Genomic DNA, 56,142 nt, shown 5'->3' with positions numbered 1-56,142 from the left:
CGTGACGACCGTCGCACCGCTGCGCGACGCGACAGCCGGCGGACACGAGCACGAGGGTGAGGACGGTCACGCCGAGGAGGAGAGCGGCGGCAAGGACCCGCACCTCTGGCTCGACCCGACCCGGCTGGCCACCGTCGCCGACAGGCTCGCCGAACGGCTCGGCGTCGTCGACCCGGACCGGGCCGCCGACTACACGACCCGGGCCCGGACGCTGCGCGGCGAGCTGGAGAAACTCGACACCGAGTACGCCACCGGCCTGAAGACCTGCCAGCGCCGGGAGATCGTGGTCAGCCACGCCGCCTTCGGCTACCTCGCCGAGCGTTACCAACTGGAGCAGATCGGCCTCACCGGGCTCACCCCGGACACCGAGCCCGCCCCGCAGCGGCTGGCCGAGGTCGCCCGGGAGGCCCGCGAACACGGCGCCACCACGATCTTCTTCGAGACGCTGGTCAGCCCGAAGGTCGCCGAGACCATCGCCGCCGAGGTCGGCGCGAAGACCGCGGTGCTCGACCCGATCGAAGGGCTCTCCGCTGACGGGGGTGGGGACTACCTTTCGGTGATGCGCACCAACCTGACCACGCTCCGTACCGCCCTGGGGTGCTCGTGACCGCTCCCGTCATCCAGGTCGGGCACGCCACCGCCGGCTACGACGGCCGCCCGGTGCTGCGGGACGTCTCGCTGACCGTCACCGCCGGCGAGGTGGTGGCCGTGCTCGGCGCCAACGGCTCCGGCAAGTCCACCCTGATCCGGGCCGTGCTCGGGCTGGTCCCGCTGGGCGCCGGAACGGTCGAGCTGTTCGGCGTCCCGCAGCGCCGGTTCCGGCAGTGGCACCGGATCGGGTACGTCCCGCAGCGCCTCGGGGCCGGCAGCGGCGTGCCGGCCACCGTCGCGGAGGTGGTGGCCTCGGGACGGCTGGCCCGCCGCGGCGTGTTGCGTCCGCCGGGCCGAGCCGACCGGGCCGCGGTGGACGCGGCGCTGCGCGCGGTCGGCCTCGCCGACCGGGCCCGCGACCCGGTGGCCACCCTCTCCGGCGGCCAGCAGCAGCGCACCCTGATCGCCCGCGCCCTGGCCGGCGGGCCGGAGCTGCTGGTGCTCGACGAGCCGACCGCCGGGGTCGACGCGGCCAGCCAGGAGGCGTTCGCCGGAGCGCTGCACGACTTCCTCGGCACGGGGGGCACCGTGCTGCTGGTCGCCCACGAGCTGGGGCCGCTGCGCCCGCTGATCAGCCGGGCGGTGGTGGTGCACCAGGGCGGCGTCTGCCACGACGGCCCGGTGCCGGAACCTGCCGGCCACCACGCCGAGCCCGACCACGACCACGTGCACCCGCACGGTCCCGAGGAGCCCGCCGGGCTGTGGAGCAGCTGAACGATGGACCTCTTCCAGTACGACTTCATGCAGCGGGCGCTGGTCGGCGCCCTGGTGATCGGGCTGGCCGCCCCCGCCCTCGGCATCTACCTGGTGCAGCGGCGGCTGGCCCTGATCGGTGACGGCATCGGCCACGTCGCGCTCACCGGCGTCGGGGCGGGCCTGCTGCTCAACCGGTCCCCGGTGCTGGTGGCGGTGGTCGCGGCGATCCTCGGCGCGGTCACCATCGAGCTGGTCCGGGCCCGGGGCCGCACCTCCGGCGACCTGGCACTGGCCCTGCTGTTCTACGGCGGCATCGCCGGTGGGGTGATGCTGGTCGGCCTCTCCGACGCCAGCAGCGCCAACCTCAACGCCTACCTGTTCGGCTCGCTCACCACCACCTCCCCCGCCGACCTGACCACCATCGCGGTGCTCGGCGCGAGCATCGCGGTGCTCATGCTGGCGCTGCGCCCGGCGCTGTTCGCGGTCTGCCACGACGAGGAGTACGCCCGGGTCGCCGGGCTGCCCGTGCGGGCGCTGAACATGCTGCTGGCGGTCGCCACCGCGGTCACCGTCACCATCGCCATGCGGGCCGTCGGGGTCCTGCTGATCAGCGCGCTGATGGTGGTGCCGGTGGCCACCGCGCAGCAGGTCACCAGGGGTTTCCGCAGCACCATGACGGCGGCCATGGCGCTCGGCCTGTTCGCCGCCGGGGCGGGGGTGTGGGTGGCGGCCACCGCCGACACCGCCCCCGGCGCCTCGGTGGTGCTGCTGGCGATCGCGTCGTTCCTCGTGGTGGCGCTGGCCGCCGCCGCCCGCCGGGTGCTGCGCCGCCGGGCCACCCCGGCCGTGGTCGGCGCGCCGGAGCCGCACGAGGTGGTGCTCCGGTGACGCCGACCGACGAACCGTCACTGGTATTGGTTACCGTTACGGGGTGACCGGCACCCACGGCTACGACGCCTTCGAGGGCGCGGGCGAGCTGCTCCGGGCGCTGTCCGCGCCGATCCGGCTGGCGATCGTCAGCGAGCTGGCCCAGGGTGAGCGGTGCGTGCACGAGCTGGTCGAACAGCTCGGCGCACCGCAGCCGCTGGTCTCCCAGCACCTGCGGGTGCTGCGCGGCGCGGGGGTGGTGCGGGGTTCCCGACGCGGCCGGGAGATCGCCTACGCCCTGGTCGACGAGCACGTCGCGCACATCGTCGCCGACGCGGTCAGCCACGCCGGGGAGGGGCCGTCGCCCGCCGGGGCACCGGCCGCCGGGCGCGCGGGGGGTGCCGGGCGGCCCGCGTCGTGGCACGCTGTCGGCCGTGAAGATCTACGCTGACCGTTTTCCGGTCGCCCTCCGTCAGTTCCTCACCGACCTGCTCGTCGTCGCCTGGGTCTACGCGGCGGTCCGCTTCGCGCTCTGGCTGTACGACCTGGTGGAGAAGCTCGCCGTACCGGGGCGGAAGCTGGAGGGGGCCGGCGGCGGCCTCGCCGACAACCTGGCCGAGGCCGGCGGCAAGGTGGGCCGGGTACCGCTGGTCGGCGACGAGCTGACCGGCCCGTTCACCAAGGCCGCCGACGCCGCCCGCGCGGTGGCCGAGGCCGGCCGCGACCAGCAGGACCTGGTCGGTCAGCTCGCGTTGGCGTTGAGCATCGCGGTGCTGGTCTTCCCGCTCGGGCTGGTGCTGTTCGGCTGGCTGCCGCTGCGGCTGCGCTGGATGCGCCGGGCCGCGTCGGCGAAGGCCCTCGCCGCCGGGCCGGCCGGCCGGGACCTGTTGGCGCTGCGCGCGCTGACCAGCCAGCCGCTGCGCCGGCTGACCCGGATCGACCCCGACGTGGCGCAGGCGTGGCGGCGGGGCGACGACGCCACCGTCGACGCGCTCGCCGCCCTGGAGCTGCGCCGACTCGGCCTGCGCGGCGGCCGTTAGGCACCGTCACCTGTTGTGTCCCTCCAGCCCGCAGGCTTAGATGATGGTGAATGTCTTACGCCTGCAGGCCGTCGGCGTGCGTCGGCACGGACGGCCCGGAGAGGGAGCGTCCCCATGCCCGTGTCCCGCAGTCGGTCGATCCTCCCGGCGGGAGCCGCCGGGGTGGTGGCGGTGCTGGCCGCCACCCTCATCGGCCTCCCCCCGGCCAGCGCCGCCACCGGTGACGGCTCCCCCACCGACGCGAACATCGCCTTCGTCGGCCGTTGGGACCGCAGCAACAGCAGCGCGTACGTGCCGAACTGGGCCGGCGCCTACCTGAAGACCGGGTTCACCGGCACCACGGTCAAGCTGCGGCAGCGCCGGACCATCGACCTCTACTACAGCATCGACGGGGCCGACTTCCGCTACCTGACCAACGTCAGCGGCACGGTCAACCTGACCCCGACCCCGCTGCCCGGCGGCAACCACACGCTTGTGGTGTCGTACCGGGTGGTCGGCGGCTCGTACACCGGGGACGCGGTGTTCCAGGGGTTGACCCTCGACGCGGGCGCGCGGACCCTGCCGGCGGCGGTCCGGCCCCGGTTGATCGAGTTCGTCGGCGACTCCATCACCCTCGGCACCACCTCGTCGCGGGTCGCGCTGACCGCGTACGGGTGGCTGACCGGCGAGCAGCTCGGCACCGAGCACACCCAGCTCGGCTACGGCGGGGGCTGCCTGGTCGCCACCGCCGACGGCTGCGTCAGCGTCGCCAGCCAGTTCCTCCGCACCGGATACGCGGCGAACAGTCCCGCCTGGGACTTCAGCCGCTACCAGGCCGACGCCGTGGTGATCAACCTGGGCACCAACGACCGCGGCCACGGGGTGAGCGGCGCGGACTTCCAGAACCAGTACGCCACGTTCATCCGTACCGTGCGGGGCAAGTACCCGCGCGCGGCGATCTTCGCGCTGCGCACCTTCAGCGGCCGGTACGCCGCGGAGACCGCTGCCGCCGTCACCACGGTCACCGGGGGCGGCGACCGCAACGTGTTCTACGTGGACACCACCGGCTGGCTGCCGGCCGACGGGCTGAGCGACTCGGTGCACCCGAACGACGCCGGGCACCGGGCGATCGCGGCCCGGCTCGCCCCGGTCGTCGCGGCGAAGCTGTCCACCACGCCGACGCCCACCCCGACCACCGCAGCGCCCACCACGGCACCACCCACCACCGCGCCGCCCACCACGCCCCCGGTCACCACCGCGCCGCCCACCACCGCGCCACCGGTGACCACGCCGCCGGCCGGCGGGACCGGCTGCGCCGTCGGGTACGCGGTCACCGGGCAGTGGCAGGGCGGGTTCCAGGGTGAGGTGACGATCCGCAACACCGGCACCGCCCCGGTCGACGGCTGGACGCTCCAGTGGAGCTTCGCCGACGGCCAACGGATCAGCCAGGCCTGGAACGCGGGCTACACGCAGAGCGGCGGCACCGTCCGCGCGACCAACGTCGACTGGAACGGCACGATCGCGGCCGGCGCGACGACGAGCTTCGGTTTCCTGGCCGACGTCACCGGCACGAACAACCGCCCCGCCGGCTTCACCCTCAACGGCACCGCCTGCACGCTGTCCTGACCCCGGTCTGGCGGCCCCGGTCCGGGGCCGCCCGACCGCACGCAGTCAGCGCAGGTAGGCCGCGAGGCCGAGCTGCTGGTTACGCAGGGCGGTGGCGACCACGCCGGCGATCTGCCGGGCCCCGGCCGTCTCGAAGTGGGTGTGGTCGGCGCAGAAGAACGCGCCCACCGCGCCCGAGTTGTAGTCGCCGTTGTTCGGGCACAGCTTCAGCGTGTTGTAGAGCGTGTAGCTCAGCTTGTGCAGGTCGATGACGGGGACGTTGTTGGCCCGGCCCGCGTCGAAGGTCTCGGTGAGGAAGCCCCGGTTGCCCACGGCGGTGCTGCCCGAGCAGGTGATCGCGGCGGCCGGGGTGAGGAAGATCGGGTACGCGCCGCGCTGCTGGGCCGCGCGGGCCATCACGCCGAGCAGCTCCTTGTAGCGGGCCGAGCCGACGTGCCGGTTGCAGGTGGTGCTGCCGTCGTTGATGCCGAACTGGATGAGCAGGTAGTCGCCGGCCTTCATCCCGCCGTTGGCGTTCAGCATCGCCTGCCAGCGGGTCGAGTAGGTCTGCGGGTTGATCACGCACTCGCCTGCCGCGTTCATCGTGGTGGTGACGTTCGGGTCGTACAGCCAGGTCTGGATGCTGCGTCCGCCGACCGCGCTGTTGACCACCGTCGCGTTGCCGTTGAGGTACTGGCCGAACTGGTTGCCCCAGCCCACCGGGCAGACCCCGCTGGACGACGGGTTGGCGACCGTGGAGTCCCCGGCCAGCCACACGGTGACCGGTGCCTGCGTCGAGGGCGTCGGGGTGGGGGTCGGCGTCCGGGTGGGGGTCGGCGTGGGGGTGAGGGTGGGCGTCGGGGTCGGGGTGGGCGGGGTGGACGGCGGCGGGCAGGGGGTGATGGTCGGGGTCGCGCCGGTGCAGGAGACCCCGTTGAGCGCGAACCCGGTGGGTACCGGGTTCGCGGTGGTCCACGCGCCGTTGAAGCCGAAGCTGACGCCGGCCCCGGTCCCGATGGCGGCGTTGTAGCCGACGTCCGTGGCGCTGACCGCCGTCCCGTTCTGGGTGACGGTGGCGTTCCACGCCTGGCTGACCCGCTGCCCGCTGGCGAACGCCCAGGTGAGCGTCCAGCCGGTGACCGGGTCGCCGAGGTTGGTGATGGTGACGTCCGCGCCGAAGCCGCCCTGCCACTCGCTGGTGACCTTGTAGTCGACCCGGCAGCCGGTGGCCGCCGCGGTGGCGTTGCCCGCCGCGACCGCCACGCCGCCCGCGAGGACCGCCAACGTGATCGCGCCGAGTCCGGCGATCCGTCGCCGCGCTGCTCTCATGATCTGCTCCTCGTCGCCGGTGCCGGGCCGGCGTCGCCCGCCCCCACTGGACGGCCGCCCGAGCCCCGCGACGATGGCCGCACCCCGGGACGAGAGGAGGCAAAAATCGATGTTACTCGATATTATGTCGCTCCCCCACCTCCACCCGGTCGGACCGGCACGCCGGGCTGACGCCGCACCCGGCCGTGGCCGGTCGCTCGGTCGTCAGGCACCACGACCGGCTCGTCTAGGGTGGTGCGGTGCTCTACTTCCTGATCGTGATCGCCGTGCTGCTGCTGGTGTACGCCGCCGTGCTGGTCAGCTTCGTCCGGCGCGGCCGCAAGATCCCCCCGCAGGCGTACCTGGTGCTGGCGCTGCTCAACGGGCTCATCCTGGCGGCCGTGCTGGCCTGGGCCATCGCCCGCTGACCCGACCGGCGGACGCGCCGGGGGGCCCGCCCCGGCCGTCGTCGGCCCGGACGGGCCCCCCGGCCCACCGCATCCACCACCACCCGGGGCGGGGTCAGTCGCCGTTGAGCACCACCGGGTCGTCATCGTCGTCGTCGATGTCGTCGTCGCCCCAGTTGCGTCGGGCGAACGGCAGGATCACCCAGAAGGTCAGGAACCACAGGCCGGTGATCACGGTGAGCACCACGGCGATACCGGTGTCGAGCACGAAGTCGGCGATCAGCAGGACCGCGCTCACCATCGCGACCAGCATGAAGGCCAGGCCAGCGGAGGCCATCCGGTGGGCGAAGCGGACCAGTTCCGGCTTGCGGCCCTGGCGGAACAGCGCCCGGTGGAAGGCGACCGGCGAGATGATCATCGCGGTGGCCGCGGCGGCGGACAACAGGGCCAGGATGTAGACGTCCCGCTGGAACTCGCTGGTCCGGGTGAACCCGTTACTGAACGGCAGGGTCAGCAGGAAGGCGAAGAGGATCTGCACGCCGGTCTGGGCGACCCGCAGTTCCTGGAGCAGATCGGCGAAGTTGCGTTGCCATCGCTGCTTCTCGGATTCCTTCGACACGCGTTACCTCCGGTTCAGACGGTACGACCGACGGGGGCACCCCCCGTCGGCAGCAACGCCTGTGCCCGATCCGCAATCGCCCGAAACCGATTCACGAAACCCGATCGGCCCCCGCCGCCGGCACCGTCAGGCCGACCCGCGTACCCGGGCCAGGACCGCCTCGGCCAGCGGGCCCGGCGCCTCGTCGGGAATCCAGTGGGTCACCCCGGGGAGCACCACGAACCGGTAGTCCCCCGACACGTGCCGCACGCACGCCTGCGCGGCGGCCCGCCCGATCGCCACGTCCCGGTCGCTCCACACGTAGCTGGTCGGCACGCCCACCGGACCGACCGCCTTCATGTCCCGCCCCGACATCGCCCGGTACCAGTTCAGCGCCCCGGTCAACGCGCCGGGCGTCCGCAACGGCCCGGCGTACCCGGCCACCCGGGCCGGGTCACCGACGCCGGACAGCAGCCGGCGCAGCACCAACCCCCGCCCGGCCAGCAGCACCCTCTCCGCCAGGCCCGCCCGGCGGAACAACGCCATGTACGCCGAACGCGCCCGCTGCCGGCGGTCGGTGGCCAGCGCGTACCCGAAGGCGGCCGGGTGCGGCACCGAGACCGCGGTGAGGGTACGCACCCGCTGCGGATGCCCCGCCGCCAGCGCCCAGGCGACGACCGCGCCCCAGTCGTGCCCCACCACGTGCGCGGTGTCGACACCCAGCGCGTCCAACACCGCCACCGCGTCGGCCACCAGTTCCGGCAGCCGGTAGTCGGCCACCCCGGCCGGACGGGCCCCGGGCGAGTAACCCCGCTGGTCGGGTGCGTACGTGCGCAGCCCGGCGGCGTGCAGGGCGGGCACCACCGCGTCCCACTCCCCACCGTTCTGGGGGAAGCCGTGCAGCAGCAGCACCACGTCGCCGCCCTCGGGGCCACCGGCCCGCACGTCGAACGTCAGCCCCCGCGCCGCCACCCGCATGATCGTCAGACTACCGAGCGACCCGGGCCCCCGCCCGCGCGTCGAATGCCGGGAACCATGACCTGCTGGGCCGTTGCCGCAGGTCGGTGCTAGCGTCTGCCGAGACAACTTCACATCCGACAGGGGAGCGCACAGCGCTGAGAGTGCGGGCACCGCCCGCAGACCCTCGAACCTGATCTGGGTAATGCCAGCGCAGGGAGTTCGGTCGACCTCCAGCCGCGCCGCCGTCCGGCTGCCGCCGGGCGCGGCGTGCGTCTTCTCCTGGTTCGATCGCTGGACTGGGAGCACCGACATGCAGCACACCACCACCAACCGGTGGCGCACGATCGACATCGTGGTCGCCGCCGTGATCGCCGTGGCCTTCGGGGTCATCTTCTGGGCCTGGGGCCTGGTCTGGAAGGCCGCCGACCCGGCGTTCGCCGCCGCACCGGCCAGCCAGGCCGTGATGTACGGCGTCTGGCTCGTCCCCGCCGTGCTCGGCGGCCTGGTCATCCGCAAGCCGGGGGCGGCCCTGTTCTGCGAGGCCGTCGCCGCCACCGTCTCCGCGCTGCTCGGCGCGGAGTGGGGCGGCATCACCATCGTCCAGGGCCTGATCCAGGGTCTCGGCGCGGAACTGGCCTTCGCCGCGTTCCGCTACCGGGCGTACCGGCTGCCGGTGGCGGTGCTCGCCGGGGCGATGACCGGGCTGAGCGCCGCCCTGTTCGACTTCTTCGTCTGGAACTCCGAGTACGCCCTGGTCAGCTACCGCCTGCCGTACGCGGCACTGACCGTGCTCAGCGCCGCCGTCGTCGCCGGGGTCGGCGGCTGGTACCTGACCCGGGCGCTCGCCGAGACCGGGGTGCTCGACCGGTTCCCCGCCGCCCGCGACCGCAAGCTCGTCTGACCCCGCCGTGGCGAGCGGGGAGGGGCCGGTGGCGTGGCCGGGGTGAGGCTGGTCGGCTTCGGCTGGCGGCACGCGGGGCGGCGGGCCTGGGCGGTGCGCGGGGTCGACCTGCGCATCGACCACGGGGAACGGGTGCTGCTGCTGGGGCCGTCCGGGGCCGGCAAGAGCACCCTGCTCGCCGCGCTGGCCGGGCTGCTGCCGGCGGACTCCGGCGAGCAGGAGGGCACCGTCGAGATCGACGGCCTCGACCCCGCCAAGGCCCGCGAGCGGGTCGGCACCGTCTTCCAGGACCCGCAGTCCCAGCTCGTGATGGCCCGTTGCGGCGACGACGTCGCGTTCGGCCTGGAGAACCGGGGGGTGCCCGGCGACGAGATCTGGCCCCGGGTGGACGAGGCGCTGCGCCGGGTCGGTTTCCCGTACCACCGGGACCGGCCCACCGCGGCGCTGTCCGGCGGCGAGCAGCAGCGGCTCGCCCTGGCCGGCGTGCTGGCGCTGCGACCGGGGCTGCTGCTGCTCGACGAGCCGACCGCCAACCTCGACCCGGCCGGCGCGGACCTGGTCCGCACGGCGGTGGCCGGCGCGTTGGACCCCGACACCACCCTGGTCCTGGTCGAACACCGGGTCGCCGACGCCCTCCCCCTGGTCGACCGGGTGGTGGTGCTCACCCCCGGTGGTGGGGTCCGGGCCGACGGCACACCGGAGGCGGTCTTCGCCGCGCACGGGGCCGCGCTCGCCGCCGAGGGGGTGTGGGTGCCCGGCCACCCCACCGTGACCCGGCCGGCCGCCGGACCGCCCGGTGCGGAGTTGCTCACCGCCGACCGGCTCGGCCTGCCGCCCCGGCTGGCCCCCACCGACCTGGCCGTACGCGCCGGCGAGGCGCTCGCCGTCCTCGGCCCGAACGGGGCCGGCAAGTCCACCCTCGCGCTGCTGCTCGGCGGCCTGCTCCGTCCCGGGGCCGGCCGGCTGACCGCCACCGCCGCCCTGGCCGGCGGGGACACCCGTACGCCCCCGCACCGGTGGCGGGCCCCCGCCCTGGCCGGCCGGATCGGTTCGGTCTTCCAGGACCCGGAGCACCAGTTCGTCACCCGCACCGTCCGCGACGAACTGGCCCTCGGTCCGCGCCGGACGGGTCGCCCCGAACCGGCCGTCCGGGCCACCGTGGACGAGTTGCTGGACCGGCTGCGGCTGACCCGGCTCGCCGGGGCCAACCCGTACACCCTCTCCGGTGGGGAGGCCCGGCGGCTCAGCGTGGCGACCGCCCTGGCCACCGCGCCCCGGCTGCTGATCTGCGACGAGCCCACCTTCGGCCAGGACCGCCGCACCTGGGGTGAGCTGGTCGACCTCTTCGCCGACCTGCGTGACGCCGGACACGGCGTGGTCACCGTCACCCACGACGGGGACTTCGTCGCCGCGCTCGCCGACCGGACGGTCACCCTGCGCCCCGCCCGGGAGCAGCCGTGACCGCCCCCGCCCCGCTCCCCCGCACCGCGCCGGCGGCCCCGGCCGGTCCCGGTCCACGCGCCCGGCCGTGGGGGCGGTCGTGATCGGGCTGGAACCCGTCGCGACGCCCGGTGCGCCGCTGGCCCGGCGCAACCCGGTGGCGAAGCTCGCGGCCGGGCTGGTCTTCTCGTTCCTGCTGGTGGCCAGCCTCGACCCGGTCGCGCCGGCGGTCGCGATCGCCATCGAACTGGCGCTGCTGCCGCTGTTCGGCATCCGCTACCGGGTGCTGGCCCGGCGGGCCCTGCCACTGCTGGCCGGTGCCGTCGGCATCCTGGTCACCCTGGTGCTGTTCGCCGCCGACCGTTCCGGCCGGGTGCTCTGGGCGGCCGGGCCGCTGCTGGTCACCTCGGGGGTGCTGGTCACGGCGCTGGGGTTGGTGTTGCGGATGCTCGCGGTGGCCCTGCCCGGGGTGATCGTCTTCGCCACCACCGACCCGACCGACCTGGCCGACGCGCTGGTGCAGAACGCGAAGGCCCCCGCCCGCTTCGCCATCGGCGCGCTGGCCGCGTTCCGGCTGGTGCCGCTGCTCGGTCAGGAGTGGCAGATGCTGACCATGGCCCGCCGGGCCCGGGGCGTGGACGCCGGCCGTAACCCGCTGGCCCGGCTGCGGCTCTTCGCCGCCACGGCGTTCGCCCTGCTGGTGGGGGCGATCCGGCGCGGCACCCGGCTGGCGGTGGCGATGGACGCCCGGGGCTTCGATGCCGGCACCCCGCGTACGGTGGCCCGCCGCCAGGTGTTCCGCCCGGCCGACTGGCTGCTCGTCGCCGGAGCGGCGGCCCTGGCCGGCGGCGCGCTCGCGGTCAGCGTCGCCCTCGGCACCTTCCGCCCCCTGATCGGCTGACCCACCCCGCCCGGAGTCCCGCCCCGCCCGACCGCCGTCCCGCCCCGCGCTGCCGCCCACCCGGCCTGCCGAGCGGCAGGCCGCCGGTGCAATGGAGCCGAAACAGCGGTATCCGAGGGCTCGGATACCGCTGTTTCGGCGCAATGGTGGGACGGGCCCCGCACGGGACGGGCCCCGGGGGCGGGACCCGGCCGAGGCGGGTCAGCTGCGGCGGAAGGCGTACCGGCGGTTCTGGCCCTGGGCGGTGGTGGAGCCGGCCCGGACCGACCGGCCCGACCGCGACGGCGGTGGGGGCGGGGTCGACCGGGCGACGACGTCCGGGTGGGACGACGCGACGGCGAGGGGAACCGGATGCGTGGGCGTCACGGTGAGCGCCGCGAGCGCCGCCGCGTCCACCTCCACCGGGGACGGTACGGGGCGACGGGACTTCTTCGGACTGCGCTTGGCGGGCATACGCTGCCTCCTGACGGGATGCGGAGGGCCGCCCGGCCACGCGGGCGGCGGGCGGGCGGTCGACGGACGGGATCGGCTCCGGACGGCCGGCCACGGGTCATCACCCTGCGGATGAGGAGTGGGAGACGCGGACGCCCGAGCACGCGGACCCGCGGCCACGGCGGCGGGTCGGCTCTGGAGAGAAGGGCGTCAGATGCGCATGCCGTCACGCTAGCCCAGCCCCGTACCCGACGCACCCGCTTTTCGGCGCGGCCGACGGCGGTGGCCCCTGTCGGGCGCACGCGACCACCCTGTGACACTGGGTGGACGGCGGCTGCCGGCCCTCGCGGGCGCGCGATAGGTTCACAGCACACAGGTGACGTGAGAGGTGGCGGGTACGACATGACGCAACAGGCGACGGCGCAGATCGGCGTGACCGGGCTGGCGGTGATGGGTCGCAACCTGGCTCGGAACCTGGCCCGGAACGGGTTCACCGTGGCGGTGCACAACCGTTCCCCGGAGCGCACCCGCAGCCTGGTCGCCGAGCACGGCGACGAGGGCACCTTCGTGCCCTCGGAGTCCCTGGCCGACTTCGTCGGCTCGCTGGAGCGGCCCCGCGCGGTGATCGTCATGGTCAAGGCGGGCGCCCCCACCGACGCCGTCATCGACGAGCTGGTGCCGCTGCTGGAGGAGGGCGACATCGTCGTCGACGCCGGCAACGCCCACTTCGCCGACACCCGCCGTCGGGAGGAGACGCTGCGCGAGCACGGGCTGCACTTCGTCGGCACCGGCGTCTCCGGTGGCGAGGAGGGCGCGCTGCTCGGGCCGAGCATCATGCCGGGCGGCTCGGCGGAGTCCTACCAGAAGCTCGGGCCGATGTTCGAGAAGATCGCCGCGCAGGTGGACGGCGTCCCCTGCTGCCAGCACGTCGGCCCCGACGGCGCCGGCCACTTCGTCAAGATGGTCCACAACGGCATCGAGTACGCCGACATGCAGCTCATCGCCGAGGCGTACGACCTGCTGCGGGCCGGGCTGGGGGCGACCCCGGCGGAGATCGCGGAGATCTTCCGGGAGTGGAACACCGGCGAGCTGGAGTCGTTCCTCATCGAGATCACCGCCGACGTGCTGGCGCACACCGACGCCGCCACCGGCAAGGCGTTCGTCGACGTGGTGCTCGACCAGGCCGAGCAGAAGGGCACCGGCCGCTGGACGGTGCAGATCGCCCTCGACCTGGGCATCCCGATCACCGGCATCGCCGAGGCGACCTTCGCCAGGTCGCTGTCCGGGCACGCCGGCCAGCGTGAGGCGGCCCGCCGCACCTTCGGTGACGCGGGCGAGAAGTGGCAGGTCGAGGACCGGGACGCGTTCGTCGAGGACGTCCGCCGGGCGCTGCTGGCCAGCAAGATCGTCGCGTACGCGCAGGGCTTCGACCAGATCCGGGCCGGCAGCCGCGAGTACCACTGGGACATCGACCTGGGCGGCACCGCCACCATCTGGCGGGGCGGCTGCATCATCCGGGCGCGCTTCCTGGACCGCATCCGGGAGGCGTACGACTCGCAGCCGGAGTTGCCGACGCTGCTGGTCGCGCCGTACTTCGCCGAAGCGGTGAGCGACGGCGTGCCGAGCTGGCGTCGGGTGGTGGCGGACTCGGCGCGGGCGGGCGTGCCCACCCCGGCCTTCTCCTCGTCGCTCGCCTACTTCGACGCGCTGCGCGCGGAGCGGCTGCCGGCGGCCCTGATCCAGGGCCTGCGGGACAACTTCGGCGCGCACACCTACCACCGGATCGACCGGGAGGGCGCGTTCCACACCCTGTGGGCGACCGCCGACCGCTCCGAAGTGGCCGGCTGACCGGCCCGTCGACGCCGGTGCGGTGTCCCCGCCGCACCGGCCCGGTGCGGCGGGTCCGCCCGGGGCCGTAGAGGCATGACGAACGCCCCGCCGTTCCGGTACGTGCCGGAACGGCGGGGCGTTCTCACGAATGGGCCCGGTGCCGGTTACGGCGGTCCGGGCCGACCGGTGGCCGGCGGGGGCATCCGCCGGGCTGGTCAGCGGCGGGCGACCGACCGGCCGTCACCAGAACCGGCGACGGCGGGCCCGCTGCGGGCGCAGCACGTCGGCGCCCCGGGACAGCATCCGGCTCACCCCGCTGGGGCCGCGCCGGGCCTCCAGGGTGTGGCTCAGCCGGCGGGCGCCCGCCGCAGCCAACGGCACGGCGACCGCCATGACCGCCCACTGTGCGATCCGCTTCTGAATCATGAGTGCTCACCTCCGCGATTGGCTGCTCACCAGGGGATACCCCGGCGGTGAGATCACCAATCGTGGCCCGGTCAGCGCGGCGGGGCGACCGGGTTGGGCAGCGCGCCGCCGAAGCGGCGGTCCCGCTGGGCGTACAGCTCGCAGGCGTACCACAGGTGGCGGCGGTCGAAGTCCGGCCAGAGGGTGTCCAGGAACACCAGTTCGGCGTACGCCGACTGCCAGAGCATGAAGTTCGAGATCCGTTCCTCGCCGGAGGGGCGCAGGAAGAGGTCCACCTCGGGGACCTCCGGGTGGTAGAGGTACTTCGCCACGGTCTTCTCGGTGATCCTGTCCGGGTCGAGCCGACCGGCGGCCACCTCCCGGGCGATCGCGGCGGCGGCGTCGGCGATCTCGGCCTGGCCGCCGTAGTTGACGCAGAACTGGAGGGTCAGCGTCGAGTTGCCCCGGGACATCTCCTCGGCGGTCTGCAACTCGGCGATGACGCTCTTCCACAGCCGGCCCGCCCGCCCCGACCACACCACCCGTACGCCCAGGTCGACGAGCTGGTCGCGGCGGCGACGGATGACGTCCCGGTTGAAGCCCATCAGGAACCGGACCTCGTCCGGCGAACGCCGCCAGTTCTCGGTGGAGAAGGCGTACGCCGACAGGTAGGGCACACCCAGCTCGATCGCCCCCTCCACGGTGTCGAAGAGGCTGTACTCCCCCTGCTCGTGGCCCTTGGTGCGGGGCAGGCCGCGCTCCTTGGCCCAGCGGCCGTTGCCGTCCATCACCACCGCGACGTGCTTCGGCAGCGCCTCGGCGGGCAGCGCCGGTGGACGTGCCCCCGACGGGTGCGGGGTCGGCGGCACCGGCTCCCGCCGGCCGGACCTCAACGATCGGATCACTCGGTCATCTCCCTGTCCAGACCCTCCACACCGACCCGGGGCGGCCGCACCCGGCCACCCCGCGTACCGCCGTCGTCCCCGGCCGGCACGCCGCCCACCGGGCCGGTGTCCGGCGCACCGGTCGGCGGGCCACCCCGGTCGACCAGCGGCAGCGAGCGTAGCGCGCGTTCCAGGTGCCACTGCAGGTGCGCCGCGACCAGGCCACTGCACTCCCGGCGTACCCCGGTGGCGGTGGCGTCGGCGACCTGCCAGTCGCCGCTGGTGAGGGCGGACATCAGGTCGATGGTGGCCGGTGCGGGGTGGGCCGCGCCGGGCGGCCGGCAGTCCGGGCAGACCGCCCCGCCCGCCGGTACGGAGAACGCCCGGTGCCGTCCCGGGGTGCCGCAGACCGCGCAGGCGGTCAGGGCCGGTGCCCACCCGGCGAGGCTCATCCCGCGCAGCAGGTAGGCGTCGAGCACCAGCGTGGTGGCGTGCTCGCCCAGGGACAGCGCCTTGAGCGCGCCGAGGGTGAGCTGGAACAGCCGCAGCGACGGTTCCCGCTCGACGGGGGTGAGACGTTCGGCCGTCTCCGCGATCGCGCTCGCCGCCGTGTACCGGGGGTAGTCCCCGAGGAAGCGCCTGCCGTACAGGTCGATGCCCTCGACCTGGCTGACGCTGTGCAGCGAACTGCCGACGTTGCCCTTCGGGTCCCCGGCGAGCTGGAGGTCGACGTGCCCGAACGGTTCCAGCCGGGCGCCGAACTTGCTGGTGGTGCGGCGTACCCCCCGGGCCACCGCGCGCAGCCGGCCGTGCCGGCGGGTCAGCAGCGTGATGATCCGGTCGGACTCGCCCAGCTTCTGCACACGCAGCACCACCGCGTCGTCGCGGTAGAGCTGTCGGCGGTACCCGGCCATCGGGTCATTCTCTCTCGGGGTGGGAAATCAGGGTCGGATCGGGGTGGGTCGGCGCTGCGCCCCGGATGTGCGCCGGGGTGCGACGGCCGTAGGTTGCTGGTCATGGCACTTCCCCGCAGCGTGGTCGCCCTGGGCGCGACCGCCGCCCTCATCCTCGCCACCGGGTGCGACACACTGGCGTTCCGGCGGCTGGACTTCGACACCACCGAGACGGCGAAGATCGCCCGGATCACCGTCCGGCCCGGTTCCGGGGACGTCGTGGTGCGGGCCACCGGCCCGGCCACCGGGGTACGCGTCAAGCGGGTGCTCCGCTACCAGGGCGACCAGCCCGACACCACGTACCAGGTCACCGGCGACGAGCTGGTGCTGGACACCGGCTGCGGACCCCGCTGCTCGGTGTCGTACGAGGTGACCGCCCCACCCGGGGTGCGGGTGCAGGGCAAGACGGGCTCCGGTGACGTCGAGTTGGCCAGGATCGGGTCGGTCGACCTCTCCCTGGGCTCGGGCAACCTGCGGATCGCCGACGCCAGCGGCCCGGTGCGGGCCGAGAGCGGCTCGGGCAACATCGAGGTGCTCAACGTCACCGGCCCGGTCGACCTGCGGGCGTCCTCCGGTGACGTCACCGGCACCCGGCTCGGCGGCGAGGTGTCGGCCGAGACCAGCTCCGGCAACATCACGCTCGTCCTGACCACCGCGGCCTCGGCGCGGGCCCACGCCGGCAGCGGCGACGTCGAGCTGACGGTGCCGGCGGGCCGGTACCGGGTGAAGTCCGACGTCGGCTCGGGGGAGGCCGACCTCGGGGTGACCGACGATCCGGCGGCGTCGCTGGTGCTGGACCTCAAGACCGGCAGCGGGAACGTCACGGTCGTGCAGCGGTGAGGCGTCCCGGCGTACCTCACCGGGCCCTGATCCCGGCGGTGTCCGTCCCGGCCGCCCGGGGGGCCGGGACGACGGGCGTCGCCGGCACCGGTCGGGCCGGCCGCCGGCCGGGGACCAGTTCGGGGCGGCGGCGGGCCGCCACGTCCTCGACCCAGCCGACCAGCAGGGTCACTACGCCGACCAGCAGGAAGACCAGCACCACCCGGATCGCCAGCCCCCACGGGTCGCGGGTCGACCAGCCGACCAGCCCCACCAGCGGGGTGAGCGCCACCACGAAGGGCATGTGCCACAGGTAGATGGTCAGCGCGCGCCGGTTCGCGACCGTCACCAGCCGACTGACGATCCGGTTGCGGTCCACCCAGGCGGCGGCGGTCGGGGCCCGGCCGATGACGAGCAGGATGAACGCCGCCGACCACAGGGCGTTGCCCAGCGGGATGTCGTTGAGGTCGTAGCCGCGTGGCCCGGGGTGGGTGAGGATCCAGCCGGCGCCGGCCCCGGCCAGCAGCAGCGCCACCGGCACCAGCACCCGGCCGGCCAGCCGGCGCAGCAGCCCGTCGTGGTGGGCGAAGCCGAGCAGCCAGGCGCCGAAGTACAGGCCGAAGTCGCGCACCGCCGCCGAGGTGGTGGTCAGCAGACCGGCCTCGATCGCGACCAGCAGCAGGTAGGGGGCGACCAGGGTGGGCAGCGGGGCCCGGCGGAACAGCCACAGCGCCACCGGGGAGGCGAGCACGAACCACAGGTAGTCCCGCAGGTACCAGATCGGGCTGAGCGCGAGCGCACCCCAGTAGTTGGCCGGCGGGTCGGTGATGGGGAACAGCCACAGCACCACCCGGGGGGTGAACTCCAACCCGGTCAGCAGCATCGCCGGGACGAAGACCACCGCCACCACCCACAGCGAGGGCAGCAGCCGACGCAGCCGACGCCCGACCGCGGGCACGCCGGACCGGTCCAGCGACGCCGCCATCAGCGACCCGGCCAGGGCGAACATGACCGACATGGCCGGGAAGACCAGCGTCAGCGAGGCCAGCCCGGTGACGTGGTAGACCACGACCCGGACGATGGCCAGGAACCGGAGCAGATCCAGATATCGGTTACGCATCAGGCTGCATCTATGTGGGGGACGGATGGACGTCCCCTACCCTGCGCACCCGACCTGTGAAACCGCTGCTAATCGGTGCCTGACGTGAAACTTCCCATATCAGTGTCCGAATTCCATCCGGCGTACGGAATCAGAAACCCAGCTTGCGCAACTGCTTCGGATCGCGCTGCCACTCCTTGGCCACCCGGACGTGCAGGTCCAGATAGACCCGGGTGCCGAGCAGCTCCTCGATCTGCTTACGGGCGGTGGTGCCGACCTCCTTGAGCCGGCTGGCCCGGTGACCGAGCACGATCGCCTTCTGGCTGGGCCGCTCGACGTAGACGTCGGCGTAGATCTTCATGAGCTGACCCTCGGGGATCATCTCCTCCACCACCACGGCGATCGAGTGCGGCAGCTCGTCGCGGACCCCCTCCAGCGCCGCCTCCCGGATCAGCTCGGCGACCAGCACCTGCTCCGGTTCGTCGGTGAGCATGTCGTCCGGGTAGAGCTGCGGCGACGGGGGCAGGTGACCCGTCATCACGTCGACCAGGGTGTCCACCTGGTGCCCGGAGACCGCGCTGACCGGCACCACGGCGGCGAAGTCACCCAGCTCGCTGACCGCGAGCAACTGCTCGGCCAGCCGCCGCTTGTCGACCAGGTCGGTCTTGGTGACCACGGCGATGACGGTGGCCTTCAACTCGCTCAGCTCGCCGCTGATGAACCGGTCGCCCCGGCCCACCGGCTCGTCGGCCGGAATGCAGAGGCCGATCACGTCGACCTCCGTCCAGGTGGTGCGCACCAGGTCGTTGAGGCGCTCGCCGAGCAGGGTCCGCGGCCGGTGCAGGCCCGGGGTGTCCACCAGCACCAGCTGCGAATCCGGCCGGTGCAGCACGGCCCGGATGACGTGCCTGGTGGTCTGCGGCTTGTTGGAGGTGATCGCGATCTTGGTGCCGACGATCGCGTTGGTCAGGGTCGACTTGCCGGCGTTCGGCCGCCCGACGAAACACCCGAAACCCGCACGGTACGGCCGCTGCTCCACGCCTGTCACTCGATCACCGTGCCGAGGACCGTCCCGTCCGGCGCGGCCACGTGGATCGGCGCGTCGGCGGACAGGTCACGCACCGCGGCATGACCCGCCCCGTCCAACGTCGACGCCTCGGTCACCACCACCGCCGCCTCCAGCCGGCTCGCCCCGGCCGCCACCGCCGACGCCACCGCGAGCTGCAACGCCGTGACCGTCAACGAGGGCAGCGCGACGCTCGCCGCCGCGTACGTCCGGCCGTCCTGGTCGCGGACCGCCGCGCCCTCCACCGCGCCGACCCGGGCACGGGCACCACGGGCCAGCACGACCAGCTTGCCGTCCTCGGCGCTCAACTCGGCCGGATCGGACGGGGTGGGCCGGGCGGCCGGCTCGACGGGTGTCTCAGGCATCGGCGGGTTGCCTCTCCTCGGTGCTGTTCTGACTGTCACGGGAATCGGGACCGTCCGACGGCACCCGGCTGACCAGCACGCTGTCTATCCGGTTACGTCGGCCGGTGGTGCCCTCGGCGACCAGTTTGAGGCCGGCCACCTCGGCGTCGGCACCCGGGATCGGCACCCGCCCCAGAGCCTGCGCCAACAGGCCACCGACCGTCTCCACCTCGTCGGTGGGCAGCTCGGTGTCGAACAACTCGCCCAGGTTCTCCACCGGCAGCCGGGCGGTGACCCGCACCGCGCCGTCGGCCAGGTGCTCCACCGGCGGGCGCTCGACATCGTACTCGTCGGTGATCTCGCCGACGATCTCCTCCAGGATGTCCTCGATGGTGACCAGGCCGCCGGTGCCGCCGTACTCGTCGACGACGATGACCAGGTGGTTGCGGGCCGCCTGCATCTCCGACAGCAGGTCGTCGACGGGCTTGGACTCCGGCACGAACGTCGCCGGCCGCATCAGCTCGGCCACCGGCGTCTGGTGGGCCCGCAGGTCACCACCCCGGGTACGCCTGATGAGGTCCTTGAGGTAGAGCACGCCGAGCACGTCGTCGACGCTCTCGCCGATCACCGGGATGCGGGAGAACCCGGAGCGCAGGAACAGCGCCAGCGCCTGGGAGAGGGTCTTGCCCTCCTCGATCCACACCATCTCGGTACGCGGCACCATCACCTCCCGGGCGATGGTGTCGCCGAGCGCGAAGACCGAATGGATCATCTGGCGTTCGCCGTGCTCCACCACCCCCCGCTGCTCGGCCAGGTCGACCAGCTCCCGCAGCTCGACCTGGGTGGCGAACGGCCCCTCCCGGAAGCCGCGTCCCGGGGTGACCGCGTTGCCGATCAGGATCAGCAGCGAGGCCAGCGGGTTCAGCGCCCGGCCCAGCCAGCGCACCAGCGGCGCCACCGCGCGGCCCACCGCGTACGCGTGCTGCCGGCCCAGGGTGCGCGGGGCCACCCCCACCACCACGAAGCTGACCACGGTCATCGCGCCGGCGGTCACCAGCGCCGCCCGCCAGCCCGCGCCGAAGCTGTCCACCGCGACCAGGGCGACCAGGGTGGTGGCGGTCAGCTCGGCGAGCAGCCTGAGCAGCAGCAACAGGTTGAGGTGGCGGACCACGTCACCCGCGACGGCCTGGAGGGTACGCGCGCCGCGCGCCCCGTCGCGGGCCAGCTCCGCGGCGCGGGCCGGGGAGACCGCGGCCAGCGCGGCCTCGGTCATCGCGATCAGGCCGGCGAGCACCACCAGGCCGGCCGCGAAGAAGATCAGCTGAAGATCGGGAAGGCCGGCGGTCGGACCGGCCGCGACTATGTCCATCACCGGGACCGGGTCGACCGCCAGCTGGCCAGCAGCCGGGCCTGGAGGGCGAACATCTCCCGCTCCTCCTCCGGCTCGGCGTGGTCGTAGCCGAGCAGGTGCAGCACCCCGTGCACGGTGAGCAGGTGCAGCTCGTCGGCGGCGCTGTGCCCGGCGGTGGCCGCCTGCTTGGCCGCCACCTCCGGGCAGAGCACGATGTCGCCGAGCAGGGCCGGTTCACCGCCGGCCGGGGCGCTCTCCCCCGGGCCGTGGTCGACGCTGCCCTCGTCCATGGGGAAGGCGAGCACGTCGGTGGGGCCGTCGCCGCCCATCCAGCGATGGTTCAGCTCGGTCATGTAGCCGATGTCGACAAGCAGCACGGACAGCTCGGCGAGCGGGTTGACCCCCATCTCGTCGAGGGCGTGCCGGGCCACGGCGAGCACCGCGTCGGTGTCGACCTCGGCACCGGACTCGTTGGCGATCTCGATGGACAACTGTCTTCCTCTGGTTGGTTGGCGGCGTCGGCCGGCCCGTTGGTTAGCGGCGTCGGCCGGCCCGGCCGCCCTGGGCGGTCCGCCCCGGCACGGCGTGCACGCCCTGCGCCTGCTGGTTCTCCCGCTCGTCCCAGCGGGCGTACGCGTCGACGATCTCACCGACCAGCCGGTGCCGGACCACGTCCGCGCTGGAGAGCTGCGCGAAGTGCACGTCCTCGACGTTTGCCAGGATCTCCCGGACCACCCGCAGCCCGCTGGCCGTCCCGCCGGGAAGGTCCACCTGGGTGACGTCACCGGTCACCACGATCTTGGAACCGAAGCCCAGCCGGGTGAGGAACATCTTCATCTGCTCGGGCGTGGTGTTCTGCGCCTCGTCCAGGATGATGAACGCGTCGTTGAGGGTGTTGTGGGTGACCAGGAAGTCGTCGGTCACGTACAACGAGTCCTCGGCCGCCACCTGGATGCACATCGTCTCCTGGACCCCGGCCGGCAGGATCGAGTCGATGAACCGCATCGGTCGTCCGCCGCCGTGCTCGTCGTAACGCTGGCGCTTGCGGGCCAGCCGGAACGGCGGAACACCTGAAGGCAGCCGGATCTCCACGACGTAGGCGTCGGCGCGGTGCGGAACCGGAAGCCCGTTGGCCAGACCAGGCGTCCGTCCCTCAGCCTCCCGCACCCGCCAGGTCGCCACCCCACCGAGTGACTGGACCAGGTAGACGACGTCGTCCCGCAACCGGGCCGACGTCGTCGAGTACTGCACCCGACAGGTGCGCCCCGCCTGGACGACCGGCCCCCCATCGCTGTCCAGCAGCCCCTGCAGGACGGCCAGCCGCACGTCGACACCGTTCTGCAGGTAGACGTCGGGCACGGACTTGGTCGCCGACTTCGCACCGGCAAGATTCAGTTCACGAAGGACGAGCGTCACCGGGTTGGCGACGATCACCCCGCCCCGGTGACCGTTGGCGTGCCGGAGCACGTAGTCGTAGTTGCTCTTGCGCACCAGCTCGATGCCGGGCAGTGCCGCAGCGAGCGCGTCGGCCAGCTCCGGGTCGGCGGTGCTGAAGGCCGGGGTGGCCCGCGACGAGATGGCACCGTCGCCGAGCAGCAGACCGAGGGCGTACGGGTCGAGCGGCACCTCCTGCGACTCGAGCTGCACCGGTGCCACGACCGGAAGCTCGTACCGGCGGATGTGCCCCCGCCGCTCCTTGCCGATCATCTCGCGCGTCTCGAGGGTGCGCCGACCGCCGCGCCGCTTGTCCTCCGGGGTGGCCACGGTCCAGAGGTGTTCACCACAGCAGAGAGTGGACGCGCCGTCCTGGGTCGTGACCCGGTAGACCTGCTTGGGGCCCTGCGGGTAGATGCCGATCACCGGTGTGGGCGTCCCGTTCGAGCCGATGACCAGGTCACCGACCCGCAACGACCCGAACGGCCGGAAACCTTCCGGAGTCAGCACCCGTGCGTCGTACGGCTGCGCGCGACCCCGCATGTACGCCAGCGGGGCCACCTCGATGGTGCCGGCGGCCATCAGCTTCGGGATCGACTCCGGGTCGAGCATGTCGTGCAGCGCGTCGTAGAGCGGGCGCAGGTACGGGTCGATCTTCTCGTTCAGGGTGCCCGGCAGGAAGCCCAGCCGCTCGCCCGCCTCGACCGCCGGACGGGTCAGGATGATCCGGCTGACCTGCTTGGCCTGGAGCGCCTGGACGGCCTTCGCCATCGCCAGGTAGGTCTTGCCGGTGCCGGCCGGACCGATGCCGAACACGATCGTGTTGGCGTCGATCGAGTCGACGTACGTCTTCTGCCCCAGCGTCTTGGGACGGATGGTGCGCCCGCGCCGGGAGAGGATGTTGAGGGTGAGGACCTCGGCGGGCCGCTCGGTGCCGCCCTGTTCGAGCATGCCGACGGTACGCCGGACAGCGTCAGTGGTCAGGGTCTCGCCTTTCTCGATCAGTTCGAGCAGCTCGCTGAAGAGGCGCTCGGCGAGAGCGTTGTCCGCGGGCGCGCCGGTGATGGTGATCTCGTTGCCGCGAACGTGCACGTCGCTGGTGACCGAACGTTCGACGAGTCGCAGGATCTCGTCGCCCGCGCCGAGCAGGTTGACCATGATCTTGGCATCGGGAACCGTGATCCTGGTCTGCACCCGGGGCGGGCCGGGAGGTGGGGTGCCGGTCATAGGTCGGGCCGTGGGGCCCTGCGCCACCTGCTTCCATCTCGCGCCGTGCCCTGCTGGCGCGGCGTGCGGACGATACTCCCATCGTATCCGCTCGGCCCCGGCGGCACCGCGTCACTTTTCCCCGCCCCGCGGGACCGGGCGTTCGCACCGCCTCCCGGGCCCGGGTCGACGGCCGGCGTCGGACCGGGGCCGCCCGGTCACGCCCGGAAGTCGTACCTGTCGAAGGTCTCCTGGCGGCGGGTGAAGCGGTAGGTGGCCCAGTGCATCGCGACCACCGTCCCAGCGGCGTCGCGGGTGAGCCGCAGCAACTCCCCGACCTCCCGCCCGGAGACCGTCCGGAACACGTCCGGCGACTGCGGCGTCGGCGCGAACACCGCCGGGGGCCGCCCCGCCGGATCGTCCGCGCCCCGGGCCCGCAACGCCCCGTCGTGCCAGGAGAAGACGTACTCGAAGCCCTCGCCCCACCAGCGGCCCAGCACCCCGCGCAGCGGGCCGGGCGCACCCGGGCCCGGCCGCCACGGCACGATCTCCGCCGGGTCGTGCTCGGCCGAGGCGGCCAGCAGCCGGTGCGGCAGCTCCAGCACCTCGGCGGCGGTGCCGCAGGAGGCGAGCACCGCGCAGCCCATCGCGCCGGGCGTGCCGTCCCCGCCGCGCCGGCCGTAGACGCCGGCCAGGAAGCCCGGCATCGCGCCGTCGTGCCCCACGTGCACCACCCGGTCCGGGAACGGGACCATGATCAGCCCTAGCCCGAAGCCGGCCTTCCAGACCGTCTCGTCGGTGGTGGTCACCGGCCAGCGCATCTCGTCCAGCGTCGTCGCGGCGAGCACCGCCCCGGTCGGGTCCAGCGCGGCCGAGTCGGCCAGGAACGCCGCCCAGCGGGCCATGTCCGTCGCGGTGCTCCACAGTTGGCCGGCCGGCCCGACCGCCCCGAAGTCGGTCGGCGGCTCCGGATGCGCCTCGTCGGAGTACGCGTCGACCAGGAACCCGGTCACCGCCTGCGGCCCCGGGTCGACCGAGGTGTCGGCCAGCCCCAGCGGGGTGAGCACCCGGTCGGCGAGCACCTCGGCCCAGGTGCCGCCGCGCAGCGCGCCGACCAGCCGACCGAGCAGCGCCATGCCCAGGTTCGAGTAGTGGTAACGGCGGCCGGTGGGCAGCACCCGCTCGGCCCGGACCAGGTCCGCCACGAGTTCGTCCACCTGCGGCGCACGCAGCGTGTCCCAGACGTCGCCGTACGGCTCACGTTGCAGCCCGGCGGTGTGCGAGAGCAGCCGGCGCACGGTCAGGTCGCCGTGCGCGGGCAGGTCGAGGTGCCGGCCCACCGGGTCGTCCAGGTCGAGCAGCCCGTCGTCGCGGCACTGCAGCACCAGCACGGCGGTGAAGGTCTTGGTGACCGAGCCGATCCGGAACCGGCTCGCCGGGCCGAGGACCGTGTCGTTGCCGGTGCCGCCGACCTGGAAGTTCCAGAGCGGACTGTCGGCCCGGTGCAACGCCACCGCCAGGGCGGGCACCCGTGCCTGCGCCTGGGTCCCGCGGACCATCCGTTCCAGCCGACGCCGGGTCGGTGCGCCCTGGCCGCCCCGGTCGGGCGCCCCGTCGGCCGTCGACGTCACACCAGGTCCCGGGCCAGCATCGGGCCCAGGGGCGCGCCGCCGAGCAGGTGGGCGTGCACGTGGAAGACCTCCTGACCGCCGTACGGGCCGGTGTTGAACATCAGCCGGAAGCCGTCACCGGTCAGCCCCTCGTCCTCGGCCACCGCCGCCGCCGTGGCCAGCACCTCCCCGGCCAGCCCCGGGTCACCCTGGCCGAGCGTCGCCACGTCGGCATAGTGCTCCTTGGGGATGATCAGCACGTGTACCGGCGCCTTCGGCCCGATGTCACGGAAGGCCAGGGTGGTGGCGGTCTCCTTGACGATGGTGGCCGGAATCTCCCCGGCGACGATGCGGCAGAACAGACAGTCGGCTCCCATCCCCCCACTCTAAAGACCCCGCTCCCCCACTCCCCGGCCCGTCCCTCCCCCTCCCGCCTCGCCCCTTGCGCTCTGCCCCCGCTTCGCCCCGCCCCGGTGATCAAGAGCTTTACGTCAATCCCAGGCCCGCCGATGACGCCAACCTCTTGATCACCGGTCACGCCGCCGGGGGACGGTGGTACCCGACGGCATTCAGAGGCGGTGATCAAGAGGTTTGGGGCGGGAATGGGGCTGGGAGATGACGCAAACTTCTTGATCACCGGGGGCGCCGACGGGAGGCGGCACCGGAGGAGCGGTGATCAAGAGGTTTGGGGCGGGGATCGGGCTGGGGATGACGCAAAGCTCTTGATCACCGGGGCAGCGGGCAGGGGTAGGGCGGGGGCAGGAGGTGGGAGCAGGGGTGGAGAGGCAGGCGGGGGTGGGTTACCAGCGGGAGAGGCGGGTGGCGAGGACGGCCAGGGCGGCGGGGCCGGCGGTGGAGGTGCGCAGGACCGAGGGGCCCAGGCGTACCGGGCGGGCGCCCGCGTCGGTGAAGGTGGTCAGCTCGGTCGGGGCGATGCCGCCCTCCGGCCCGACGACCAGGACGATCTCGCCGGTGGTCGGCAGGTCGACCGCGGTGAGCCGGTCGTCGGCCTCCTCGTGCAGGACGAACGCCGTGCCCGCCCCGGCGATCCGGCGGGCCACCGTGGCGGTGGACTCGTCCGGGGCGCCGGCCACCACCGGCAGCCACGCCCGACGGGCCTGTTTGGCCGCCTCCCGGGCCGTCGCCACCCACTTCTCCCGGGCCCGTACGCCCCGGTCGCCGCGCCACTGCGCCACCGAGCGGGACGCCGCCCAGGGCACGATCTCGTCCACCCCGACCTCGGTCATCGCCTGCACGGCCAACTCGCCCCGGTCGCCCTTGGCGATGCCCTGCACCACGACCAGCCGGGGGACGTCCGCGTCGACGTACCCCCGGGAGGTGACGGTGAGGTCGAGGGCGCCCCGGCCGACGGCGGTGACCACGGCGGTGGCGGTGCCGCCCCGCCCGTCGGCGAGCAGCAGTTCCTCGCCGACGCGCAACCGTTGCACGGTGGCGGCGTGGTGCCCCTCGGGGCCGTCCAGGGTGAACTGGTCGGCAGGGGGCAGCGACTCGACCAGGAACAGCGGCGCGGACACGCCGATCAGGCTAACCGGCCCGGCCGGCCGGGGAGCCACCCGGGACTCCGGCCGGCCGGGACGCCCCGACCGGCACGAAACCGCACGGGGACAAGCCGACCACGACAGCCCGACCGGCGGAGACCAGTCGGAACAGCCCGACCGGTCAGGCGTGGCCGTTGAAGGCGTCGCGCATCCGGGAGAAGAAGCCGCCCTGCTTGCTCAGCTCGGCGACCTCCTCGCCCCGGGTCTTGGCGAAGTCCCGCAGCATCTTCTCCTGGTCGGCGTCGAGCTTGGTGGGGGTACGCACGTCAAGGTGGACGTAGAGGTCACCCCGGCCGGTGCCGCGCAGGTGCGGTACGCCCCGGGCGCGCAGCCGCAGCGTGCTGCCCGGCTGGGTGCCGGCCTTGACGTCGACGGTCTCGTCGCTGTCAAGCGTCTTGATGGTGAGCCGGGTGCCCAGCGCGGCGGCGGTCATCGGCACGGTGACCCGGCAGTGCAGGTCGTCGCCCTTGCGGGAGTAGACGTCGTGCGGCCGCTCGTGGATCTCTACGTAGAGGTCACCGGCGGTGCCGCCACCCGGGCCCACCTCGCCCTGCTGGGCGAGCCGGATGCGCATGCCGTCCTCGACGCCGGCCGGGATCTTGACGGTCAGCGAGCGGCGGGTCCGCACCCGGCCGTCGCCGGCGCAGGTCGGGCAGGGGTGCGGGATGGTGGTGCCGTAGCCCTGGCAGACGGTGCACGGCCGGGCCGAGACGACCTGCCCGAGGAAGGTGCGCTGCACCGACTGCACCTCGCCCCGGCCGCCGCACGCCTCGCAGGTCGCCAGGTGGGTGCCGGCCGCGGTGCCCGCCCCGGAGCAGGTGGTGCAGAGCACGGCGGTGTCGACCGTGATCGGGGCCTCGACGCCGAAGGCGGTCTCGTGCAGGTCGAGTTCCAGCCGCAGGATCGCGTCGGCCCCGGGCCGGGTACGCGGCCGCGGGCCACGGGTGCCACCGGCCGCGCCGCCGAAGAAGGCGTCCATGATGTCCTGGAAGCCGACGAACGGACCGGCCCCGCCGGGGCCGCCCGGGCCGCCGGCGCCCCCGCCGCCCGGGGCGAGCGGGTCGCCGCCCAGGTCGACGATCTGCCGCTTCCGGTCGTCCGAGAGGACCTCGTACGCGGCGTTGATGTCCTTGAACTTCTCCTGTGCCTCCGGGTCCGGATTCACGTCCGGGTGGAACTGCCGCGCCAGCTTGCGGTAGGCGCGCTTGATCTCGTCGTCGGAGGCTTCCCGGCTCACGCCGAGAATGCCGTAGTAGTCCCTGGCCACTGCGTTCCGTGTCCTCATGTTCGTCTCGCGTTTGCGCCGGTCGGCGGCCGGAGCCGGCCGCCGGCCCTGACTGGTCAGTTCTGGGCCAGCAGCTCGCCCACGTAGCGTGCCACGGCCCGCACCGTGGCGATGGTGCCGGGGTAGTCCATCCGGGTCGGGCCGAGCACGCCCAGCCCGCCGACGATGGTGGTGCCCGGGCCGTACCCGGTGCTGACCACCGAGGCGGCGCGGAGATTGTCGACCTCGTTCTCGTCGCCGATCAGCACCCGGGTGGTGCTCGGTTCCGCCTCGCCGATCAGCTTGAGCAGCACGACCTCCTCTTCGAGCGCCTCCAGGATGGGTCGCAGCGAGCCCTGGAAGTCGAGCAGGCCACCCCGGGTGAGGTTGGCGGTGCCGGCCAGCGCGAGCCGCTCCTCGGTGCGTTCCACCAGGGTCTCCAGCAGCACGGTGGACAGGGTGGTCATCGCGCCGCGCAGGTGCGGAGCACTCTCGTCGACGAGCGCCTGCACCAGCGGCGGAGTGTCGGACAACCGACTCCCGACCAGTTTCTCGTTGACCAGCCGGCGCAGGTCGAGGACGTCGTCGGCGGGGACCGGCGCGGCCAGCTCGACCAGCCGTTGCTCGACCCGCCCGGTGTCGGCGATCATGACCAGCATCAGCCGGGTGGTGGAGATCGGCACCAGTTCGAGGTGGCGTACCGACGAGCGGGCCAGCGACGGGTACTGCACCACGGCGACCTGCCGGGTGAGCTGCGCCAGCAGGCGTACGGTGCGGTGTACCACGTCGTCGAGGTCGACCGCGCCGACCAGGAAGCGCTCGATGGCCCGGCGTTCGGCGGGGCTGAGCGGCTTGACCCGGGAGAGCCGGTCGACGAAGAGGCGGTAGCCCCGGTCGGTGGGGACCCGGCCGGCGCTGGTGTGCGGCTGCCGGATGTAGCCCTCCTCCTCCAGCACCGCCATGTCGTTGCGGACGGTCGCCGGGGAGACCCCGAGCTGGTGCCGCTCGACGAGCGTCTTGCTGCCGACGGGCTCCTGCGTGGCGACGTAGTCCTCGACGATCGCCCGCAGCACGGCGAGTTTGCGGTCGTCGAGACCCATCTCCCACCTCCTGACGCACGTCGCCCCGGGCGCTGCCGCGCCCGGGCAAGCGCTCTGGCACTCGACTGTAGCGAGTGCCAGTCTACGTCGGCAGGGCCGCCGCCGCGATGATCAGGACGGACCGCCGGTGCGCCCGCCCCGACGGGTGCCGGCACGCTCGCTGACCGAACGTCGAGGCCAACCTCACCAGTGTCGCTCTGGTGCACCCTTGCCGGCAGCCCCTACCGTGGCGGGCATGACTGAACCACCTCGCCCTCCCGGCGCGGGGGACGGGTACCCGCAGGACCCGACCGCGCCCCAGGGCTCGCCATACGAGCCGCCCACCGCACCACTGTCCGGCGCGCCGGGGGCAGGCGGCTATCCCCCGCCCGGCGGGTATCCCCCGCCCACCGGTGACCAGCCGCCGGCGGGCGGTTACCCCCCGCCGGGTGGCTACCCCCCGCCCGGTGGCGGATATCCGACCGGCGGCGCCTACGGTGCGCCGAGCGGCGGCTACGCCAACAGCGAGGACAAGACCTGGGCGCTGGTCGCGCACTTCGGCGGGGCCGCCGGCGCGCTGATCAGCTTCGGCCCGCTCGGCTTCGTCGCCCCGCTGATCGCCTACCTGGTGCGCGGGCAGCAGTCGCCGGCCGTCCGGGCGCAGGCACTGGCCGCGCTGAACTTCCAGATCCTCTGGTCGATCATCGCGTTCGTGCTGCTCTTCGTGAGCTGGTGCCTGCTCTTCCTGCCCAGCATCGCGGTCGTGGTGATCCAGATCCTGTTCGGGATCATCGCCGGCATGAAGGCCAACGAGGGTCAGGCCTACCGCTACCCGATGTCCACCAGCTTCATCAAGTGAACCCCGGCCGGCCGCTCCCCCGGCCGGTCGGGTACCACCGCATGCCCCGGCGCGTCCCGCCGCGGTGCGCGGCGGGACCATGCTCAGGGCAGCAGGTCGCGGACCACCGCGTCGGCCAGCAGCCGGCCGCTCAGGGTGAGCACCGCCCGCCCCTGCGGGTACGCCACCGGGTCCAGCAGCCCGTCGGCGAGCGCGCGGGCGGCGGCGGCCCGGCCCGCGTCGTCCAGCACGTGCAGCGGCAGCCCGGAGGCGAGCCGCAGGCGCAGCATCACGTCCTCCGTGTGCGTCTCGGCCGGGGTGAGGATCTCCCGGGCCAGGCCGGGTGAGTGCCCGGCGGCGAGCCGCTGCGCGTACGTCGTGGGGTGTTTGACGTTCCACCAGCGCACCCCGCCGACGTGGCTGTGCGCCCCCGGGCCGAGGCCCCACCAGTCGCCGCCGGTCCAGTAGAGCAGGTTGTGCCGGCACCGGGCGGCCCCGCTGCGGGCCCAGTTGGAGACCTCGTACCAGGAGAAACCGGCCGCGTCGAGGGCGGCCTCGGCGGCCAGGTAGCGGTCCGCCGCCACGTCGTCGGAGGGGTACGGCAGCTCGCCGCGCCGCATCCGGGCCGCCAGCCGGGTGCCGTCCTCCACGATCAGGGCGTACGCGCTGACGTGGTCGACCCCGGCGGCGACCACCTGCTCCAGCGAGGCGGCGAAGTCCTCGGGGCGTTCCCCCGGCGTGCCGTAGATCAGGTCGAGGTTGACGTGGTCGAACCCGGCGTCGCGGGCCTCCCGGGCGGCCTCGACGGCCCGTCCCGGGCGGTGGGTGCGGTCGAGGACGGCCAGCACCCCGGCGGCGGCGGACTGCATGCCCAGCGAGATCCGGGTGTAGCCGGCGGCCCGCAGGGTCTTCAGCGACTCCGGGGTGACCGACTCGGGGTTGGCCTCGGTGGTCACCTCGGCGTCGGCGGCCAGCCCCCAGGTGCGGTCGATGCCGTCGAGCAGCCGGGCCAGGTCGTCGGCGGGCAGCAGGGTGGGGGTGCCGCCGCCGACGAAGACCGTGTCGACCCGGGGCGGTGGGGCGTCGGCGAGCACCCGGGCGGCGAGCGCCAACTCGGCCAGCACGGTGTCGGCGTACGACTCCCGGCCGACGCCCCCGCCCAGCTCGGCGGCGGTGTAGGTGTTGAAGTCGCAGTAGCCGCAGCGACTGGCGCAGAACGGCACGTGCAGGTAGACACCGAACCCGCGCGCGCCGACGCCGCGCAGGGCGGTGCCGGGCAGCGCGCCGTCGACGGGAACGGTCTCACCATCTGGAAGGACGCCGGGCATGGCCACTAGTGTGCCCGGCATGACCTCTCCCGACCGACTCGTGCGGGTCGCCACGGCCCGTGGGGTGACCACCCTCACCCTGGACAGCCCGCACAACCGCAACGCGCTGTCCACCCCGTTGATGACCGAGCTGCTGGCCGGGATCGCCGAGGCGGTCGCCGACGACGCGGTACGGGTGGTCGTGCTGGACCACACCGGCCCGGTGTTCTGCTCGGGGGCCGACCTGAAGGAGACGGCGGCGGCGTACGCCAGCGGGTCGGTGCCGGCCGGGATGCTCGGTGACGTGCTGGTGGCGGTGCGGGAATGCCCGAAGCCGGTGCTGGCGCGGGTGGCCGGGCCGGCGCGGGCGGGCGGGTTGGGCCTGATCGCGGCGGCCGACCTGGCGGTCTGCGCGTCTGAGGCGACGTTCGCCTTCACCGAGGTGCGGATCGGGGTGATCCCGGCGGTGATCTCGGCGACCGTGCTGCCCCGGCTGCACCCGCGGGCCGCCGCCGAGCTGTACCTGACCGGCGACACCTTCGACGGCCGGCGGGCCGCCGAGGTGGGGCTGGTGACCGCCGCCGTGCCGGCCGGCGAGCTGGACGCGGCGGTGGCCCGGTACTGCGCGTCGCTGGTCCGGGGCGCCCCCGGGGCGCTGGCCGGGACGAAGGAGCTGCTGCGCCGTCCGGCCGCCACGGACCTGCGGGCGGAGGTCGCCGACCTGTCCGCCCGGTCCACCGGCTACTTCCTGTCCGACGAGGGCCGCGAGGGCGTGGCGGCGTTCCGGGAGAAGCGGGACGCGGCCTGGGTGCCCCGGGATTGACCTGGTTTGTTCAGATTTCCTGCGGGAACGTGAACCGGTCGACCGACCCGGGGCCGCCGGTTGGCGACGTACGCTTGGCGAACGTTGAAACGGGAGGTGCGGGTGCGGACGCGGACATTCGTGGCAGCCGGGGTCGTGGTGGCGTTGTTCGCCATCGTCGGGGGCTGGGGAGTCCGTCAACTCGACGGGGAGTTGCGGCTTCCCGTCGCCGGCCGTAGCTGCACCGTGCAGGCCGACGGCACCGTGAAGCTCGACGCCGACCAGATGGCCAACGCCGCCACCATCGCCGCGATCGGCATGCAGCGGCAGATGCCCGAGCAGGCCGTGGTGGTCGCCCTGGCCACCGCGTACCAGGAGTCGGGGCTGCGCAACCTCGCCCACGGTGACCGCGACTCGCTCGGCCTGTTCCAGCAGCGTCCCAGCCAGGGTTGGGGCACCCCGGAGCAGATCCGCGACCAGCGGTACGCAGCGAACCGGTTCTACAAGGCGCTGAAGAAGGTACGCGGCTGGGAGCGGATGGAGGTCACCGACGCGGCCCAGGCGGTGCAGCGTTCGGCGTACCCGAAGGCGTACCAGAAGTGGGCCGACGAGTCCCAGGTGCTGGCGCGGGCCCTGCTCGGCGAGGCGACCGGGGCGGTGGCCTGCACGGTGGGGCGTACCCCGGTGATGCGCGGGCAGGCCGCGGCGGCCGAGCTGACCCGTGGCCTGACCCTCGACTGGGGGTTGCCCGACGCCGGTGCGGTGGCCGAGCTGACCGACGTGACGGTGCCCGCCGCGGACGCCCGGGACGGCTGGCGGTACGCGCACTGGCTGGTCTCGCACGCCCCCGACCACGGGGTGAAGCGGGTGCGTTTCGACGGGCTGGAGTGGAACGCCGACAACGGCCGGTGGGCGAAGGTCGCCGACGGCCGGGCGACCGAGCCCCGGGTGCTGGCCGAGGTCTTCGCCGACCCGGCCTGACGGGTCGGCGGGCAGTCCCGCCCGGCCCACCGGCCGGGAGCCGGCGAGCCGGTCAGCCGGCGACGTTCAACCGGCGACGGACCTTCTCCCTGGTCGAGGCGGGCAGCTCGGGGACGTCGAGCAGCCGGGGCAGCAGCTCCGGCTCCAGGCTGGTGGCCCGGAACACCTCGCCGATGGTGACGCCGTGCGTCGGCCGGTCCACCACCTCCACCGGGTCGCCCGCGCTCACCTCGCCGTCACGCAACACCCGCAGGTAGGCCCCGGGCGCGGCCCGGACGGTGAACCGTTTGATCAGGTCGGGCACCCCCCAGAAACCGGCGAAGGTCGTGCACGGGGTGCGCGGCTTGGTGACCTGGAGCAGCGCCGAGCCGACCGCCCAGCGTTCGCCGATCACCGCGCCGGTCACGTCCACCGCCCGGGTGGTCAGGTTCTCGCCGAAGCCGCCGGGGCCGATGTCGCGGCCCAGTTCGGCCGACCACCAGCCGGCGTCCTCCTGCGCGTAGGCGTAGACCGCCTGCTCGGGGCCGCCGTGCTGGGGCCGTTCGCCGATGAAGTCCCCGGCCACGCCGTCGGCGCGCAGCAGCACCGGGCCGTCGACCGGCCGCTTGTCGATGCCGCTGCGCCCGCTCGCGTCACCCGCCCACCGCGCCTGCGTCACCACGCCGAGGTTCACCGCCGCCACCCTGCCCGTCATGGCCCCAGGGTACGGCCGGGCACGGATGGTCGCCGTCCCGGCTCAGCCCTTGACGGCGCCCGCCACCAGACCGGAGACCATCCGCCGCTGCACCAGCAGGAAGAAGACGATCACGGGCAGGGTGAACAGGGTGGAGGCGGCCATCACCGACCCCCAGGCGGTGTCGTCGCGGCCGAAGAAGAAGGTCATCGCCACCGGCAGGGTGTAGCGGCTCTGGTCGTTGACGAAGGTCAACGCGAAGATCAGCTCGTTCCAGGCGGTGATGAAGGAGAAGATGCTGGTGGCCACCAGCCCCGGCGCGACCAGTGGGAAGAGGACCTTGCGGAACGTCTGGGCGCGGCTGGCCCCGTCGATGGCGGCGGCCTCCTCCAGCTCCTTCGGCACGGCCGCGACGAAGCCGCGCAGCATCCACACCGCGAACGGCAGCGAGAAGCCCAGGTAGGTGAGGATCAGGCTGGGCAGGGTGTTGTAGAGGCCGAGCCGCTGGATCATCAGGAACAGCGGGATGACCAGCGCCTCCAGCGGGATCATCTGCACCACCAGCAGCATGATCAGGAAGGTGGTCCGCAGCCGGAACCGGAACCGGGCCACCGCCGTCGCGGCCAGCAGCGCCACCAGCCCGCTGAGCACGACCGTGCTGACGGCCACCAGCACGCTGTTGAGCAGGAAGTCGCCGAAGGTCACGCCCGGGATCAGGTTGCCGGTGAGGATCTCCCGGTAGTGCTCCAGGGTGGGGTGCGCGGGCACCGGCCGGGGCGTGGCCGAGAAGATCTCCCGGTTCGGTTTCAGCGAGGTGGCGACCATCCAGTAGACCGGGAAGGCGGCGAAGAGCGCCACCAGCAGGCCCGCGCCGTTGAGGGCGACCTTCTTCACGACGCGTCCTCCTGCCTGAGCACCATCCGGACGTACAGGCCGGTCACCACCAGCAGGATCAGCGTGAGGATGACCGCGATGGCCGAGCCCACGCCGTACTTGGGCGGCGGGGAGAACGCCTCGGCGTACGAGTAGATCGACAGCATGAACGTCGGCCGGTCCTGGGTGCCGCCGGCCAGCACGAACTGCTGGGTGAAGACCTTGAAGTCCCAGATGGTGGAGAGCACCACCAGGATGCCGAAGACCGGCCGCAGCAGCGGGAAGGTGATCTTCCAGAACACCGTCCACGGGCCGGCCCCGTCGACCCGGGCCGCCTCGTGCAGCTCGCTCGGCACGCTCTTGAGCCCGGCGAGCACGCTGACCGCGATGAACGGGAACGAGTGCCAGACCACCACCAGGGTCAGGATCGCGAAGAACAGCAGCGGCGAGTTGAACCAGCCGTAACCCGACCAGTCGGTGCGGCCGAAGAGCGCCTGCGACAGCCCGTCCGGCAGGGCGTTGAACGCCCAGGTGACCAGGCCGGAGGTGTCATCGAAGATCCACTTCCAGACGATCGTGCCGGTCAGCGCCGGGGTGGCCCAGGCCAGCATCACGCAACTGGCCACGAAGGTGGCCATCTTCCGGCCGAGCCGGTGCAGCAGCAGCCCGACCAGGGTGCCCAGCACCATCGTCAGCAGCACGTTCGCCGCCGCGAAGAGCACGGTGTTGCGCAGCACCGTACGGAAGAACGGGTCGCCGAGGATCTGGGTGTAGTTGGCCAGCCCGACGAATGGCCACTCCCGGTCCCCGCGCAACTGCCGGACGCTGTTCAGCCGGAAGAACGACATCGCCACCACCTGGCCCAGCGGCCAGAGCAGCAGCACCCCGATCACGACCAGGCAGGGCAGCAGGAGCAGGTACGGCAGGCGGTCCACCCGGGGCCGCCGCCGCGTGGGGGTGTCCCGGGCGGCGGCCGTCGGGGTGTGCTCGGTCAGGGTGCTCACTTGGCGTTGAGGATGCTTTCCATCTCGGCGGCGGCGTCGGCGGTGGCCTGCTGCACCGACTTCTGGCCCTTGATGACCGAGCTGTTCATCGCCTGGGTGACCGTCTTCGTCCGGCTGACCTCCACCCACTTCGGGGTCAGCGGGGTCACCCGGGTGCGCTGCATGGCGCTGGCGAACGCCGCCATCAGCTTGTCGTCGGCGTAGTCGCCGCCCTGCACCAGGTCGGAGTAGACCGGGAAGAAGCCGAGGCTGCCGGCGAAGGTCTTCGCGTTCTTCTTGCTCAGCAGCACGGTCAGGTAGTCCCAGGCCAGGTCCTGCCGCTTGCTGTCCTGCCAGAGGGCGATGTCCGAGCCACCCGCGAAGGCGGGGGCCGGGCCGCCGTCCGGGCCGGGGATGGGGAAGGTCCCCCAGACCTTCTCGATGTCGGGGTTGTCCTTCTTGATCGCGCCGGCCTGCCAACTGCCGGCGAAGGCCATCGCCGCCTTGCCCGTGGCGAACTGGGTACGGGCGTCGATCTCGTTCCACCCGGCGGCGGCGGGCGGGGCGACCTTGTGCACGGTCACCAGGTCGGTCCAGAACTTCACCGCCTGCTGCGCCTGGGGGCTGGTGTAGCCGGACTTCCAGGTGCCGCCCTGTTCGGTGGCGATCTCGCCGCCGGCACCCCAGAGGAAGGAGTAGAACGGCAGTTCGGAGTTGCCCGGCAGGGCGATGCCGTAGCTGCCGGGCTTCTTGGCCTGCACCGCCTTGGCGACCGAGACCAGCTCGTCCCAGGTCTTCGGCGGCTGCACGCCGGCCTCGGCGAACCAGTCGGTGCGGTAGTAGACGGCGCGGACCCCGGCGTACCAGGGGACGCCGTACTGCTTGCCGTCGAGTTGGGCGTTGCGGACGAGGTCGGGCAGGACGTCCCTGCCCTCGGCCCAGCCGCCGAACCGGCCGGAGATGTCGGCGAGCGCCTCCTGGGCCGCCCAGCCCTGGGTCTCGGTGTTGCCCAGTTCGGTGACGTCCGGGCCCTCGCCGCCGGCGAGCGCCGCCTGGAACTTCTTCGGCGCCTCCAGCCAGGGGACGTACTGGACCACCACGTCGGTGTCGGGGTGCTTCTGCCGGAACTCGGTCTCGACGCCGTCGAGGAACGCCGTCTGGGCGTCGCTCCCCTCGCCCATCATCCAGACCGTCAGCTTGCTGTCGTCGGCGGCTTCGTCGTCGCCGGAACCGCCGCAACCGGCGAGCACCATCACGGCCGAGGCCACGACGGCGGTGACCGGGGTCAGCCGCTTCCACCTGTTCACGCCACATCTCCCTCGCGCCGTCCGGCATTAACCTTCTCAGCCGCACCCTAGTAGGAAAATTTCCTTTACGACAGGGGGTGGGTGCCGCCCCGCACGGGCGGACCGTCGACGGTGCGGCGGCGGACGGCGGGACGTTCGGCGAGGCGACCGTATCGCAGGCGGGGGCCACTCGGGCAGGCCCCGCGACGGCCCGGACGGATCGACGGCCACCGTCCCGACGAGCGGATGCCCGCCCCCGAACCGGGGGCGGGCATCCGCTGAGTTGGTCCGTGCCGGTCGGTCACCGACCGGCGGATGGGGTCACCGGTGGGTGACTCCCCGACGCCGGCCCACCCCGGCAACCAGGGCGACGGCGATGGCGGCGAGGACGACCTGCACCAGCAGCTCGGCCCAGTCGATGCCGGCGGTCTGGGTGGCGATGCCCATCGCGCGGGCCAGCACGGTGCCCAGCAGGGCCGCGCCCACACCGATCAGCATGTGCAGCCAGATCGGCATGTTCTGGCGGCCCGGCACGACCAGGCGACCGAGCGCGCCGACGATCAGACCGACGACGAGCGCGGTGATGATGCCCCAGACGGTGAACTCCACGGCCGTCCTCCTTCAGTAGATATGTCGTTGGTGAGGTGTTTGTTGCTGTGGCGATCGATAGGTTCCCGAAGCGGAGAATTCCCAAACCGACTCCGGTAACGATCTGGTCTAGACCGCCCGCCACCGGCGACGGCCCCCGCCGCCCCGACCCGCGCACGCGAGCGGGCGCCCGACCCCGTGGGGTCAGGCGCCCGCTCGACGGTGCCGCTTGACTTACCGGTGGGTGACGCCGCGGCGGCGACCCACGCCGGCCACCAGGGCGACGGCGATGGCGGCGAGGACGACCTGCACCAGCAGCTCGGTCCAGTCGATGCCGGCGGTCTCGGTGGCGATGCCCATCGCGCGGGCCAGCACGGTGCCCAGCAGGGCCGCGCCCACACCGATCAGCATGTGCAGCCAGATCGGCATGTTCTGGCGGCCCGGCACGACCAGACGGCCCAGAGCGCCGACGATGAGACCAACAACGAGCGCGGTGATGATGCCCCAGACGGTGAACTCCACGGTCGCCCTCCTCCTGAAGATTGAGTCACACGGGATGTGTGGTTCCTGTCGTGACAGCTAGGTTCCCGACCCGCCGGAAAACCAAACCGACTCAGCACCACACATGTCGCCGCACGTCGATCCGACGCCGCTGCGTCGGTTTGCCGACCGTCGATGTCCGCGCAGATCAGGACACTCGCGTCGGCCCGTCCGCAGCAGCGGGGAGGGCGGAAAAATTCGTCCGTACGACACCGGGGGCGGGCGTGCCGACGGCCGGCGACCCGGTCGGAACACCGGGCCGACGGCCGTCGTGGGGCACGGGACGGGCCCTGCCGCCGGGGCGCGGCCGACCCGGACCGGCCGGACGTCCGCGCCGCCGCGGCGGCTACTTCTTGCCGGCCGGCTTGGCGTCTGCGGAGTCCGAGGAGAGCGCGGCGATGAAGGCCTCCTGGGGGACCTCGACCCGGCCCACCATCTTCATCCGCTTCTTGCCCTCCTTCTGCTTCTCCAGCAGCTTGCGCTTACGGCTGATGTCACCGCCGTAGCACTTGGCGAGGACGTCCTTGCGGATGGCGCGGATGGTCTCCCGGGCGATCACCCGGCTGCCGATGGCCGCCTGGATCGGCACCTCGAACTGCTGGCGCGGGATCAGGTTGCGCAGCTTCGCCGCGATCGTCGTGCCGTAGTTGTACGCCTTGTCCTTGTGCACGATCGCGCTGAACGCGTCCACCGGCTCGCCGTGCAGCAGGATGTCCACCTTGACCAGGTCGGACGCCTGCTCGCCGGAGGGCTCGTAGTCCAGCGAGGCGTACCCCTTGGTACGGCTCTTGAGCTGGTCGAAGAAGTCGAAGATGATCTCGGCGAGCGGGAGGGTGTAGCGCAGCTCCACCCGGTCGGCGGAGAGGTAGTCCATGCCGAGCAGGCTGCCCCGCCGCCCCTGGCACAGCTCCATCACCGCGCCCACGTAGTCGTTCGGGGTGAGCACGGTGGCCCGCACCACCGGCTCGTACACCTCGGCGATCTTGCCGGTGGGGTACTCGCTGGGGTTGGTCACCACGATCTCCTCACCGTCGTCGGTGATGGCCCGGTAGACCACGTTCGGCGCGGTGGAGATGAGGTCGAGGTTGTACTCCCGCTCCAGCCGCTCCCGGATGATCTCCAGGTGCAGCAGGCCCAGGAAGCCGCAGCGGAAGCCGAAGCCGAGCGCGCCCGACGTCTCCGGCTCGTAGTCGAGCGCGGCGTCGTTGAGCTTGAGCTTGTCCAGCGCCTCGCGCAGGTTGGGGTAGTCCGAGCCGTCGATCGGGTAGAGGCCGGAGTAGACCATCGGCTTCGGGTCCTTGTAGCCGCCGAGCGCCTCGGTGGCCGGCCGGGCGTTGATGGTGACGGTGTCACCGACCCGGGACTGCCGGACGTCCTTCACCCCGGTGATCAGATAGCCCACCTCGCCGACGCCGAGCGCGTCGGCCTTGACCATCTCGGGGGAGATGACGCCGATCTCCAGCAGCTCGTGCACGGCGGCGGTGGACATCATCTTGATCCGGTCCCGGGCGCTGATCCGACCGTCGATGACCCGGACGTAGGTGACCACGCCCCGGTAGACGTCGTACACCGAGTCGAAGATCATCGCGCGGGCGGGCGCGTCGGCGTCGCCGACCGGCGGGACGAACTGCCTGACGATCTCGTCGAGCAGGTACGGCACGCCGTCGCCGGTCTTGCCGGACACCCTGATGCAGTCGGCCGGGTCGCCGCCGATCAGGTGGGCCAGCTCCTCGGCGTACTTCTCGGGCTGGGCGGCCGGCAGGTCGATCTTGTTGAGCACCGGAATGATCTTGAGATCGTTCTCCAGCGCCAGGTAGAGGTTCGCCAGCGTCTGCGCCTCGATGCCCTGGGCGGCGTCGACCAGCAGCAGCGCCCCCTCGCAGGCGGCGAGCGACCGGGACACCTCGTAGGTGAAGTCCACGTGGCCCGGGGTGTCGATCATGTTCAGGACGGCCTGCTCACCGGCCCGCTCGCCCTCGCGGATGGTCCACGGCATCCGGACGGCCTGGCTCTTGATGGTGATGCCGCGCTCGCGCTCGATGTCCATCCGGTCGAGGTACTGCGCGCGCATCTGCCGGGGATCGACCACGCCGGTGAGCTGCAACATCCGGTCGGCCAGGGTCGACTTCCCGTGGTCGATGTGGGCGATGATGCAGAAGTTCCGGATGCGCGCCGGGTCGGTGGCACCAGGAGCGTTCGCGCCGGGATCGAGCGTCGGTGGCACAGCGGTCCGTTCTGGTCGGCTGACGTGAGCGGGCCGACACGCCGTCGGCCCCCTCTATGCTCCCACGTCGCCCCGAACCCGGTCCGATCACTCCTGGGGTACCCGACGGCGGCCCCACCGGTGGCTCACTCCCCGGGCTCAATCCCCCGGCTCACTCCTCGGGCGGCTCGACGAAGAGGGCGGCGAGCTTCGGCAGCCGCCGACGGGCCTCCGCCTCGTCGTCGAAGTCCCAGAAGTCGTTGAGGTCCGGCATCCGCACCGGGTCCCGCTGCGTCGGCAGCTCAGCCGCGGTCGCCTTGCGGTACGCGTCCCACGGCACCGCCAGCATGTCCTCGCACTCGAACTCCTCGCCGCTGAGCGCCGCCGACCGCACCCGGGGCAGCCCGGCCAGCGAATCCGGGTCGGCCACCGCGGCGGCGAAGACCGCCCGGCCCTGGGTCATCAGCCAGCCCCGGAAGTACTCGAACCCGTCGTCGGAGGCACCCCCGTTGATCAGGTACGCCGCACCCCACAGGTCGACCCGGTACGAGGCGGCCAGCACCCGCTGCTGGTGGTGCGCGTACCCGACGATGTCCTCCGGGGTGCGCCCGGCGAGCAGCGCGACCGCCCGCGCGGCGACCGCGTCGGCCTCTCCCCCGGCCCCGGCGCGGGCCTGGTCGATCAACTGCCAGAAGTCGTCGGTCCTCATGGCCTGGAGTCTCCCAGACCCGTGCCGGCCCCCGGCCCCACCCGGCCGGTCGCCGGGCCCGGCCGGACCGGGCACGATGGTGGGGTGTCCGCGACGCCGCCGCCGTACCACCGGACCGCCGTGCGACCCGACTGGCGGGACCTGCCCGACGGCCTGCGGGAGGCGGTCAGCGGCCGGCTCGGCGCGCCGGTGGTCGCGGCCCGGACCGCGACCGCGGGCTTCACCGGCGGCTTCGCCGCCGTGCTCACCACGGCCACCGGCGCGCGGGTCTTCGTCAAGGCCGCCGACCTGGCCCGCCAACGCCACCTGGCCGACTGGTACGCCCGGGAGTCGGCCGTCCTCGCCCGGTTGCCGGCCGGCCTGCCGGTGCCCCGCCCGCACTGGGCGCTCGACGCGGCCGGCTGGTACGCGGTCGGCCTGGACGCCGTCGACGGACGGACGCCCCGCCTGCCCTGGGACCCGGCCGAGCTGGCCGCCGTGCTCGCCGGGTACGCCGGGGTCGCCGCCGCGCTGACCGACCCACCCGCCGGGCTGACCGCGCTCGGCCTGCCCCGGCTGGCCGACCTGGCCCGCTCCGACATCCTGTGGTGGGAGGAGGTGGCCGCCGGGCGGGAGCCGGTGCCCCCGCTGATCCCGCCGGCCCGCGACCGGCTGCCCGAACTCGTCGCCCTGGAGTCCCGCCTGCCCGGGTACGCGGCGGCCGCGCCCGGCCTGGCCCACGGCGACCTGCGGGTGGACAACGTGCTGCTGGACCCCGCCGGCCGGGCCTGGTTCTGCGACTGGAACTGGCTCTGCCACGGCCCCGCCTGGTTCGACCTGGCCGGCCTGTTGATCACCGGGTACGCCGACGGGGCCGGGCTGGACGAGGTCTTCGCCGCGCATCCGGCAGCGGTCGACGCCCCGCCCGACGCCCTGGACGTGACCCTGGCCGCGCTCGCCGGCTACTACCTCACCGCCGCCGGCCCACCGGCGACGGCCGATGCCGCGTCGGGCGCGGGGACGGTCGAGCCGGCCGGTGGGAACCCGGCAGGCACGTCGGCGCTGCTCGGGGCGCACCGGCGGTTCAGCGGGGAACAGGCACTCCGCTGGCTCGCCGCCCGGCAGGGCTGGCACTGACACCAGCCCGGCCGGACCGGCCGGTCATTGTCGGCGGGCCGGACCGGTTCGGTCGGGGGCAGGGCGTTTTGGCTCGTCCCGGCCGACCTGGTAGCCTGGCTTTTCGCGTGGCGATGACGCATGCTCGTCGCACGCGGATTGCAGACCAAACCGAGCTATCAAGACGAGGCTGTCGCGTGGCGAACATCAAGTCCCAGATCAAGCGCAACCGGCAGAACGAGAAGCGCCGGCTGCGTAACAAGTCGGTCAAGTCGTCGCTGAAGACCGCCATCCGGAAGTTCCACGAGGCTGCGGAGGCTGGTGACACCGAGAAGGCCACCACCCTGATGCGTGACGCCGCCCGCAAGCTCGACAAGGCCGCCAGCAAGGGCGTCATCCACGCCAACCAGGCGGCCAACCGGAAGTCGGCCATCGCGAAGCGCGTCGACTCGTTCTCGGCCTGACCGAGTAACCCACACCTGACCGAGAGCCCCGGGGCACCACCCCGGGGCTCTCGGCTGTGTGTTTCCCTGGCGGCGGCGCGCCGCATCTCCCCGGCGGTGCCGCTGCGCCGGCCGCCCGTCTCGTCCCGGCGGTGTCGTGGCACCACGACCGTGGTCGGGCTAGCCGTGGTAACGCCGGGAACGCGGCGGCGGCCCGGCCGGCTTCCCCGGTACGGGCGCGTCGGTCACCACCGTGCCGGGCAGCGGGTACCGTACCGGGGCGCGACCGACGACCGGTTCGAGTTCCCGCCGGAACCGGTCGCGTTCCTGCTCCGGCACCAGTGCCGCCGAGTGGACCACCCGCCCGGCGACCTCGTCGTTGAGTTTGACCATGACCGCCACCGCCAGCGGCAGCACCGCCACCGCCCACCAGCTCACCAGTTCGGCGAGGGCGAGGAGCACCGCGAACGCCACCGCCCCCTCGAAGAAGAGGAAGCAGAGCACCCCGCCGGGGTTGACGATGCGCAGACCGAGCAGCCGGGCGTAGAGCGGCCGGTAGCGGCGGTCGTCCGCCGGCATGACCGACCATCCGGGCCCGCCGCGCCCCGCCACCGGGCGGGCAGGGCCGGTCACCCGGCCACCGTGCCCCACCGCCGGGCGGGAGGGGCCGGTCACCGGCCGCTGCCCCGCCGGGCGGCGGCGACCGAGAAGACCGCCTTCTCCAGGGCGTACCCCCGGTCGTCGGCGCCGCCCTTGACCGCCGCGTTGCACTCGGCCGCCGCCCGCATCGCCTCGACCAGGCCCTCCGGGGTCCAGCCCCGGGCCCGCTGCTGGGCATTCTTGATCTTCCAGGCGGGCATGCCGAGGGTGCTCGCCAGCTGGTAGGGGTCGCCCCGGCCGGCGGCGGCGACCCGGGCCACCGTGCGGACCCCGTCGGCGAGGGCGTCGGCGATCGGGACCGGATCGACCCCGACGTGCAACGCCCAGCGCAAGGCCTCCAGGGCGGCCGGCACGTCGCCGATCATGGTGGCGTCGGCAACGGTGAAGCCGCTCACCTCGACCCGGCCCCGGTAGTAACGGGCCACCGTGTCCGCGCCGATCCGCCCGTCGGTGTCGGCGATCAGCTGCGAGCAGGCGGCGGCCAGCTCCCGCAGGTCGGTGCCGACGGCGGCGATCAACGCCTCGGCCGCGTCGTCGGTGCACCTGCCACCGCCCCGACGGATCTCGTCGCGGACGAACGCCACCCGCTCCCGGTGCCCCTTGAGCTTCGCGGCCGGAACGACAGTGGCACCGGCGGCCCGCAGCCCGTCGGCGAACGCCTTGCCCTTGCCGCCGCCCAGGTGCAGGGCCACCAGCTGGACGTCCGGGTCGGGATTCCGGGCGTAGTCGAGCAGCGCGGTGACCAGGTCCTTGCGGGCGTCCTGGGCGGCGCGCAGCACCAGCACCCGTCGCCCACCGAACAGCGAGGGGCTGAGCATCTCGGCGATCTCGCCGACGGCCAGCGCCCCGGCCTGGTACTCCCGGACGTCGACCTGCGGGTCGACGCTGCGGGCTTTCGCCACGGCCTCGGTCACCGCGCGCGTGGCGAGCAGCTCCTCGTCGCCGAGGACGAGCAGAATAGGAGCAAGGTCGACGCCGGTCACGTCGCTCATCTTGGCACGGCTCGGCAGAGGATCGCGCCTGCTCATCGACGGCCGCGACGGCCCACCCCGCACTCAACGCAAATATAGACATTTACCTCGATTGCCATCCAGTGCACGCAATATCCCTTCCGGTCCGGATTTTCTCTCGCCTCTGTCCCCTCGGGTGCCAGGTCGACGGGCCACGCCGCCGGGTCACCGGGTCCACCCCGCCGGCAGGCCACCGGAACGACTGTCACCGGGTCACCGGGAAGGCCGGCCCGTCGGGTCATCGGCGGCCCGGCGGGTCACCGGTGGCCCGGCGGGTCACCGGTGGCCCGGCGGCAGGCCCCGGCTGACCACCGCGAGCCGGCCGGAACGGACCACCACCGCCACGTCCCCGTCGGTGTCGGTACGCAGCACCCGCACACCGGAGCGGGCGAGCCGGTCCAGGATCACCGGGCTCGGATGCCCGTAGTCGTTGTCGACCCCCACCGGCACCAGCGCCACCGCCGGCCGGACCGCGTCGAGGAAGGCCGGGTCCTGGTACGCGCTGCCGTGGTGGGCCACCTTGAGCACCTCGCCCCGCAGCGCGTGCGGCGGCACCCGGTCCAGCAGTGCCCGCTGCTCCTCGGTCTCCGCGTCCCCGGGCAGCACGACGCGTACGCCGGCCACCGTGGCCCGTAGCACCAGCGAGTTGTTGTTCGGGTCGGACCGGGTGCCCCGCAGCGGGTAGGGCGGCCCGAGAGCGACCACCTCCACCCCCGGCGACCGGTACGACCAGCCGGCCGCTGGCACCACCCGGCGCGCCGACCCGACGGCGGCCGTCACCAGTTCCCGCCCCGCCACCGGCTCGGCCAGGGTCGGGGTGAGCACCATGGCCACCCGCCGCCCCCGGGTCACCCCGGCCACGCCACCGACGTGGTCGGCGTGGAAGTGGCTCACCACCAGCAGGGAGACCTCGCGTACCCCGAGCCGCCGCAGGCAACCGTCCACCGCCGACGGCTCCGGACCGGCGTCCACCACCACCGCCCGGCCGTCCGCCACCGGCAGCACGACGGCGTCCCCCTGCCCGACCGCGCACGCCACCACCACCCAACCGGCCGGCGGCCACCCGCTCGCCAGCAGCCGGACCGGCAGGGTGCCCAGCACCACCGCCGCCGCGCCGACCGCCACCAGCCGACGCACCAGCGGCCGGCGGACGGCCAGCAGCAGCCCCAGGGTCAGCCCGGCCAGCAGCAACGCACCCGGCAGCCCGCCCGGCCAGGGCAGGGTGCCGGCGGGCAGCCGGGCCCCCACCCGGGCCACGGTGACCAGCCACCAGGCCGGCCAGCTCGCCAGCCAGGCGGCGAACTCCGCCCCGGCCGGCCACCCCGGCGAGACGACCGCCGCCGTCACCCCCAGCACCGTGGCCGGGGCGATCGCCGGCACCACGAGCAGGTTGGCCGGCACCGCAACCAGACTCACCGTGCCGGAGATGCCGGCCACCACCGGCCCGCAGGCGAGTTGGGCCGCCGCCGGGACGGCGAGGGCCTCCGCCAACCCGGCCGGTACGCCCCGCCGCCGTAGCCCGTCGCGCCAGCCCGGGGCGAGCAGCAGCAACCCGCCGGTCGCCAGGACCGACAGCGCGAAGCCGGCGTCCCCGGCCAGCTCCGGATCGACGAGCACCAGCACGGTCACCGCCGCGGCCAACGCCGGCAACGTGGCCCGGGGCCGCCCGACCGCCAACGCGGCCAGGCCGATCGCCCCCATGGTGGCCGCCCGTACCACGCTAGGCGAGGGCCGGACCAGGACGACGAAGCCGATCAGGGCGAGCCCGCAGAGGACCGCCGCCAGCCGGGGGCCGGCGCGGGCCCACCGGGCCACCAGCAGCACCGCGCCGACCACGATCGCCACGTTCGACCCGGACACCGCGTTGAGGTGGGTCATCCCGGTGGCCCGGAAGTCCTCCTCCACGGTGGCCGGCAACCGGCTGGTGTCCCCGACGACCAGGCCGGGCAGCAGACCACCCTGTTCGGGCGGGAGCGGCGCACAGGCCCGGTGCAGACCGGCCCGCAGGGTGCCGGCGGCGCGCTGGAGCCACGGCGGTGGCCCGTCCCGGACCGGTGGGCCGGAGACGGTCAGCACGGCGGCGGTGAGGTCGCCGCCCCGGGGCGCGGCGAGCCGGCCCTGGACGGTCAGCCGCTGTCCCGGCAGCAGACCCCGCCAGGCCGGGTCGGTGGCGAGCACGAGCAGGCGTACCGGGACCCGGAGGCGGTGGCCCTGCGGATCGGTGAGGACGCTCGACTGCGCGGTGACGAGCAGGGTCGCCGGGCGGCCGGGTGCCCCGCGTACCGGCCGGGGATCGTCGCGGAGCACCAGGTCGACGGTGACCCGGGCCCGCTCGTCGACCAGCGGACGCAGCGGTGCGGCGTCCCGCACGTGCAGCCGGGCCGCGGTGGCCGCGCCGCCGCAGACCACGCCGAGCAGCACCGCGACGGCGATCCAGCCGTACCGGCGGGCCGGGGCGGCCGGGGTGCCCAGCACCGCGAGCAGGTGCGCGGTGAGCAGGGCGGCGAGGACGGCGGCACCCACGGCGAGCAGGACCGCCGTACGGGTGGTGAGGTGCAGGCAGGCCAGCGCCGCCAACCAGGCCGCCACCGCCAGCCCGGCCAGCCGCAGGTCGGGTGCACGGTCGGCGGTCACACCGTCACCAGGTCCTTGAGCTGTTCGTACCGGGCGTCGCCGATGCCGTCGACCTGGCGCAGGTCGCCCACGCTGCGGAAGCCGCCGTGCTGGTCGCGGTGGGTGAGGATGCGTTGGGCGAGCACCGGGCCGACCCCGGGCAACGCGTCGAGCTGGGCCAACGTGGCGGTGTTCAGGTTGACCCGGCCGCCCGACGCCGCCCCGCCGGGTGCCGCCGCCGGCCCGGCCGGGGCCGCACCGGGGCCGGTCGCGCCGGGTGGGGCGGTGACGCCGACCAGGATCAGCTCCCCGTCGGCCACCTTCCGGGCCGGGTTGAGCAGTGCCACGTCCGTGCCGGGCAGAGCCCCGCCGGCCGCCTCGACCACGTCGGCGACCCGCGCCCCGGCCGGCACCCGGACCAGACCGGGGCGGCGGACCCGGCCGGCCACCGCCACCACCAGCTCGCCGGTCGGCGCGACGGCCGGGCCGGACGCGGGCCCGCCGGAGGACTCCGGCCCGGCCACGGTCGTCGCCGGGCGCACCGGTTCCGGCTGTGGGCGGGACCGCCAGGCCCAGAACCCCGCGCCGAGCACCACGGCCACCGCCACGACCGCCAACGCCCGGACCCCGCGCCGGCCGGGGTCGAAGACACCGGGACCGGGCAACCGGGCGGCCGGTCCCGGGTCGTCACCGTCGTCGGGATGCCGGTGGTCCAGGTCACCGGGGCGGAACAGGGCCGGATCGTCCCCCGCCCGACGCCGGTCCCCACCGTCACGGGGACCGTCGTCGGCACGGCGGGAACCGACGTCGCGGGGGCCGTCGCTGTAACGACGTGCACCGGCGTCGGGAGGGCCGTCGTCGTGACGGCGGGGACCGGCGTCGGGAGGGCCGTCATGCGCCCCGGGGCCGCGCGGAGCACCGTCGAGGTAGTCGCCGAGGTCGAGGGAGCCGGCGTCGACGGCCGGTCCGGGGCGGCGGGTCGACGTCCCGGCCGCACCCGCTTCCGGCGGGGACGCCCCACCCGGTACGCGGAACGCCCCCGGCCCGTACGGGCGGGGTGGCGGCTGCGGCGGGCCCGCCGTCCGCGCCACCGCCGACACCCCGGCGGTCAGCCGGTACAGCCGTCCCCGCACCCTGGTTTCCTCGTCCTCCGACACGGCGCGAGGTTAGGCCGGTGGGCGGCACCCGTTCAGCCCGACGGAGGTCGGCTGTGGACGGCGACGGCGGCTGTGGACAACCGCCTGATCATGGCCGGATCTGCTATGCGGAGCCCGGCCGACGGGCACTGCGGCCGGCCCCGTTCCGACCGGCCGGCGGGCACAGCGGCCGACCGGTTCAGGCCTGCCGGCGGTGGATCACGACACCGGCCAGGCCCGGCCCGGCGTGGGCGGCGACCACCGCGCCGACCTCGGAGACGTACGTGTCGTGCAGGCGGTCACCGAGGCGGGCGGTGAGCGCCTCGACGAGGTGTTCGGCACGGTGCGGGGCGGCGAGGTGGTGCACCGCGAGGTCCACCTCGGCGTCGGCGGCGGCCTCGACCGCCAGGTCGATCAGGCGGGCCACCCCCCGGCTGGCGGTACGCACCTTGTCGCGCACCACGATCGCGCCGTCCGGCATGTGCATGATCGGCTTGACCGACAGGGCGGTGCCGAGCAGCGCCTCGGCCGCGTTGATCCGGCCGCCCCGACGCAGGAACTCCAGCGTGTCGACGTAGAAGAAGATGGTGGTCCGGTCGACGGCGGACAGCGCCGCCGCGCGTACCCCGGGCAGGTCGACGCCCGCCTCGGCGGCGGTGGCGGCGGCCAGCGCCGGGAAGCCCAGCCCCATGCCGGTGGACCGGCTGTCGACCACCTCGACGCGGTCGCCGACCTCGGCGGCGGCGAGCCGGGCCGCGTCGACCGTGCCGGACAGTTCGGCCGACAGGTGCACCGACAGCACGCCGTCCGCGCCGTCGGCCAGCAGCCGCCGGTACGTGGCGGCGAACTGCGCCGGGGACGGCCGGGACGTGCTCACCGAGACCCGCCGGCCGCCGAGGGCCCGGGTGGCGTCGGCGGGGAGGGTCTCCACGCCCTCCAGCCCTTCCGCGCCGTTGAGCACGACGGTGAGCGGCACCACGGTCAACCGGTGCGCCCGCACCGGCCCGGGTGGAAGGTAGGCGGTGGAGTCGGTGACGACCGCGACGGACATGCCCGGCACGCTAGCCGATGCCGCGACCACCCGCCCCGACCGGCCGGCCCAGGGCTCGGCGGACCGGTCGGTTCAGACCGGCTCGGCCGGTGGCGGCGGCGGGGCGATCGGGCCGACGTTGTGCGCCCGCAGGTGCCAGCCCCGCAGGTCGTTGTGGCGCAGTTCGGTCCAGTGGCAGTTGGCCAGCGAGCCGATGCTGCGCAGCACGGTGTGGTCCCAGCCGAGGAGCTGACCGACGCCCTGTCGGGCCGCGCCGCCGTGGGTGGCGACCACGACGGTGCCCCCGTCGGCCAGTTCGGCGGCGGCCAGCAACGCCTCGCCGACCCGCTTGCCGAGGTCGTCGAGGGGTTCGATGCCCGCTCCCGGGTCCGGGTCGCCGGCCCGCCACCGGGCGTGCTCGGTGGGGAACCGGACGGCGGCGTCGGTGAGGGCGAGGCCCTGCCACTGGCCGAAGTGCCGTTCCCGCAGCCGGGCGTCGGGGCGTACCGGCTGGCCGGTGAGCCGGGTGAGCGTGGCGGCGGTGTCGGCGGCGCGGCACAGGTCGGAGGCGACGACGACGGCCGGGCGCAGCGCCGCGAGCAGCGGGGCGGCGGCGCTGGCCTGCTCCCGGCCGAGGTCGTTGAGGGGTACGTCGATCTGCCCCTGCACCCGACCGTTGGCGTTCCAGTCGGTGTTGCCGTGCCGCCAGATGATCAGGCGGGTCATTCGGCGGCGGCACCCGCGGCGTCGGCCTCGACCAGGTCGCGGTCGACGAACGGAAGCTGGGGGCAGTCCTTCCAGAGCCGGTCGAGGGCGTAGAACTCACGTTCCTCGGTGTGCTGGACGTGGACCACGATGTCGACGTAGTCGAGCAGCACCCAGCGGCCACCCCGCTCACCCTCGCGGCGAACCGGCTTGGCCTTCTCGGGCAGCTCCAGCAGACGCTCCTCGACGGCGTCGACGATGGCCATCACCTGACGCTCGTTGGGCGCCGAGGCCACCAGGAACGCGTCGGTGATGGCGAGCTGGTCACCCACGTCGATGATGACGATGTCCTGCGCCTTCTTGTCGGCCGCGGCCTGGGCGGCGGCCATCGCCAGCTCGTGAGCGCGTTCGGAAACTGTCACCGTTCTCCTTCGATCAACAGTGCGACCCGTCAAGCGTCTCACACCCGGCGCGGAGACGACTTGTCAGTTCTGGCCGCTTACCGGGACGAAGTGGGAGCTACCGGTCGTAATCACCGCTGGTAGAGCCGCCGTTTCGCGATGTACTGCACCACACCGTCGGGCACCAGGTACCAGACCGGTTCCCCACGGCCGACCCGTTCCCGGCAGTTGGTCGAGGAGATCGCCATCGCGGGCACCTGCACCAGGCTGACGGTGTCGGCGGGCAGGTGCTTGTCGGTCAGCTCGAACCCGGGCCGGGTCACCCCGATGAAGTGGGCCAGCGCGAAGATCTCGTCCAGATCCTTCCAGGACAGGATCCGCTCCAGCGCGTCGGCGCCGGTGATGAAGTGCAGTTGCGCCTTCGGGCCGTACTCGTGGTGCAGGTCCCGCAGGGTGTCGACGGTGTAGGTGGGGCCGCCGCGGTCGATGTCGACCCGGCTGACCTGGAACCGGGGGTTGGAGGCGGTGGCGATCACCGTCATCAGGTAGCGGTCCTCGGCGGGGCTGACCGGGGTGTCCGCCTTCTGCCACGGCTGCCCCGTCGGCACGAAGACCACCTCGTCCAGGCCGAACCGGTCCGCCACCTCGCTGGCCGCCACCAGGTGACCGTGATGGATCGGGTCGAAGGTGCCGCCCATGATGCCGATCCGTCGGATGTCGTCCTCCACCCCATGATCGTAGGCCGCCCCGCGCCGGGCCCGCCGGGGCCCGGCGCGGACCGACCGTCAGGCGGCGGCCGCGGCGACCGCCGTGCGGGCGACCAGGGCCCGGCGCAGGTCGTCGGCGGCGTCGACGACGCTGCGGCGCAACCCCGGGGTGAGGTCGTCCCGGGTGAGCAGGGTCGCGGCCGAATCCAGCGTGGGCTGCGCCACGGCGTAGCGGGGGAAGGCCAGCCGGGCGACCCGTTCGGCCACCCACGGGGTACGCCGCCGCGCCGCCGCCGGCATCTCGGTGAAGTACCGGTCGACGTACGTGCCGGTCAGTTCGGCCTGTTCCGGCTGCCAGAACCCCTCGGCCGCCGCCTCGACGAGCCGGTTCGAGCGGGTGGTGTCCCGGGTGACGATCTCCCAGGCGGCCTCCTTCGCGGCCACCTCCGGCAGGGCCGCCCGGCACCGGGCCGCCCGTTCCGCGCCGGTGGCGCTGCGGTCCGTCGCCGCCTCGGCCGCGATCTCGGTCTCGCCGGCCGCGCCCAGCACCACCAGCCGACGCAGCAGCGCCCAGCGCAGCTCGGCGTCGACGGCCAGCCCGTCGGGCACGCCCCGGCCGGCGAGCCACCCGGCGAGCAGGTCGGCGTCGGCGGTGGCGGAGAGCAGCCCCCGCGCGGCGGCCAGTTGCAGCGACCCGCCGGCCGGGGCGGTGGCGAGCAGCGCGGCGCAGGCGTCGGCCGTCCGCAACAGTGCGGCGTCCCGGGCGAGCGGGTCGAGGTAGCGGTCGACCAGGTTGCGGCTGCGGGCGAGCACGCTCTCGGCGACGGCCACCTCGGTCTCGGTGGGCAGGGCCACCGTCAGCAGCGACACCACCGCCGACACCGGCCGCTCGCCGTCGGTGGCGGCGTCCAGCGCCTCCTCCCAGAGCAGGGCGCGGGCCAGCGGGTCGGTGAGCGTGGGCAGCACCGTGCCGACCGCGTCCACCGACGCCGGATCGAGCCGGATCTTGGCGAAGGTGAGGTCACCGTCGTTGGGCAGGAGCAGCCCGGCGGCCCGGCCGGTCAGCGCGGGAAGCGCGGTGCGCCCGCCGTCGGCGGCCGGATCGAGATCGACCTCGACCCGTTCCACCGCGCCGTCGGGGGCGTACCGGCCGACGGCGATCCGATGCGGGCGCAGCACCGGGTGCTCAGGCGGCGCGGTCTGCACCACCGCCACCGAGGACCACCGGCCGTCGGCGTCCACCGAGATCTCCGTCCGCAGCGTGTTGACCTGTGAATGACGCAGCCAGCGGTCGGCCCAGTCGGTGAGGTCCCGCCCGCTGGCGGCGCTGAGGCTGGCCAGCAGGTCGGCCAGGGTGGCGTTGCCGAACCGGTGGGCGGCGAAGTGCTGGTTGAGCCCGGCCAGGAAGGCGTCGTCGCCGAGCCAGGCGACGAGCTGGCGGAGCACGCTGGCGCCCTTGGCGTACGAGATGCCGTCGAAGTTGAGCAGGGCCTGGGCGGCGTCGGCGACCTCCTGCGGGGCGACCGGATGGGTGGACGGGCGCTGGTCGGCGGCGTACCCCCACGCCTTGCGGCGGATCGCGAAGGTCGTCCAGGCCCGGTCGAACCGGGTCGCCTCGGCGGTGACCCGGGTGCCCAGGTACTCGGCGAAGGACTCGTTCAGCCACAGGTCGTCCCACCAGCTCATGGTGACCAGGTCACCGAACCACATGTGGGCCATCTCGTGGGCGATGGTGGTGGCCCGCTGCTCCCGCTCGCTGTCGGTGACCGCCGACCGGAACACGTCGTCGTCGCGGATGGTGACCAGGCCCGGGTTCTCCATCGCGCCCGCGTTGAACTCCGGCACGAACGCCTGGTCGTACTTGACGAACGGGTACGGCTCGGCGAAGAGCTGGTGGAACCGGTCCAGGCACTGCCTGGTGACGGTGAGGATCTCGTCGAGGTCGGCGTCGAGGTGCGCGGCCAACGACTGCCGGCAGTAGACGCCCAGCGGGATGTCGCCGTGGCTGTCCCGCCGGACGTGCCAGGGGCCGGCGATCAGCGTGACGAAGTAGCTGGCCAGGGGTGCGGTGGGGGCGAACTCCCAGCGGCCCGGGGCCGGGTTGGCGGCGAGCGGGCCGTTGCCGGCGACCGTCCACTGCGGCGGCGCGGTCACCGTGAGGGTCACCGGGGCCTTGAGGTCGGGCTGGTCGAAGGCGGCGAAGATGCGCGGCGCCTCGTCCAGGAAGGACATCGCGTAGAGGTACGTCGCGCCGTCGGCCGGGTCGACGAAGCGGTGCATGCCCTCGCCGGTGTTGGTGTAGGCCATCTCGGCGGTGACCGTGAGGGTGTTCTCCGCCGCCAGCCCGGTGAGCGGGAACCGGCCGTCGGCGAGGGCCGCCGGGTCCAGCTCCCGGTCGTTGAGCCGCACCGCCTCCAGCACCGCGGGCTTGACCTCGACGAACGTCTCGGCGTCGGGGGTGGCGGCGCGGAACCGGATGGTGGTCGTCGAGCGGAACCGCTCGTCGCCAACGGTGAGATCGAGGTCCACCTGATAGGACTCGACATCGATCAGTGCGCGACGCGCGGTCGCCTCTACACGGGTCAGGCTCGGCATCCGCTTATCCTGCCCGACGGGGAGCCGGCCGGGCTCCCCGATACGCGCGGCAATGGAGGATCAACAATGGGTCAGCACCCCAAGGGCGACTTCGACCTGTCCCGGGCGGTCTGGCAGCGAGCCGAGGGCGACACCTCCGACAGCGCGGTCGAGGTGGCCTTCGTGGACGACCTGATCGGGATGCGCAACTCGGCCGAGCCGGACGGCCCGGTGCTGGTGTTCACCCAGGCCGAGTGGGACGCGTTCGTCGCCGGTGCCCAGGACGGCGAATTCGACCTGGACTGACCGCCTGGCGGCGGCCCCCGGGCGGTACGCGGCGACCCGCCCCGCGCCCGGGGGCACCGGCCCGTCGGGCGACCGCAGCCCCGCGCCGACCCGCCCCGACCAGGGCCGGCGCGACGGTGCCCGGACGACGGCTCACCCGTCCCCCTCGCCCCAACCCAGCCCGCCCGGCCCCGGGGCGTGGTGGAACCCGGGGTGGCCGGCGACGTCGACGCAGCGGTCGCCGTCCGGGCCGACGGCGGAACAGAACAGCCGCTCCGCGTCCCGCCAGGCGTCGGCCGGGGACAGCGCGACCGAGGCCAGCACCAGTTCCGGGCGCAGCAGGCTCAGCGCCTCCGCATACGCCACCGCCAACTCCCGGGCGTGCTCCGGCCCGTCGGCGGTGAACCCGAGGTGCACGGTGAAGCGCCGGGACGGCCGGCGCGGCCGGGCGAGCAGCGGCCGCCCCGGCGGGTGGTCCCCACCGGCCCGGCCGAGCACGTCGACCACCTGTCGCTGCCGCCAGTACGGCGGCGTGTTCTCCCGCATCCGGTCCTCCCGTCGTCGACGCCCCACGGCCGCCCGTGTGGCCCGGTGTCGAGCCAACCAGGTTCGCGGCGGCCCGGGAGGGGCCAGCGGGCACCCGGTCACCGGCTGGCGGCGCGGCGGGATTCAGGCCCCCAAACCCGGGTAGACCACCCAAGGCCGACCAGCCGGGTCCGCCCACCGTCACCGCGTCAGGAGAGCCCGATGGCCACCACCCCGGCCGACCGCAGCCCGGAGAGCACGCTGGCGTTCTTCCGCGAGGGCTACCGGTTCATCAGCAACCGGTGTGAGCGCTACGACACGGACATCTTCACCGCCCGGCTGCTGCTGGAGCCGACGATCTTCCTGCGCGGGCGGGCCGCGACGGAACTGTTCTACGACCCGGAGCGGTTCCGGCGCGCCGGTGCGGCGCCCAAGCGGGGGCAGCGGACGCTGACCGGGCAGGGTGGGGTGCAGGGGTTGGACGGTGCGGCCCACGCCGACCGCAAGGCCATGTTCATGTCGGTCATGACGCCCTCGGCGGTCGAGCGGATCGGCCGGCTCTTCGCCGACCAGTGGCGGATCCGGCTGGCGGCCTGGGGCGACGCCGGCCCGGTGGTGCTCCGCGACGAGGTCGGTCCGATGCTGCTGCGGGCTGTCTGCGCCTGGGCGGGCGTACCGCTGCCGGAGAGCGAGGTCGGCCGGCGCAACGCCCAGATGCAGGCGATGATCGACGGACCGGCCGCGCTCGGCCCGCGGCACTGGCGGGGGTTGCTCGGCCGCCTGCGGGCCGAACGCTGGATCGCCGACCTGGTGGAACGGGTACGGGTCGGCACCGTGGCCGCGCCCGAGGGCAGCGCGCTCGCGGTGATCGCCGAGCACCGCGACGCCGAGGGGCGGCTGCTCCCCCGCCGGGTCGCCGCCGTGGAACTGATCAACGTGCTGCGTCCCACCGTGGCCGTCGACCGGTACGTGCTGTTCGCCGCCCTGGCCCTGCACGACCATCCGGACTGGCGCGAGCGGGTGCGCACCGGCGACGAGCCGACCGAGTGGTTCGTCCAGGAGGTCCGCCGCTTCTACCCGTTCTTCCCGGTCGCCTTCGCCCGGGTGCGGCACCCCTTCGAGTGGCAGGGGCACCACTTCCCGGCCGGCCGCCGGGTGCTGCTCGACCTGTACGGCACCAACCACCATCCCCGGCTCTGGTCCGAGCCGGAGCGGTTCCGCCCGGAGCGGTTCGCCGGCTGGCGGGACGACCCGTACGGTTTCGTGCCGCAGGGCGGGGGCGGCCACCTGGGCGGCCACCGCTGCGCCGGGGAGTGGATCACCATCGAGCTGATGAAACAGGCGGTCGGCCTGCTGACCGGGGCGATGGACTACCGGCTGCCGCCGCAGGACCTGACCCTGGACCTGTCCCAGGTGCCCACCCTGCCGCCCAGCGGACTGGTGCTCACCGACGTCCGCAGCAGGCCAGCCGCCCGGCGTCGCGGGGGGCTCGGGTGAGCGCCCCCGCCGGGTCCGCGCGTCCGGCCCCGGTCGGGTCCCGCCCGGCCGCCGTGGCGGGCGGGCCGCCGCACCCGCTCCGGCTCCCCGTCGAGTACGTCCTGCCGCTGCACCGGACCGACGCCGACGGCCTGGACGAACTGACCGGCTACCTGCGCACGCTGTGCCGGCTGGTCGACGTGACAGTGGTCGACGGCTCGCCGCCGCCGGTGTTCGCCAGGCACGCCGCCCAGTGGCAGGGCCTGCTGCGGCACCTGCCCCCCGATCCGGCGGTGCACGGACTCAACGGCAAGGTGCGCGGGGTGCTGACCGGGGTGGCGGCGGCCCGGCACGAACACGTGGTGATCGCCGACGACGACGTCCGGTACGCCGAGGCGGAGCTGCGGGTGGTGCACCGGCTGCTGGACACCGTCGACCTGGTCCGCCCGCAGAACTACTTCCACCCGCTGCCCTGGCACGCCTGGTGGGACACCGGCCGGACCCTGCTCAACCGGGCGTTCGGCGTCGACTGGCCGGGCACCCTGGCGGTGCGGCGCAGCACCTTCCGGGCGATGGGCGGCTACGACCCGGACGTGCTCTTCGAGAACCTGGAGTTGGTCCGCACGGTGCGCGCCTACGGCGGCACCGAGGCGAGCCCCGCCTGGCTCTACGTCCGCCGGCTGCCGCCGACCGTGGCGCACTTCCGGGGCCAGCGGGTCCGCCAGGCGTACGACGACCTGGCCCGACCGGCGCGGTTGCTGGTGGCGCTGGCGGTGCTGCCGGGGGTGGTGGCCGCGTCGGTGGCCCGCCGGCCGGGCCTGTTGGCCGCCGGGGCGGCCGGTGCGGTGGCGCTGGCGGAGGTCGGCCGGCGGCGGGCCGGCGGAACGGCGGTGTTCCCCCCGGGCACCGCCCTGGCCGCGCCGCTGTGGCTGCTCGAACGCGGGCTCTGCGGGTGGCTCGCGGTGGCCCGTCGGGTGGGCCGGGGCGGGGTGCGGTACGCCGGCCGGCGGG

At 73.9% G+C, this 56,142-nt stretch carries 55 protein-coding genes, 4 pseudogenes and 1 riboswitch (1 of these 60 only partly in view); of the genes and pseudogenes, 20 read left to right on the top strand and 39 right to left on the bottom strand.

The window, feature by feature from the left end:
• The 6 genes and pseudogenes from B5D80_RS14585 to B5D80_RS14560 all read left to right on the top strand — a co-directional run.
• Window positions 1–607, top strand: the 3' portion of a protein-coding gene (locus tag B5D80_RS14585; protein WP_088644408.1) for a metal ABC transporter substrate-binding protein. Its footprint begins 338 nt before the window's first position; the window shows 607 of its 945 coding nt (coding positions 339–945); its start codon lies beyond the left edge, outside the window; its stop codon occupies window positions 605–607.
• On the top strand, window positions 604–1,365 hold the full coding sequence (locus B5D80_RS14580) for a metal ABC transporter ATP-binding protein (protein WP_088644456.1): 762 nt from the start codon (window positions 604–606) through the stop codon (window positions 1,363–1,365). Before B5D80_RS14585 ends, B5D80_RS14580 begins: the two co-directional genes overlap by 4 nt.
• Window positions 1,366–1,368: 3 nt before the next feature.
• Window positions 1,369–2,235, top strand: a complete 867-nt coding sequence (locus tag B5D80_RS14575; RefSeq protein WP_088644407.1) for a metal ABC transporter permease — start codon at window positions 1,369–1,371, stop codon at window positions 2,233–2,235.
• A 43-nt stretch (window positions 2,236–2,278) separates the two neighbouring features.
• Window positions 2,279–2,569: pseudogene (locus B5D80_RS14570) on the top strand (ArsR/SmtB family transcription factor); the annotation flags it as partial.
• A 79-nt stretch (window positions 2,570–2,648) separates the two neighbouring features.
• Window positions 2,649–3,254: a hypothetical protein gene (locus tag B5D80_RS14565; protein WP_088644406.1), complete on the top strand. Its 606-nt coding sequence runs from the start codon at window positions 2,649–2,651 to the stop codon at window positions 3,252–3,254.
• 114 nt (window positions 3,255–3,368) lie between these two features.
• The gene (locus B5D80_RS14560; RefSeq protein ID WP_088644405.1) at window positions 3,369–4,859 is read left to right on the top strand and encodes a cellulose binding domain-containing protein; all 1,491 of its coding nucleotides are present in this window, start codon (window positions 3,369–3,371) and stop codon (window positions 4,857–4,859) included.
• 45 nt (window positions 4,860–4,904) lie between these two features.
• Here the strand turns inward: B5D80_RS14560 and B5D80_RS14555 are convergent, their stop codons facing one another.
• Window positions 4,905–6,167, bottom strand: a complete 1,263-nt coding sequence (locus B5D80_RS14555; RefSeq protein WP_088644404.1) for a cellulose binding domain-containing protein — start codon at window positions 6,165–6,167, stop codon at window positions 4,905–4,907.
• Window positions 6,168–6,406: 239 nt separating this feature from the next.
• Between B5D80_RS14555 and B5D80_RS33670 the strand changes: the two genes are divergently transcribed.
• Window positions 6,407–6,574: a hypothetical protein gene (locus B5D80_RS33670; protein WP_168222550.1), complete on the top strand. Its 168-nt coding sequence runs from the start codon at window positions 6,407–6,409 to the stop codon at window positions 6,572–6,574.
• A 94-nt stretch (window positions 6,575–6,668) separates the two neighbouring features.
• On the opposite strand, the gene B5D80_RS14550 is transcribed toward B5D80_RS33670, so the two are convergent.
• Window positions 6,669–7,172: a DUF6328 family protein gene (locus B5D80_RS14550; protein WP_088644403.1), complete on the bottom strand. Its 504-nt coding sequence runs from the start codon at window positions 7,170–7,172 to the stop codon at window positions 6,669–6,671.
• Window positions 7,173–7,298: 126 nt separating this feature from the next.
• A complete protein-coding gene (locus tag B5D80_RS14545) occupies window positions 7,299–8,129 on the bottom strand; it encodes an alpha/beta fold hydrolase (protein ID WP_088644402.1) in 831 nt (276 codons plus the stop codon).
• A 111-nt stretch (window positions 8,130–8,240) separates the two neighbouring features.
• Window positions 8,241–8,346, top strand: a riboswitch (TPP riboswitch).
• Between the two features lie 75 nt (window positions 8,347–8,421).
• Here B5D80_RS14545 and B5D80_RS14540 point away from each other — a divergent pair.
• From B5D80_RS14540 to B5D80_RS14530, 3 genes are all read left to right on the top strand, one after another.
• Complete coding sequence (locus B5D80_RS14540) at window positions 8,422–9,012, top strand: ECF transporter S component (RefSeq protein ID WP_088644455.1); 591 nt, start codon at window positions 8,422–8,424, stop codon at window positions 9,010–9,012.
• A 33-nt stretch (window positions 9,013–9,045) separates the two neighbouring features.
• Window positions 9,046–10,473: an ABC transporter ATP-binding protein gene (locus B5D80_RS14535; RefSeq protein WP_088644401.1), complete on the top strand. Its 1,428-nt coding sequence runs from the start codon at window positions 9,046–9,048 to the stop codon at window positions 10,471–10,473.
• Between the two features lie 79 nt (window positions 10,474–10,552).
• Window positions 10,553–11,353 (top strand): energy-coupling factor transporter transmembrane component T family protein, encoded by an 801-nt coding sequence (locus B5D80_RS14530; RefSeq protein WP_088644454.1) that lies wholly within the window; start codon window positions 10,553–10,555, stop codon window positions 11,351–11,353.
• Between the two features lie 201 nt (window positions 11,354–11,554).
• Here the strand turns inward: B5D80_RS14530 and B5D80_RS14525 are convergent, their stop codons facing one another.
• Window positions 11,555–11,806 carry a hypothetical protein gene (locus tag B5D80_RS14525; protein WP_144081668.1) on the bottom strand — a complete coding sequence of 84 codons (252 nt, stop codon included), beginning with the start codon at window positions 11,804–11,806 and terminating at the stop codon, window positions 11,555–11,557.
• Window positions 11,807–12,187: 381 nt separating this feature from the next.
• On the opposite strand from B5D80_RS14525, the gene gndA reads away from it, so the two are divergent.
• Window positions 12,188–13,633, top strand: a complete 1,446-nt coding sequence (gene gndA / locus B5D80_RS14520; protein WP_088644399.1) for an NADP-dependent phosphogluconate dehydrogenase — start codon at window positions 12,188–12,190, stop codon at window positions 13,631–13,633.
• Between the two features lie 222 nt (window positions 13,634–13,855).
• Here gndA and B5D80_RS14515 read toward each other — a convergent pair whose 3' ends face one another.
• From B5D80_RS14515 to recO, 3 genes are all read right to left on the bottom strand, one after another.
• The gene (locus tag B5D80_RS14515) at window positions 13,856–14,041 is read right to left on the bottom strand and encodes a hypothetical protein (protein WP_088644398.1); all 186 of its coding nucleotides are present in this window, start codon (window positions 14,039–14,041) and stop codon (window positions 13,856–13,858) included.
• Window positions 14,042–14,112: 71 nt separating this feature from the next.
• Window positions 14,113–14,889 carry an isoprenyl transferase gene (locus B5D80_RS14510; RefSeq protein ID WP_194821763.1) on the bottom strand — a complete coding sequence of 259 codons (777 nt, stop codon included), beginning with the start codon at window positions 14,887–14,889 and terminating at the stop codon, window positions 14,113–14,115.
• Window positions 14,890–14,921: 32 nt separating this feature from the next.
• On the bottom strand, window positions 14,922–15,818 hold the full coding sequence (gene recO / locus B5D80_RS14505; protein WP_088644396.1) for a DNA repair protein RecO: 897 nt from the start codon (window positions 15,816–15,818) through the stop codon (window positions 14,922–14,924).
• Between the two features lie 102 nt (window positions 15,819–15,920).
• Here recO and B5D80_RS14500 point away from each other — a divergent pair, with 102 nt between their 5' ends.
• On the top strand, window positions 15,921–16,697 hold the full coding sequence (locus B5D80_RS14500) for a DUF4097 family beta strand repeat-containing protein (RefSeq protein ID WP_211291491.1): 777 nt from the start codon (window positions 15,921–15,923) through the stop codon (window positions 16,695–16,697).
• Window positions 16,698–16,713: 16 nt separating this feature from the next.
• Here B5D80_RS14500 and B5D80_RS14495 read toward each other — a convergent pair whose 3' ends face one another.
• From B5D80_RS14495 to hrcA, 13 genes and pseudogenes are all read right to left on the bottom strand, one after another.
• On the bottom strand, window positions 16,714–17,796 hold the full coding sequence (locus B5D80_RS14495; protein WP_088644394.1) for an acyltransferase family protein: 1,083 nt from the start codon (window positions 17,794–17,796) through the stop codon (window positions 16,714–16,716).
• A gap of 130 nt (window positions 17,797–17,926) precedes the next feature.
• Window positions 17,927–18,823 carry a GTPase Era gene (era, locus tag B5D80_RS14490; RefSeq protein WP_088644393.1) on the bottom strand — a complete coding sequence of 299 codons (897 nt, stop codon included), beginning with the start codon at window positions 18,821–18,823 and terminating at the stop codon, window positions 17,927–17,929.
• A complete protein-coding gene (locus B5D80_RS14485; RefSeq protein WP_088644392.1) occupies window positions 18,820–19,206 on the bottom strand; it encodes a cytidine deaminase in 387 nt (128 codons plus the stop codon). The genes era and B5D80_RS14485 overlap by 4 nt, the downstream gene beginning before the upstream one ends.
• Entirely contained in the window at window positions 19,199–20,578 is a 1,380-nt protein-coding gene (locus B5D80_RS14480; protein ID WP_211291495.1) for a hemolysin family protein, read from the bottom strand. Before B5D80_RS14480 ends, B5D80_RS14485 begins: the two co-directional genes overlap by 8 nt.
• The gene (ybeY, locus tag B5D80_RS14475; protein ID WP_088644390.1) at window positions 20,554–21,027 is read right to left on the bottom strand and encodes an rRNA maturation RNase YbeY; all 474 of its coding nucleotides are present in this window, start codon (window positions 21,025–21,027) and stop codon (window positions 20,554–20,556) included. The genes B5D80_RS14480 and ybeY overlap by 25 nt, the downstream gene beginning before the upstream one ends.
• A gap of 43 nt (window positions 21,028–21,070) precedes the next feature.
• Window positions 21,071–21,430 (bottom strand): annotated as a pseudogene (locus B5D80_RS34310) (PhoH family protein); the annotation flags it as partial.
• 267 nt (window positions 21,431–21,697) lie between these two features.
• Window positions 21,698–22,243 (bottom strand): annotated as a pseudogene (locus B5D80_RS34305) (LAGLIDADG family homing endonuclease); the annotation flags it as partial.
• 258 nt (window positions 22,244–22,501) lie between these two features.
• Window positions 22,502–23,197, bottom strand: a pseudogene (locus B5D80_RS34300) (PhoH family protein); the annotation flags it as partial.
• 197 nt (window positions 23,198–23,394) lie between these two features.
• Window positions 23,395–24,735, bottom strand: a complete 1,341-nt coding sequence (locus B5D80_RS14465) for a serine hydrolase domain-containing protein (protein ID WP_088644453.1) — start codon at window positions 24,733–24,735, stop codon at window positions 23,395–23,397.
• A 68-nt stretch (window positions 24,736–24,803) separates the two neighbouring features.
• Window positions 24,804–25,163: a histidine triad nucleotide-binding protein gene (locus tag B5D80_RS14460; protein WP_088644388.1), complete on the bottom strand. Its 360-nt coding sequence runs from the start codon at window positions 25,161–25,163 to the stop codon at window positions 24,804–24,806.
• A 423-nt stretch (window positions 25,164–25,586) separates the two neighbouring features.
• A complete protein-coding gene (locus B5D80_RS14455; RefSeq protein ID WP_088644387.1) occupies window positions 25,587–26,321 on the bottom strand; it encodes a 16S rRNA (uracil(1498)-N(3))-methyltransferase in 735 nt (244 codons plus the stop codon).
• 145 nt (window positions 26,322–26,466) lie between these two features.
• Window positions 26,467–27,612 (bottom strand): molecular chaperone DnaJ, encoded by a 1,146-nt coding sequence (gene dnaJ / locus B5D80_RS14450; RefSeq protein ID WP_211291494.1) that lies wholly within the window; start codon window positions 27,610–27,612, stop codon window positions 26,467–26,469.
• Between the two features lie 74 nt (window positions 27,613–27,686).
• Entirely contained in the window at window positions 27,687–28,709 is a 1,023-nt protein-coding gene (hrcA, locus tag B5D80_RS14445) for a heat-inducible transcriptional repressor HrcA (protein WP_088644385.1), read from the bottom strand.
• A 235-nt stretch (window positions 28,710–28,944) separates the two neighbouring features.
• On the opposite strand from hrcA, the gene B5D80_RS14440 reads away from it, so the two are divergent.
• Entirely contained in the window at window positions 28,945–29,547 is a 603-nt protein-coding gene (locus tag B5D80_RS14440) for a DUF4870 domain-containing protein (protein ID WP_088644384.1), read from the top strand.
• Window positions 29,548–29,630: 83 nt separating this feature from the next.
• On the opposite strand, the gene hemW is transcribed toward B5D80_RS14440, so the two are convergent.
• Window positions 29,631–30,854, bottom strand: a complete 1,224-nt coding sequence (gene hemW / locus B5D80_RS14435; RefSeq protein ID WP_211291493.1) for a radical SAM family heme chaperone HemW — start codon at window positions 30,852–30,854, stop codon at window positions 29,631–29,633.
• Window positions 30,855–30,873: 19 nt separating this feature from the next.
• On the opposite strand from hemW, the gene B5D80_RS14430 reads away from it, so the two are divergent.
• The gene (locus tag B5D80_RS14430; RefSeq protein ID WP_088644382.1) at window positions 30,874–31,656 is read left to right on the top strand and encodes an enoyl-CoA hydratase-related protein; all 783 of its coding nucleotides are present in this window, start codon (window positions 30,874–30,876) and stop codon (window positions 31,654–31,656) included.
• Between the two features lie 96 nt (window positions 31,657–31,752).
• A complete protein-coding gene (locus B5D80_RS14425; RefSeq protein ID WP_088644381.1) occupies window positions 31,753–32,616 on the top strand; it encodes a hypothetical protein in 864 nt (287 codons plus the stop codon).
• 52 nt (window positions 32,617–32,668) lie between these two features.
• On the opposite strand, the gene B5D80_RS14420 is transcribed toward B5D80_RS14425, so the two are convergent.
• The 8 genes from B5D80_RS14420 to B5D80_RS14385 all read right to left on the bottom strand — a co-directional run bounded on the left by B5D80_RS14420 (window position 32,669) and on the right by B5D80_RS14385 (window position 40,471).
• Window positions 32,669–33,310: an MOSC domain-containing protein gene (locus tag B5D80_RS14420; protein WP_088644380.1), complete on the bottom strand. Its 642-nt coding sequence runs from the start codon at window positions 33,308–33,310 to the stop codon at window positions 32,669–32,671.
• 42 nt (window positions 33,311–33,352) lie between these two features.
• Entirely contained in the window at window positions 33,353–34,183 is an 831-nt protein-coding gene (locus B5D80_RS14415; protein ID WP_088644379.1) for a carbohydrate ABC transporter permease, read from the bottom strand.
• On the bottom strand, window positions 34,180–35,166 hold the full coding sequence (locus B5D80_RS14410; protein ID WP_088644378.1) for a carbohydrate ABC transporter permease: 987 nt from the start codon (window positions 35,164–35,166) through the stop codon (window positions 34,180–34,182). The genes B5D80_RS14415 and B5D80_RS14410 overlap by 4 nt, the downstream gene beginning before the upstream one ends.
• Complete coding sequence (locus tag B5D80_RS14405; protein ID WP_088644377.1) at window positions 35,163–36,452, bottom strand: sugar ABC transporter substrate-binding protein; 1,290 nt, start codon at window positions 36,450–36,452, stop codon at window positions 35,163–35,165. The genes B5D80_RS14410 and B5D80_RS14405 overlap by 4 nt, the downstream gene beginning before the upstream one ends.
• Window positions 36,453–36,752: 300 nt before the next feature.
• The gene (locus tag B5D80_RS14400) at window positions 36,753–37,040 is read right to left on the bottom strand and encodes a GlsB/YeaQ/YmgE family stress response membrane protein (RefSeq protein ID WP_088644376.1); all 288 of its coding nucleotides are present in this window, start codon (window positions 37,038–37,040) and stop codon (window positions 36,753–36,755) included.
• 213 nt (window positions 37,041–37,253) lie between these two features.
• Window positions 37,254–37,541, bottom strand: a complete 288-nt coding sequence (locus B5D80_RS14395; RefSeq protein ID WP_088644375.1) for a GlsB/YeaQ/YmgE family stress response membrane protein — start codon at window positions 37,539–37,541, stop codon at window positions 37,254–37,256.
• A 364-nt stretch (window positions 37,542–37,905) separates the two neighbouring features.
• Entirely contained in the window at window positions 37,906–39,783 is a 1,878-nt protein-coding gene (gene lepA / locus B5D80_RS14390; protein ID WP_088644374.1) for a translation elongation factor 4, read from the bottom strand.
• A gap of 151 nt (window positions 39,784–39,934) precedes the next feature.
• Complete coding sequence (locus B5D80_RS14385; protein ID WP_088644373.1) at window positions 39,935–40,471, bottom strand: DUF4240 domain-containing protein; 537 nt, start codon at window positions 40,469–40,471, stop codon at window positions 39,935–39,937.
• An 84-nt stretch (window positions 40,472–40,555) separates the two neighbouring features.
• On the opposite strand from B5D80_RS14385, the gene B5D80_RS14380 reads away from it, so the two are divergent.
• Together B5D80_RS14380 and rpsT are read left to right on the top strand one after the other, a co-directional pair.
• Window positions 40,556–41,587, top strand: coding sequence for a phosphotransferase family protein (locus tag B5D80_RS14380; protein ID WP_088644452.1), 1,032 nt, complete (start codon window positions 40,556–40,558; stop codon window positions 41,585–41,587).
• A 176-nt stretch (window positions 41,588–41,763) separates the two neighbouring features.
• Complete coding sequence (gene rpsT / locus B5D80_RS14375) at window positions 41,764–42,030, top strand: 30S ribosomal protein S20 (protein ID WP_088644372.1); 267 nt, start codon at window positions 41,764–41,766, stop codon at window positions 42,028–42,030.
• 159 nt (window positions 42,031–42,189) lie between these two features.
• On the opposite strand, the gene B5D80_RS14370 is transcribed toward rpsT, so the two are convergent.
• From B5D80_RS14370 to pepN, 9 genes are all read right to left on the bottom strand, one after another.
• Window positions 42,190–42,588, bottom strand: coding sequence for a hypothetical protein (locus tag B5D80_RS14370; RefSeq protein ID WP_088644371.1), 399 nt, complete (start codon window positions 42,586–42,588; stop codon window positions 42,190–42,192).
• A gap of 92 nt (window positions 42,589–42,680) precedes the next feature.
• Window positions 42,681–43,661: a DNA polymerase III subunit delta gene (gene holA / locus B5D80_RS14365; protein WP_088644370.1), complete on the bottom strand. Its 981-nt coding sequence runs from the start codon at window positions 43,659–43,661 to the stop codon at window positions 42,681–42,683.
• A 294-nt stretch (window positions 43,662–43,955) separates the two neighbouring features.
• On the bottom strand, window positions 43,956–46,313 hold the full coding sequence (locus tag B5D80_RS14360; protein ID WP_088644369.1) for a ComEC/Rec2 family competence protein: 2,358 nt from the start codon (window positions 46,311–46,313) through the stop codon (window positions 43,956–43,958).
• Window positions 46,310–47,008, bottom strand: coding sequence for a ComEA family DNA-binding protein (locus tag B5D80_RS14355; protein WP_425437209.1), 699 nt, complete (start codon window positions 47,006–47,008; stop codon window positions 46,310–46,312). The genes B5D80_RS14360 and B5D80_RS14355 overlap by 4 nt, the downstream gene beginning before the upstream one ends.
• Before the next feature lie 619 nt (window positions 47,009–47,627).
• Window positions 47,628–48,479, bottom strand: a complete 852-nt coding sequence (locus B5D80_RS14350; protein WP_088644368.1) for a DegV family protein — start codon at window positions 48,477–48,479, stop codon at window positions 47,628–47,630.
• A 72-nt stretch (window positions 48,480–48,551) separates the two neighbouring features.
• A complete protein-coding gene (locus tag B5D80_RS14345) occupies window positions 48,552–49,184 on the bottom strand; it encodes a histidine phosphatase family protein (protein ID WP_088644367.1) in 633 nt (210 codons plus the stop codon).
• Window positions 49,181–49,585, bottom strand: a complete 405-nt coding sequence (gene rsfS / locus B5D80_RS14340) for a ribosome silencing factor (protein WP_088644366.1) — start codon at window positions 49,583–49,585, stop codon at window positions 49,181–49,183. Before rsfS ends, B5D80_RS14345 begins: the two co-directional genes overlap by 4 nt.
• A gap of 110 nt (window positions 49,586–49,695) precedes the next feature.
• Window positions 49,696–50,292 carry a nicotinate-nucleotide adenylyltransferase gene (nadD, locus tag B5D80_RS14335; protein ID WP_088644365.1) on the bottom strand — a complete coding sequence of 199 codons (597 nt, stop codon included), beginning with the start codon at window positions 50,290–50,292 and terminating at the stop codon, window positions 49,696–49,698.
• Between the two features lie 57 nt (window positions 50,293–50,349).
• Entirely contained in the window at window positions 50,350–52,866 is a 2,517-nt protein-coding gene (pepN, locus tag B5D80_RS14330) for an aminopeptidase N (RefSeq protein ID WP_088644364.1), read from the bottom strand.
• A gap of 66 nt (window positions 52,867–52,932) precedes the next feature.
• Here pepN and B5D80_RS14325 point away from each other — a divergent pair, with 66 nt between their 5' ends.
• Window positions 52,933–53,151: a DUF397 domain-containing protein gene (locus B5D80_RS14325; RefSeq protein ID WP_067312494.1), complete on the top strand. Its 219-nt coding sequence runs from the start codon at window positions 52,933–52,935 to the stop codon at window positions 53,149–53,151.
• Between the two features lie 132 nt (window positions 53,152–53,283).
• Here the strand turns inward: B5D80_RS14325 and B5D80_RS14320 are convergent, their stop codons facing one another.
• Window positions 53,284–53,676, bottom strand: coding sequence for a hypothetical protein (locus B5D80_RS14320; protein ID WP_088644363.1), 393 nt, complete (start codon window positions 53,674–53,676; stop codon window positions 53,284–53,286).
• Between the two features lie 201 nt (window positions 53,677–53,877).
• Between B5D80_RS14320 and B5D80_RS14315 the strand changes: the two genes are divergently transcribed.
• Both B5D80_RS14315 and B5D80_RS14310 read left to right on the top strand, forming a co-directional pair.
• Window positions 53,878–55,152, top strand: coding sequence for a cytochrome P450 (locus tag B5D80_RS14315; RefSeq protein WP_088644362.1), 1,275 nt, complete (start codon window positions 53,878–53,880; stop codon window positions 55,150–55,152).
• Window positions 55,149–56,142, top strand: a 994-nt coding sequence (locus B5D80_RS14310) for a glycosyltransferase family 2 protein (RefSeq protein ID WP_245854573.1), incomplete at its 3' end; no start/stop codon positions are given. The genes B5D80_RS14315 and B5D80_RS14310, both read left to right, overlap by 4 nt.

Origin of the sequence: Micromonospora wenchangensis, assembly GCF_002210435.1 — a bacterium.
Classification (GTDB): Bacteria; Actinomycetota; Actinomycetes; order Mycobacteriales; family Micromonosporaceae; genus Micromonospora; species Micromonospora wenchangensis.
This window is presented reverse-complemented; position numbering and strand designations above follow the sequence as displayed.

Bases quoted from the DNA above. Each gene is read 5' to 3' on its own strand.
- pepN (WP_088644364.1), bottom strand. From the start codon at position 52,866: ATGCCGAGCCTGACCCGTGTAGAGGCGACCGCGCGTCGCGCACTGATC.
- hrcA (WP_088644385.1), bottom strand. From the start codon at position 28,709: ATGGGTCTCGACGACCGCAAACTCGCCGTGCTGCGGGCGATCGTCGAG.
- B5D80_RS14345 (WP_088644367.1), bottom strand. From the start codon at position 49,184: ATGACCCGCCTGATCATCTGGCGGCACGGCAACACCGACTGGAACGCC.
- B5D80_RS14465 (WP_088644453.1), bottom strand. From the start codon at position 24,735: ATGGTCCGCGGGACCCAGGCGCAGGCACGGGTGCCCGCCCTGGCGGTG.
- B5D80_RS14325 (WP_067312494.1), top strand. From the start codon at position 52,933: ATGGGTCAGCACCCCAAGGGCGACTTCGACCTGTCCCGGGCGGTCTGG.
- B5D80_RS14385 (WP_088644373.1), bottom strand. From the start codon at position 40,471: ATGAGGACCGACGACTTCTGGCAGTTGATCGACCAGGCCCGCGCCGGG.
- B5D80_RS14560 (WP_088644405.1), top strand. From the start codon at position 3,369: ATGCCCGTGTCCCGCAGTCGGTCGATCCTCCCGGCGGGAGCCGCCGGG.
- B5D80_RS14525 (WP_144081668.1), bottom strand. From the start codon at position 11,806: ATGCCCGCCAAGCGCAGTCCGAAGAAGTCCCGTCGCCCCGTACCGTCC.
- B5D80_RS14500 (WP_211291491.1), top strand. From the start codon at position 15,921: ATGGCACTTCCCCGCAGCGTGGTCGCCCTGGGCGCGACCGCCGCCCTC.
- holA (WP_088644370.1), bottom strand. From the start codon at position 43,661: ATGAGCGACGTGACCGGCGTCGACCTTGCTCCTATTCTGCTCGTCCTC.
- B5D80_RS14495 (WP_088644394.1), bottom strand. From the start codon at position 17,796: ATGCGTAACCGATATCTGGATCTGCTCCGGTTCCTGGCCATCGTCCGG.
- B5D80_RS14320 (WP_088644363.1), bottom strand. From the start codon at position 53,676: ATGCGGGAGAACACGCCGCCGTACTGGCGGCAGCGACAGGTGGTCGAC.
- recO (WP_088644396.1), bottom strand. From the start codon at position 15,818: ATGGCCGGGTACCGCCGACAGCTCTACCGCGACGACGCGGTGGTGCTG.
- B5D80_RS14575 (WP_088644407.1), top strand. From the start codon at position 1,369: ATGGACCTCTTCCAGTACGACTTCATGCAGCGGGCGCTGGTCGGCGCC.
- B5D80_RS14515 (WP_088644398.1), bottom strand. From the start codon at position 14,041: ATGATTCAGAAGCGGATCGCACAGTGGGCGGTCATGGCGGTCGCCGTG.
- B5D80_RS14350 (WP_088644368.1), bottom strand. From the start codon at position 48,479: ATGTCCGTCGCGGTCGTCACCGACTCCACCGCCTACCTTCCACCCGGG.
- gndA (WP_088644399.1), top strand. From the start codon at position 12,188: ATGACGCAACAGGCGACGGCGCAGATCGGCGTGACCGGGCTGGCGGTG.
- B5D80_RS14370 (WP_088644371.1), bottom strand. From the start codon at position 42,588: ATGCCGGCGGACGACCGCCGCTACCGGCCGCTCTACGCCCGGCTGCTC.
- B5D80_RS14460 (WP_088644388.1), bottom strand. From the start codon at position 25,163: ATGGGAGCCGACTGTCTGTTCTGCCGCATCGTCGCCGGGGAGATTCCG.
- B5D80_RS14545 (WP_088644402.1), bottom strand. From the start codon at position 8,129: ATGCGGGTGGCGGCGCGGGGGCTGACGTTCGACGTGCGGGCCGGTGGC.
- B5D80_RS14540 (WP_088644455.1), top strand. From the start codon at position 8,422: ATGCAGCACACCACCACCAACCGGTGGCGCACGATCGACATCGTGGTC.
- hemW (WP_211291493.1), bottom strand. From the start codon at position 30,854: ATGCCCGGCGTCCTTCCAGATGGTGAGACCGTTCCCGTCGACGGCGCG.
- B5D80_RS14315 (WP_088644362.1), top strand. From the start codon at position 53,878: ATGGCCACCACCCCGGCCGACCGCAGCCCGGAGAGCACGCTGGCGTTC.
- B5D80_RS14555 (WP_088644404.1), bottom strand. From the start codon at position 6,167: ATGAGAGCAGCGCGGCGACGGATCGCCGGACTCGGCGCGATCACGTTG.
- B5D80_RS14420 (WP_088644380.1), bottom strand. From the start codon at position 33,310: ATGACGGGCAGGGTGGCGGCGGTGAACCTCGGCGTGGTGACGCAGGCG.
- B5D80_RS14440 (WP_088644384.1), top strand. From the start codon at position 28,945: ATGACTGAACCACCTCGCCCTCCCGGCGCGGGGGACGGGTACCCGCAG.
- B5D80_RS14485 (WP_088644392.1), bottom strand. From the start codon at position 19,206: ATGCCTGAGACACCCGTCGAGCCGGCCGCCCGGCCCACCCCGTCCGAT.
- B5D80_RS14430 (WP_088644382.1), top strand. From the start codon at position 30,874: ATGACCTCTCCCGACCGACTCGTGCGGGTCGCCACGGCCCGTGGGGTG.